Source organism: Kribbella antibiotica (genome assembly GCF_004349055.1).
Classification (GTDB): Bacteria; Actinomycetota; Actinomycetes; order Propionibacteriales; family Kribbellaceae; genus Kribbella; species Kribbella antibiotica.
Genome location: NZ_SMKX01000016.1, coordinates 1 through 57,671 on the forward strand (window position 1 = coordinate 1; position 57,671 = coordinate 57,671).

Sequence of the window (57,671 nt, forward strand, 5' to 3'; positions counted from 1 at the left end):
GGATTTGCGGGTGGGGCGGTTGGTGGGGTTGTCGGCGTCCTCCATCTGCATCTACTGGGCTGGGATGGCGTTGAACGACTGGGCTGATCGCGAGCTTGATGCGGTGGAGCGGCCGGAGCGGCCGATTCCATCGGGGCGGGTTTCGGCGCAGACTGCGTTCAACGTGGCGGCGGGATTGACCGCGGGTGGGCTGGTGTTGTCGGCCATTAGTGGTGGGCGGTCGGCGCTGGTGACATCTACTGCGCTGGCGGCGACTGCTTGGACTTATGACGTGGTCGCGAAGAACACGGTGGCAGGGCCGGCGGTGATGGCGTCGGCGCGGGCGATCGACGTACTGGTGGGGGCCGGCGATCAGCGGCGACGGGCATTGGCGCCGGCGCTCGCTGTTGGCGCGCACATCTTGGGTGTCACCACGTTGTCGCGGGGTGAGGTGCATGGCGGTACGCCGATTCCTGCGCGGCTGAGCCTGGCGGTGAGCGCCGCGCTGACAGCAAGCGCTGCCGGCCGACGAGCGAGCTCAGCAAGAAGCTCGGGGTGGAGCCCGACGCGGCGGACAACGGTCAGCGAGGTGACGACGGCTGCGCTCGCAGGATGGTTCGCCCGATCCGTCGTACCGGCGCAGGCGGCCGCTGCGAAAGAGCCTGATGCCAAGCACATCCGGACAGCCGTGGGTGCAGGGATTCACGGGCTCGTGCCGTTGCAGGCGGCGTGGGTTTCGCGAGCAGGAGCTCCGAAACTCGGGGCCGGACTGGCGTTGGCGTTTCCGTTGGTGAAGGCATTGGCGAAGAAGGTGTCGTCGACATGAGGCTTGGTTATGGGACCAACGGGTTCGCGAACCACCGGTTGCCGGAAGCGCTCGCCGTGATCGCCGACCTCGGGTACGACGGGGTCGCGCTGACCCTCGATCACAACCATCTCGACCCGTTCGCGCCCGGTCTGCGTGAGCGCACCGCTGAGGTCGGGCGGCTCCTGGAGCGGCACAAACTGAGCGTGGTGATCGAGACCGGCGCTCGCTACATCCTCGACCCGTTCCGCAAGCATGCGCCGACCTTGCTGCACACCGACGGCGCCGAACAGCGGATCGACCTGTTGCAGCGGGCGATCCAGATCTCGGCCGATCTCGGCGCCGAGGCGGTCTCGTTCTGGTCCGGCATCCTCCCGCCCGACGTGGAACCAACCGTTGGCTGGCAACGGCTCGTTGCCGGTTGCGAACGATTGGCCGCGTACGCCGCCGACCGCGGAGTGCGGCTCGGATTCGAACCGGAACCCGGCATGCTCGTCGACGACCTGGCCGGTTATCTCAAGCTGCGGGCCGAGGTCGGCAGCGACGCGCTCGGGCTCACGCTCGACATCGGCCACCTGGTCTGCAACGAGTCGCGGACACCACCGGACTGCATCCGCACCGGAGCGCCGTACCTGGTGAATGTGCAGATCGACGACATGGTTCAAGGCGTTCACGAACATCTTGAGTTCGGGACCGGCGAGGTCGACTTCCCACCGGTGTTCGAGGCCCTGCGGCAAGTGCAGTACACCGGTCTCGTCGCCGTCGAACTCCCCCGGCACTCACACGCCGCGCCAACCATCGCGCGCGACTCCCTAACCTTCCTTAAAAAAGCACAGCTGCGCGAGGCCCAACGATGAGGGCCGCCGACCTTCCCGTTGACGTCTCCGCCCTCCGCGACCGGCCGCTGGCCGAGGTGTTTCCGGCCGTCGGCCGGATCGTCGGTCGCGAACCGCTCGGCAACGGCTGGACCACCGACGAGGCCGCCCGCGCTGTGCTACTAGCTACTGCAAGCGCCCTGGAGATCACCGAGATCTATCGGTACGGCGACGCTGCCGAGAAACGTGCTGTCCTCAAGGCGCTCGCCTTGGACGAGGTCGCCACCACCATGAGCGCACAGGGTGTTGACCTCCTGGACGACGCGATCCGCACCAATGATCCGAGGCTCATCACCGCCGCCCTCGGGTCGCCGTACGCCACCGAGAAGTTGCTGCCAGCAACCTTTCGGCAGGCGGTCCTGAAATGTGTCTTCTCCGGAATCCCGCTGGCCGAGGTCGACGGCCTGCCGCACCGGGCCGACGCCGAACTGATTCGGATGATGTCCGATTTCGCGGCCGAGAGGAGGGCCGCCGGCCGCGCCGTACCCGCCGATCTCACGCCGTACCTGACCGAGAGGTAACTGGACCGATGCGCATCTTCGACCCGCATATCCATATGACGTCCCGGACCACCGACGACTACGCGGCGATGGCCGCGCACGGTGTCCAGGCGGTGGTCGAGCCGGCCTTCTGGCTCGGTCAGCCGCGGACCAGCGCCGCCGCGTTCGTCGACTATTTCGACGGGCTGATCGGCTGGGAGCCGTTCCGCGCTTCGCAGTACGGGATCAAGCATCACTGCACGATCGCCCTGAACCCGAAAGAGGCGAACGACCCGCGCTGCCGCGAGATCCTCGAGGTACTGCCGCGGTATCTGGCCAAGGACGGGGTGGTCGCCGTCGGCGAGGTCGGGTACGACTCGATGACACCGGCCGAGGACGAGGTGTTCGCGCAGCAGTTGGAGCTCGCGGTCCGGTTCGGGCTGCCCGCGCTCGTGCACACGCCGCACCGCGACAAAGCCGCCGGTACGACGCGAACGCTCGACGTCGTGCGCGAATCGGGGATCGCCCCGTCGTATGTCGTGGTCGATCACCTGAACGAGGTCACCGTCGAGGAGGTCGCGAACTCGGGATGCTGGATGGGCTTCTCGATCTACCCGGACACCAAGATGGACCCGGACCGGATGGTCGCGATCCTGCAGCGCTTCGGGACCGAGCGGATCCTGGTGAACTCGGCTGCAGACTGGGGTCGCTCCGATCCGTTGCGGACGTACGCGACCGGCCAGGCGATGCTCGCCGCGGGTTTCACCGACGACGACGTCGACAAGGTGCTGTGGCAGAACCCGGTCGAATTCTACGGACAGTCCGGGCGGCTCGATCTGAGCTCGGTCGAGCCGGCCGAAACGTACGCCGGGAACTCGATTCTGCGGGGAGCCAGGGCATGAGGTTTCGGCATCCGGACGGTTCGCTCGTCCATCTCGCGTACTGCACGAACGTTCACCCGGCCGAGGATCTCGACGGCGTGATCGCGCAACTCGACGGCTGTTCCGCGCTGGTGCGGAAGGAGCTCGACGTACCGGTTCTCGGGGTGGGGCTGTGGCTCGCGCATCAACTGGCCGATCAGCTCGCGAACTCCGAGGACGCGCTGGAGCGGCTGCAACAGGCACTCCGAAGGAACGGGCTGGAGGTCGTGACCCTGAACGGCTTCCCGTACGCCGGGTTCCACGACGAGGTGGTTGGCAAGAAGGTCTATCTGCCGGACTGGACTCAGCCCGAACGACTCCACTACACGCGCAACCTGGTCGACGTACTGGCTCAGCTGCTTCCGCCGGATGCGGCGTACGGGTCGATCTCGACGCTGCCGCTGGCTTGGCGAACGCCGTGGACTGGTGAGCAGGACACGCGGGCGCGAGCGGCGGTGAGCCGACTGGAGATGCATCTCGCGCGGGTTGAGGAGTCGACCGGTCGCCAGATCCGCGTCGCGTTCGAACCCGAGCCGGGCTGCGTGATCGAGCTGGTGCCGCAGGGCGCGGAATGGCTCGCCCCGTACGGCGCGGATGGGCGGATCGGGTTGTGTCTCGACACGTGTCATCTCGCGGTGCAGTTCGAGGAACCGGCAGCGGCTTTCGCGGTGCTGGATCGCTTTGGGGTGCCTGTCGTGAAGAGTCAGGTGTCGGCTGCGTTGCATGTGGCCGACCCGGGTGATGCTGAGGCTCGCCGGTTGCTGGCTGAGTTTGCTGAGCCGAAGTTCCTGCATCAGACGCGGGAGCGCGGTGGGGCGGGAATCGACAATCTGGATGCGCTCGATCAGCTCGCCGGGAGCGACGCTTGGCGGGTGCATTTCCATGTGCCGGTGCATGCTGCGCCGCGACCGCCGTTGAGCAGCACAACCGACGTACTGGAGGAATCGCTCGGCTATCTCGTGGGCGGAGCGCATCCTCGCACTCAGCATTTGGAGTCGGAGACCTACACGTGGTCCGTGCTCCCGTCGTCGCCGCGTGACACTGCTGAGCTCGCGGAGGGTATCGCCGGTGAGCTGGCGTGGTTGCGCTCTCGCATCGTTGCTCTAGGTCTGGAGGCCTTATGACCCGGCAAGTGGTTGTGATCGATGTCGTCGGGCTGACGCCGCGGTTGCTGCGGAAGATGCCGAGACTGCGATCGTTGCCGTTGACAAGGAATCTGGGGACGGTCCTGCCGGCGGTGACGTGTTCGGCGCAGGCGACGTTCCTGACCGGCACGCTGCCTTCCGAGCACGGAATTGTGGGCAACGGCTGGTACTTCCGGGATCTCGGTGAGGTCCTCCTGTGGCGGCAGCACAACCGGTTGATCCAGGGCGACAAGGTCTGGGACGTCGCCCGCCGCAGCGACCCGTCGTACAAGGTCGCGAACGTCTGCTGGTGGTATGCGATGGGCGCGGAGACCGACCTGCTGGTGACGCCGCGGCCGATCTACTACGCGGATGGACGCAAGGCGCCGGACGCCTACACGCGGCCGGTCTCGTTGCATGATCGGCTGGTTGGGAAGCTCGGTGATTTCCCGCTGTTCAACTACTGGGGGCCGACTGCGAGCATCAAGTCGAGCCAGTGGATCGTTGATGCGGCGCGCGACATCCTCGCCACGGATTCGCCGGATCTGCTGCTGACGTATGTGCCGCACCTGGACTACGACCTGCAGCGGTACGGCGCTTCGTCGGTCGAGGCAACACGGGCCGCGATCGAACTGGACGCCGTACTGGCGCCGCTGCTCGACGATGCCGAGGCTCGGGGCGCGACGGTCGTCGTACTGTCGGAGTACGGGATCACGGATGTCAGCCGGCCGGTCGACGTGAACCGGATGCTGCGTCGCGAGGGTCTTCTTGAGGTGCACACCCAGGACGGCATGGAGTACCTGGACCCCTGGGCGTCGCGAGCCTTCGCCGTCGCGGACCACCAGATCGCCCACGTGTATGTTCGCGATCCTGCTGATGTGGATGCCGTGGCGAAGCTGTTGACCAGCCTCCCCGGAGTCGCCGAAGTACTAGATGCCGAAGGCAAGAAACGTCACGGCCTCGACCACGAACGCGCCGGCGAACTGGTCGTCGTCGCCGACCCTGACGCCTGGTTCACCTACTACTACTGGCTCGACGACGCCAACGCCCCCGACTTCGCCCGCGCCGTAGAGATCCACCGCAAACCCGGCTACGACCCGGCGGAACTCTTCTTCGACCCGGCCGACCCGCTCGTCAAACCCCGAGCCGCCTCCTATCTCCTCCGCAAGAAACTCGGCTTCCGCTACACCATGCAAGTGGTCCCGCTCGACCCCTCACCCGTCCGAGGCTCCCACGGCCGCCTCCCCGCCAACCCCGAAGACGGCCCCGTCTTCCTCAGCACCGACCCCGACCTAGCCCCCGAAGGTCTCATCGCGGCCACCGCCGTCCGAGACCTGATCCTCAAAGCCGCCGGACTGGCCTGAGGCAGCAGCCACGCTTTGAGCACGGGTCAGCCATTTTTCGGCCCGCATGGTGACTGAGCGGTGCTCAAGGCCGCGCGCCCGGGGCGCTTTGAGCACGGGTCAGGCATTTCTCGGGCGGCTGGTGACTGACCCGTGCTCAAGGGTGACCGGGGACGAAACTGTCCGCGGCGCCTGCGACGCTGCCCAGGTGACCAACACCAGCAAGCTCGTCCGCGACCGCATCCCCGAAATCGTCCGCTCCCACGGCGAAGACCCCACCTACTACCAAGCCGACCCCGCCGAATACCGCAACCGCCTCCGCGCCAAGCTCACCGAAGAAGTCACCGAGTTCCTCGCCGCCACCGACGACGACGCCGTCGAAGAACTCGCCGACATCCTCGAGGTGGTCTACGCGCTGGCCGCCGATCTCGGCACCGCCCAACCCGAGTTGGACGAGGCTCGGCGTCAGAAGGCGACCACGAACGGCGCCTTCGCACACCGCATCATCTGGACCGGCACGCGCGGCTGAACCGAGCCCACGGCCGCCAAGGACGTGGGCTCGGTTCCTTCCATCAGGAGATGGAGACAGGGGTCAGAGGATGGAGTTGGCGCTGATGGTGAAGCCGGTGTTGACCGGGGCGCCGGCGTTGGTGAAGCAGTTGACGTCGCGGACGACGAGGTCGGGGCCGGACGACATGTTGAACCAGAACGTGTTCATTCCACAGAAGTTGGAGTTCGAACCGTAGGCCGTGACCTGGACGGTGTTCTGGGTGTAGGCGATTCTCGGGAAGGTCACCAGGGACAGCCCGGTGCCGGCCGCAAGGATGGTGTTGGCGCCGAGGCCCATGACCGAGTTCAGGTTGGTCGAGGGCGGTCCGGCCGGCGGCTGGTTGAGGAAGTAGCCGTAGTACTTCGGCGGGATGGCCGCGCCGTACAGGGAGACCTTGTACTGGTAGGTCACCGTGAAGCGGGTGTTCAGCAGGGCGCCGGCGCCGTTGAAGCAGAGCACGTTGACGTCCTGGCCACCGCCGCTGGAGACCCAGTTGCGGATCTTGCAACGGGCTCCTTGCTGCGGGTTGACCGCGGTCACCTGCAGGCTGCCGTCGAGAGTTCCACCGGCCACCAGGCCCGGGAACTTCACCTGGTACTGCCCGACCCCGAGGTTGGTCGAGGTGTTGGGGGCACCGGCCGAGTTGTACTGGCTGATGATCCCACCGCCGGCAGGCGAGTCGACGTACCCGTACGGGCCGGGGGCCGGCCCACCGGAAGCGCGGACGAAGAAGACGCTGAAGCTCGAGACATCCAGTGAGCCACCCGCTCGGTAGCAGGCGACGTTGATGATCTCGTCGGGACCGGACTGGCCCCAGTTCTCTGCCTGACACCAGTGCGGCGCGTTGTTGATCGCCGTCACGTGGACGACGCCCTGCGGCGCGCCCTGGCCGACCAGTTTGACCTGGTAGCGACCGAACGACGTCGGGACGACCGAACTACCGGCCGGCCAGGTCCCGGTCGGGATGACGGCGGCGGCCGGGTCGTTCCACAGCGCCCAGCCCTTGCGGTCCGGGACCGCGGCGTCGGCAGGTGTTACAGCAACGAGGAAACCCGCCAGCATCAACAGACTTGCTGCGAAGCGGGCGGGCAAAGACAGTCGTGGCATCGGATTCCCCCCTTTAAGGAAAATGGCTAGCCGGAAAAATAGTTTCCGATTACTGGGGGAATGCAAGCATGCACACTCAGCATTGAGCAAGAGCCCAATGTCAGGAATTGTTCCCGCAAAACGCTTGTTTGCGGAATTCAAGAATGCAGCACAAAATCACCCGGCCACCACCGGCTTGATTGTCGGAGTCGCGAGCCGGCCGCGGTGATACATCAGCGTCCCGGCAGCGGGGTCGCGCTGAACACGCTGTGCGGGTCGAGGTACTCCTTCAGCGCCAGGAGCCGTACGGCGTTCGGTCCGTACGCCACCGCGGTCTGCGTCGCGTCGTCCGGGCCGAGCAGGTTGGGATAACCACCCGGCATCGCGTACGGCGCCAGCGCGACGCTCGCCGTACGGGGCCAGCTGCCGTCACCACCGATCTCGATGAACTCGACCATGAAGTGGTCCTCGCGGACACCGAAAGCGGCGCTCTCGATGGGGGTCCGGGTGGCCGCGCCGTGGAAGTGGTGGATGTTCAGGAAGGTGCCGGGGGTTGCGCGAGCGGCGTACGTCTCTAGCAGCGATGACACCACCTCGGGGGTGAAGCCGGCGACGTTGCGGGTCCGGATCGCGTAGTGAACGCCGTCCGGGAAAGCACCGTCGAATTCGCGGAGCTTGGCCAGCGGCGACTTCACGTCGACCGAGGCGTTCAGCGGAGTACCCAGCCGGCCGAAGGCATCCAGGACGGTTTTGCCGGCGGCGATGTCACCGGACCAGGTCGGCGACACGACGACCGCCGGGGTGCCGTCGGGACCGCCGACGACGGCGATCACCGAGGTGAGCTCATCAGGCCCGCCGTCGAGGAGTTCGCCGTACCCGCGCAACACCTGCTCGGCCTCCTCCCACGGAAACGTGAAGGAGCCCGCAAGCACCTCAGCCAACGGATGCAGAGCCACGGTGGCGGAGGTGACCACACCGAAGTTGCCGCCGCCACCACGCAACGCCCACAGGAGCTCAGCATCAGCCTGTACGACGTTGCCGTCGGCAAGCACAACCTCGGCCCCCAGCAAATTGTCGGCAGCCAATCCGAACCGTCCGCTCAGCGGCCCGTAACCTCCACCGAGCGTCAGTCCCAGCAGACCGACCGTGCCCACCGTTCCGGTCGCAACCGCAAGCCCTTCACGGTCCGCAGCCTCGGCGACGTCGGCAGCGGTCGCGCCCCCACCCACCGTGGCGACATCGGTGGCGATCGAAACCTGCCGCATCCGAGTCAGGTCGATGACCAGCCCGCCGGCGCGAAGCGCACGCCCGGCCCAGTCGTGGCCACCGCCGCGGACCGACAGCGGCAGCCGGCGCTCGCGCGCCTCCGCAATCGCTTCCTGGACGTCGGCGGTCGTCGTACACAACGCGACGAGGGCCGGGCGCTGCGTGACAGCGCCGTTCCAGATCGCGACAGCGGCGTCGTACTCGGGTCCTTCGGCAACGAGTTGAACCATCTCGTCAGGCTAACCAGATTCAGGGGTGGCAACCCGGGCTCCGAGTTAAGGCTGCCCGGACCGCCCGCACTTTCTGCCCGAATTCACCGACGGAGGACTTACTCGGTGATCCTGACGACTGCCACCACTGCGTCACCCGTCAGCCGCGCAACGCCAGACCACCCCTGAACGACATCCAGCCGGCCGAGCTCCACCCCGTCGACCTCAACCGCTCCGGCCAGCACTGCGAGAAAGTCGGCATCACGCACCCCAGCCACACCCGTGATCTGCAGGCAGATGACCTCGGCTGCAGCACGCCCCCGCTGCGTCATCACATTGAAGTTCACAGTCGCCGCCGACGGATCGGCCGCGACCTCCGCTTCCCCCGCAAACGCGAATGGCTCGAACGGCCGCAACACCTGGACGACGCCGTCCACCGTGAGCGCAAGCTGCGCACCCACGGCGAGCGTGATGATCCGATCCACCCCCGGAAAGGTGGAGAACGGCCCGGGCCGGTCGACCTCGGCGAAACTCAACCGCCAGACGCCCTCCGACTGCGCGACCTCGTACGTGACGCCGAGACCGTTCTTCCACGGCACCCGTCGATGGTCAGCACTGCGCAGGACGAGCAAACCCATCCCGGAACCCTACTGCTGCTGCGAGTTCTCCGACCGACGCGCCAGCAGGCCGCGGACGAAGTTGACGACCAGGAGGGCCGGCAGGAAGAAGGCCTGGAAGAACATCCAGTAGCTGTCGCCCTCGGAGATGAAGCCGAGGAAGACGCCGTACCCCAGGAAGGCCGCGCCCACGACGCCGCTCAGGATCCGCGCCCCGTCCGACTGCTCGCCGCCCTTCACCAGCGCGATGACCACCATCGCCACACCGCTGATCATCAGCAGCACGACGTACCACGAGAAGGTCGCGTCAAGTCCGAAATCGATGTTCACAAGTCCCCACCAGGTAGCGCTGCCGAATGAATCCCCCGCGGGACCGTAGCGGACGCGGCGACCTCCGGGCTACCGAATTGCACCAACGTGCAAAATCACTGAGCCAGTTTGGTGACCGGTGTGGTGTCGCGGTCGACCAGGAACTCCGGCCGGCTCACGCGGCTCGGGACGTTCTTGATCGAGTTGTAGGTGATGAACAGGACGGTTCGCCGATCGGCCGACAGGTTGTCGGACGACGAGTGCACGATGTTCGGATGGAAGGCCGCCACTGCACCAGCCGGGCCGACGAGTTGCTCCGGCTGGTGCTTGGTGGCCAACTCGGCGGCCAGATCCGCGGGCACGCTGTGCGCGAGGTCGGCGGACACATGCTGCCGCCAGTCACCGCTCGCCGCCGAGCCGGATTGCCCGACAACGCCGAGCGCGTGCGAGCCGGTGAGCACAGTCAGCGGACCGTTGCCTTCGTGCACTTCGTCCAGGTTGATCGCGATGTTGACCGCGTCCGGCGCCGGCATGCCGTCTTCGATGGACCAGAAGGCGAAGTCTTGGTGCCACGGCCACTGCTGCCCGACCCGTGGGTTCTTCAGGTTGACCTTGAACTGGTAGACGTACACCTGATCGCCGATCAGCGCCTCGGCCAGGTCGACGAGCCGCGGATGCCGGACCAGCCGGGCGCAAACATCGTCGAAGCGGTGACACCCGTGCAGCGCGCGGACCACCTCACCACCGGTCTCGTGCACAACCTCTTCGCGTTCCAGCGCGCTGATCCGCGTCACCGAGTCGCGTAGCTCAGCCAGCGTCTGCTGATCGATGCCCTCGGCAAGGACCACCCAGCCGCGGTCGTGGTACCGCTCGGCGATCTCTGAGATTCCCATCTCCTACCTTTCAGTTCAGGGCCTCGGCCAGCAGCTCGGCCGAGTAGAACTCGCCGACCGGCAACCCGCCGGAGACGACGGTGAAGTAGTCCTGGACCAAGGCCGGATCCGCGGCGACGTGCCGCAGCAACCGCAACCGTTCCTCCTGCAGGTCGAGCTTGGCCACCGACAACGTGTTGCGGTACGACTCGACGAGCTCCTGACCACGCAGTACGTCGTACGTCGCCAGCGCCGCGTCGAGCTCGACCGGGTCAGGCAGTTTCGGCAGCACAGTCGACGCGAACAGGTCCGACTGCAGGAACGCGTCGGAGATTCCGCGCGCCGTGATCGAGTCCTTGTGGTGCCATGCGTCGCCGATCAGGACCCAGCCGGCGCCGTGCCCCTGCCGGAAGAAGTTGCGCTGGTCACCGATCGCATAGAGCTTGCCGAAGCGTTCGTCGTCCACTGTCGCATCGGCCAGCTCCGGCACCAGTTGCGCGACATTCTCCACATAGATGCGGCGGGAGTCACGTCGTACCGTCTCGAACTCCGACTGTGGGAAGTACACCGAAACGACGGATCGCCCGTCATGGGTCGGCACCAGCCCCGCGAACCGGCCAGGCGCCTCGAACAGCTCGAAACGATCGTGCAGCCCAGCCCAGTAGGAGTAATAGACACAGGTCAGGGTCGGGTCCTCGCTGGCCATCGCCGCCCCGGTGAACCGCGCGACCGACGACCGCATCCCGTCCGCGCCCACCAACAGCCGGCACTCCTCGGTCTGTACGCCGCCCTTCGGAGTACGGAAGCGGACGCCGTGAACCCGCCCATCCTCGGTCAGCAGTCCAGTGACCGTGGCCTGGTCCCGATACTCCACGCCGGCTGCGATCGCCGCGTCCACCAGCACTCCGTCAAGCACGTTGCGGCGCGGTGCATAAGCAGCCTGCTGGCCCTTGAACGGCCGGGCAGAACCCTCCAGCCTGATGTCGCCGACGCGATAGCCACTGCGCAGAATCGGTGGGCAGCCACTGGCCGCGACCGCATCCAGCACACCCCAATCGGCAAGCAGTGCAGCGCCCGGCTGATGCACCAGGTGCGTCGAGACCGTGTCGCTCGGCATGGCGGCGCGCTCGAGCACCAGCACGCTGAGCCCGGCCCGGGCCGCGAGCAAAGCAACAGACGCTCCGGCGCAACGACCGCCGACCACGATGATGTCGTACAAGATCAGGCTCCCCGTCCCTCAATCAGCCAGTACATAGCCATCGGCCCGGCGCAGGCCCCGCGAGCGGCGCAGGTCGGCGACGGCGAACGTGCGTTGCAACCATCGGTCCCTTCCGTCGTACCGCGGCCGGAACGACGTCCGCCCGTGTACCGCGATCCGGTTGTCCACGATGGCCAAGTCACCAGCCAGCAGCCGGACATTGCGGCTGGCCGCATCCAGTGCCGACGAGAGTTCCCGAAGCGCCTGCTTGGCCTCCGGGTCCGACGCCGTCGTCGCCTCGAAGTCCACCCGCAGATCCGGATCGTCACCAGCACCCACCAGTACGGCGTGCGCTTCGGCCGCTCCCGTCGCGGTCCCGAACGATGATGGCTGCTCGGTCCGGAAGACCGGATGAGCCAACACCGCCCGAGCCTGCGAGGACAGTCGTGGCAGTGCCTCGCGGATCGACGCGACCCGCAGACACGCGATCTGGTCGTGGTCCGGACGCAGGCACAGCAGCATCACGAAGTCCGGCCGGTGGTCATGAAAGGCGTTCTCGTTGTGCATGGTCAGGTCGACCGATCCAACGTTGCCCTGCACCTCTTCCTTTCCAGCCACCGGTACGACGTCCTGTACCAGCGCACCGTGCTTCTCGCGCGCATAGGCGACCGGATCGCCCAGCCCACACGCGATCATCGCCAGAACGGCGGCCGGCACGCTGGTCTCGCGTTGCACCGAGTCGCTGGTCGACGGGGTCTCCGGCAGCTGGTCACCGACCGGCAAGCCGCGTAGGACAAGCGCCCCGCCCGGACCGGAGTCGCGGCGGAACTCCCTGATCTGCCGTCGGACCAGGCCAGGCAGGTCTTCCCAGGCCGCTCGAGCCGCCGCGATCCAGGCCACGTCGTCGACCAGACCGGATTCGGCCCAGAGGAGGCCGGCCACCCGCGCGACCTCGGCGGCCGCGTCGTCGGGGAGTTCGAGCACCGAGTCGGCCACTTACTTGTCCATTGCTTCGATCAGGCTGTTCGGACGCATGTCCGTCCAGTTCTGGTCGACGTAGTCCAGGCAGGCCTGCTTGTCGGCCTGGCCGAACACGACGGTCCAGCCGGCCGGCACCTCGGCGAAGGCCGGCCACAGCGAGTGCTGTCCCTCGTCGTTCACCAGCACGAAGAACGGCTTGTCGTCACGATCGAACGGATTGGACATCAGAGGTTTCCTTCCGAATGCGGTTTCTGCAAAAGCCCGGCGAGGATCGAGCCGATCTCCGCCAGGGGTTCTGGATTCATCATTTCGTCGTGACCGCAGTCGATCGCCTGATGGATCACGCTCCCGGTCACGTACTCTTCCCAGGCCTCGAAGCCGACCGATCCGGCCGGCCGGCCGCGCCCAGCGGTCAGCACCACGAGGTCACCGCCGAACACACCGTCGGTGACCTCCTGGGCAAAGGTCCAGTTGTTCAGGTAGATGTCGACGAACGCGGCGATCCGGTCCTTCCCGACCCCTGTCACCTCGCTGCCCTGCAGCAGCACCCGTTCCTCGATGTCGTCGCGCCTCAGTTCGGTGCCGTCGGTCCGTGCGTCGCCCAAACTCTCGGCGATCGCTTGCAGGACAGCCTGTTCGGTCGGGCGCGTCTCGGTGGCGGGCTCGCGGTGCGGATAGTTGTCCAGGACAACAAGTAGCTCCACCTGCTCGCCCTGGCGCTGCAGCTCGACAGCCAACTGGTGCGCGATCTTCCCACCGAACGACCAACCGACGAGCCGGTACGGGCCATGCGGCTGCTGCTGCCTGAGTCGGTCCGCGTACTCGGCCACCATCTCGGCCGTCGTCCGCGGCAGTTCGGTGTCCGCAGCCAGACCGCGGGACTGGATGCCGAACAGCCGGGCATCCTGACCGAGCTGACTGACCAGGCCTGCGTAGCACCAGCTCAGGCCACCGCCAGGGTGAACGCAGAAGACGATCGGCCCGGCGCCCGCCGTTTGCAGCGGGAGGATCATCTGCAGTCCGTCGTCACCGATCTCCCTGCTGCTGTCCAACCGTTTGGTCAGCTGGGCGACCGTCGGCGCGGCGAACAGGTCGCGAACAGACAGGTCGACACCAAGGACAGTCCGGATCCTCGTCACCAACCGGATGCCGAGCAGCGAGTAGCCGCCGAGATCGAAGAACGACTCGTCCAGACGAACCTCAGACCGGCCCAGCACCTCAGCGAACAGATCACACAGCACGCGCTCCTGCGGTGTCCACGGATGGCGTCGCACAGCCGGTACGGCGGTGTCCGGCGTCGGCAGCAGCTGCCGATCCAGCCGGCCGTTCAACTGCAGTGGCAGCTCGTCGAGCGTCACCAGCGCAGTCGGAATCAACATCTCCGGCAGCACGCTGGCGACGAACTCCCGCAGGTCCGCGAGGATCGGCGTCCGGCCTGCGGCAGGGACGACGTACCCGATCAAGCGTTCGGCACCCGCCTGATCTGCCCGTACGGCGATCGCCGCGCGGGCCACGGTCGGGTGGCGCTGGAGTGTCGACTCGATCTTGGCGGGCTCGATCCGGTGGCCGCGAAGCCTGACCACGTCATCGGTCCGGCCGACCACCGTCAGCCGGCCGGCGTCGTCGTACCGGGCCAGCTCGCCGGTCCGATACATCCGATCGCCCGGCCGGCCGTAGGGGTTGGCGACAAAGCGTTCCGCAGTCAGTCCGGCTCGGTCCAGATAGCCCCGCGCCAGGTTCGGTCCAGCAGCGTAGACCTCACCCACCACGCCAGACGGAACCGGTGCGAGGTTGCTGTCCAACACCAGCTCCCCGGTACGACGCCCAGTCAGCTCCGGCCGAATGGCGTCGTACACAGGCAGTCCAGACCACGCACCGTGCTCGCTCACCACCGCGTCCGGAGCCTCGACCGAGTCCACCGTGTAGACGATCGCGGCAACCTGACGCGGCGACAGCGACTCGTTCAGCGAGTCGGCCGAGTAGTCGTCAAGGTCGATCTCATCCAGAATCAGCACCTGCTCAGCAGCACCCGGTACGGCGAACTCGCTGTCGACCGTGGTCACCGCGAGCACCGGCTGGGAGTTGTCGAAGACCGTCTCGATCCAGCGGAACGGACGCTCCGGGTCGACCGGAATGACCACGCTGCCGGCCTTCAGCACCGCAAGGGTCGCAATCGCCAACTCGGAAGAATGCGGCATGACCACAGCGACCGGTGACTCAGCCCCGGCGCCTTCTTCGATCAACCGGTGCGCCAACTGGTTGGCCCGGCGGTCGAGCTCGGTGTAGGTCAGCAGCTCCCATCCGGCCACCACCTCGTCCGGTGTCTCCCGAGCCAGCGCTTCGAACCGCTCCGGCAGCGTGCCACCACAGGGCTCGGCGGCAACGCCCAGCGCCCGCTCGCGCTCGACCGGCTCCAGGACGTCTACCCGACTGACCAGGGTCTCCGGGTCCGCGGCGAACGCTTCAAGCACCCGGACCAACCGCGTGAGCACGCGGTCGGCGTACTGCTGATCGAAGAGGTCCGGCCGATACCCCAGCCGCAGACGCAGCTCGTCCTGCGGAATCACCAGCAGGGTCAGCGGATAGTGGGTGGCGTCGCGCATCCGCACGTCGACGAACCGCAGGTCGTGGCCGAGATCCCAGCCGCTGTCCGGACCGAGCGGGTAGTTCTCGAACACCATGTCGGTGTCGAAAAGATCCCCCGCCCCAGCCGCCTGCTGAATCTCGGTCAGCCCGAGGTACTGATGCGCGCCAAGGTTCGTCTGCTGTCCCTGGGTGCTGTCCAGCAGTTCACCCAACGAAGCCGCCGGGTCGAGCCGGACCCGCGCCGGCAGCGTGTTGACGAACAATCCGATCATTGCCTCGACACCGGTCAGATCCGAGGGCCGACCGGACACCGTGATGCCCAGAACCACGTCGTCGCGACCGGTCAGCCGTCCCATCACGATCGCCCACGCCGCTTGCAGCACGGTGTTCAGCGTGACCTCGCGACTGCGGGCCAAGCTGGTCAGCCGGGCGACCAGGCCGTCGTCGAGGACCCGTGTGACCTCTTCCGGCACCATCGGTTCACGCACCGGGTCAGGCAGCGCGATCATCGTCGGCCCATCGAGCCCGGCGAGCGCGTCGCGCCAGCGCTGCCGTCCATCTTCCCGATCCTGTGCCGCCACCCAGGTCAGATAGTCCCGGTACGGCGTCACCGGCGCCAGCGCTCGATCGTCGCCGGCGCTCACATATAGAGCGAAGAGTTCGCGCGCCAGGAGTGGGCTCGACCAACCGTCCAGGATCAGGTGGTGGTTGGTGACCACGAACCGGTAGCGGCCGGGCGCCAACCGGACGAGGACAAACCGGATCAACGGCGCTTGCGCCACATCGAATCGGCGGATCCGGTCAGCGTCGGTGAGCCGGTCGAGCGCCGCCTCCTGAGCGGACGGGTCCAGCCCGGACAGATCGTGCTCCTCCCACGGAAGTTCGACCTGCCGGCTGATCACCTGGACGGGCCGCGACAGGCCGTCGTACACGAAGCTTGCGCGCAGGTTCGCGTGCCTGCGGAGCAGCGTCGCCACGGCTGCCTGTAATGCGCCGGCGTCCAACGTGCCTTCAAGATCCACGGTGAGCTGGACGAGATAGACGTCCAGCCCCTCCTCGTCGTACAGGGCATGGAACAGCAAGCCCTCTTGCAACGGAGACAGCGGCAGCAGGTCCTCGACGTCCGGGCGACCCTGCTCGATCTTGTCGATGTCGTCCTGGCTGAGCTCGATCAGGGGCAGGTCCGAAGGTGTGAAGCCACCCGCGCCGGTTTGCCGCGCATGCTCGACCAGACTGGTGAGAGCTTGAATCCAAGCGTCCGCAAGCTCCTGTACGGCGGCCTCGGTCAGCACCGCGTCGGCCCAGGACCAGGTCGCGCGCAGTACGCCGTCGTGGACGGCCGCGGTGATCGACAGTGCATGCGTCGCCGGAAGGTCGGGAGCCAGTGGTGTCACCGCCGCTGCTTCGGGCGCGAGTGTCCAGTCGCCGGTGTCCAGTGCTCCGGTGCGGCCGAGATAGTTGAACAGGATCTCGGGGCGGCCGAGGTCGGCGAGCACCGGGCCGGTTCGCGGATTGAGGTAGCGCAGCAGGCCGAAGCCGATGCCGTTGTCGGGCAGCGCTCGGAGCTGTTCCTTGACTCGCTTCAGCGCTTCGCCGAGGTCCTTGCCCCCGGGGTCGAGCCGGACCGGGTACAGGCTGGTGAACCAACCGACCGTGCGGGACACGTCGAGCGCCGCACCGAGATCTTCACGACCGTGGCCCTCGACCTCAACCAGGGTGGCACCGTTGCCAACGGCAACTGCCAGACCGGTCAGCAGTACGTCGTTGATCCCCGCGTGGAAGGCTGCTGGGATCTCACCCAGTAGCGGTGCGGTGAGGTCGGAGGGCAGCTCGACCGACAGCGACCGCATCTGATCCGCCCGATCGCGGGCAGGGTCGAGTGGTCGATTCCCCAGCAGGGGAACGGGTCCGGCCAGAACACTTGTCCACAACGGCAGCTCCGCAACCCGCTCCGGGGCAAGCGCCTCGGCTTCCAGAGAAGCCGCCCAGCCGCGAAGCGAAGTCCGCACCGGATCGAGCGCAACTGGGGCGCCGGCACTGACGCACTGCCAAGCCTTGGCCAGATCGGGCAACAGAATGCGCCACGAAACACCGTCAATCGCAAGGTGATGCACGACTAGCAGCACCCTGCCTGGCTGCTCGGGCCCGGCATCGAACCAGACCAGCTCGATCATCTCGCCGGCCGCCGGATCCAACCGCTCCTGCGCAGCCTCCAACTCCCCCTGCACAACCGCAGCCAGCTCGCCGGCGCCGACCGCTACCCGCCGTACTGGCGCCTCAACCGTGCCTGGCGCTCCAACGGCGAGCACAGGGTGGGTGCTTAGCCGCAGGGCGTCATGGTGGTCGATGACGGCTTGGAGGGCGTTGGTGATGTGGGTTCGCTCGAGGCCGGACGGGACCTGGAGGAGGACCCACTGGCTGAAACGATCCGCCGAGCCTGACTGCTCCGCGAGCCAGTGCATGATCGGTGTCGACGCCAGCTCACCGGCTCCGTCGTCCACCGCATCAACCGTCGTACCGAGTTGTCCTGCCGCAACAGCGATCCCCTCGACGGTCTTGCGTTCGAAGACGATCCGCGGCGTGATCTCCAGGCCGGCAGTCCGCGCCCGGCTGACCAGCTGGATCGAGATGATGCTGTCCCCGCCCAACGCGAAGAAGCTGTCCTCGACCCCAACACGCTCGAGACCGAGCACCGCGGCGAACAGCCCGCAGAGAATCTTCTCCTCCGGTGTCCGCGGCGCCCGTCCAGTACTCCGGAACTCCGGCGCCGGCAGCGCCCGCTGGTCAAGCTTCCCATTGGTTGTCAGCGGCAACGAGTCCAGCACGACAAAAGCCGCCGGCACCATGTACTCCGGCAGCACCTCGGCAACCACCGACCGCAGCGACGCCGGCTCAAGACCGCGACCCACCACATAGGCCACGAGCTGTCGTCCCTCACGAGCGACCACCGCAACCTGCGCGACTCCCGGGTGCCGGACCACCGCGGCCTCGACCTCACCCAGTTCGATCCGGAAGCCGCGCAGTTTCACCTGAGCATCGGAACGCCCCAGATACGCCAGCTCGCCGTCGGCAGTCCACCGCACCAAGTCACCCGTGCGATACATCCGCCCCGCTCCGAAGGGATCAGCCACGAACCGGTCCGCGGTCAGCGCCGCCCGTCCCAGATATCCGCGAGCCAGCTGCGGACCAGCGACGTACAGCTCGCCCGTCACACCAGGCGCGACCGGCAGCAGCGACTCGTCCAGCACGTACGTCCGCAGGTTCGGCAGGCCACGCCCGATCAGGGATCCACCGCCGTCAACCACCCGGTACGTCGTATGCACGGTCGCCTCGGTCAGCCCGTACATATTGACCAACTGCGGACCCACCTCGAGCCACCCTTGCACCCGATCGAACTGCAACGCCTCGCCACCGAACACGACGTACCGAAGCGACGAAGGCGCCGGGGTCAGGTTGTAGAACGCCGACGGCGTCTGACTCAAGACCGTCACGCCCTCAGCGAGCACCAGGTCCCACAGCTCGGCCGGTGAACGCGTCACGTCGAACGGCACGACCACCAGGCGCCCACCGGACAGCAGTGGACCCCACAACTCCCACACCGAGAAGTCGAACGCGTACGAGTGGAACAGCGTCCAGACATCCTCCGGACCGACCTCGAACAGCTCCGACGTCGCGTGGAACAGACTCACCACGTTCTGGTGCGACACCACCACACCCTTGGGCGTGCCGGTCGACCCGGACGTGTAGATCACGTAGGCCGTATCGCTGCCCTCGATCGTCAGGTCCTCGGCCGCCAGATCCTCAGGCGCCAGATCCTCAGTCGACAGTCCCTCGCCGTCGAGCTCCGTGAGCACAACCGCCGGTGCCGCGTCCCGCAGCACGAAGTCGACCCGCTCGGCCGGGTAGGCCGGATCGATCGGCACATACCCAGCGCCCGCCTTCAGCACCGCGAGGACCGCAACAACCAGGTCCAGCGACCGTGGCAACACCAGTCCTACCAGGGATCCGGGCGTCACACCACGCGCCACCAAGGACCTCGCCACCTGATTGGCTCGCGCGTTCAACTCGCCGTACGTCAGCGACTCACCGGCACACACGACCGCAGTCGCCGACGGGTTGTGTCGTACCTGCGCTTCGAACAACTCCGGCAAGGTCGCCTGCGCGGCCGGCCCAGTGCTGCTGTTCCAGTCCGCCAGGATCTGCGACCGCTCAACAACATCCAGTACGTCGACCTGTCCAACCAGCGCAGCGGGTTTCGCAACGAACGTCTCCAGCACCCGGATCAGCCGTTGCAGAACGGACTCAGCAGCCTCCGCGGTGAACAGATCAGGCCGATAGCTCAGCCGAAGCTTCAACCCGTCCTGCGGAAGCACGAGCAGGCTGAGCGGGAAGTGCGCCGCGTCCTGCCCACTCACCGCCGCGATCCGCAGGTCGGCGCCTAGCTCCCAGCCGGTCGTCGGCCCCACGGGATAGTTCTCGAACACATAGCCGGTGTCGAACAGCTCACCACCACCGGCCAACTGCTGGATCGCCGCCAATCCCAGATACTGATGGGCGATCAGATCGGCCTGTTGCTGCTGCAGCCCATCGAGTAGATCGCCGACCGACCGCGCCGGATCCAGCGCCAGCCGGACCGGCAGGGTGTTCACGAACAATCCGACCATCGACTCGACACCCGCAAGCTCCGCCGGCCGACCCGAGACCGTAACCCCGTAAACCACCTCAGAGCGACCAGTCAGCCGGCCCAGCAGCAGCCCCCAGCCCGCCTGCAGCAAGGTATTCAACGTGATCTCGCGACCACGCGCCACAGCGGTCAATCGTTCGGCGAGCTCGGCCGGCACCGGCACGGTCAGCTGCTCGGGCACGACCGGCAGCCGCGTCGAGTCCGGCGCCACGATCAGCGTGGGCTCCTCAACCTCGACCAAGAGCTGCCGCCAATACCCGCGCGCCTCGTCCTGGTCCTGCTCGGCAACCCACCGCAGATAGTCCCGGTACGGCGTGGCGTCGGCGAGCCCACGGTCGTCACCGCCGGTCGCGTACAGCGTGAACAGCTCACGTGCCACCAGCGGCCCCGACCAACCGTCGAGCACCAAGTGGTGGTGAGTCATCAGGAACCGGTATCGCCCATCGCTCACCCGCACCATGGTGAACCGCACCAGCGGCGCCTGACTGACGTCGAACCGCTCCCGCCGGTCCGCATTCGTCACCTGCTGGAGCTCAGCCTCGGTCACGTCGAGCTCACGCCACGGCAGTTCGACCTCGTCCAGCACCACCTGCATCGGCTCGCGCAGGCCCTCGGAGACGAAGCCCGTCCGCAGAATCGGATGCCGCCGCAACAACGTCGCCGCAGCCGCCTTCAGCGCCTCAACGTCCAGCTCACCGACTAGATCGATCGCCAGCTGCACGACGTACACATCGACGCTCTGCTCGTCGAACAGCGCGTGGAACAACAGCCCGCCCTGCAACGGCGACAACGGCAGCACGTCGCTGACCTGGGGCCACCGGGTCTCGAGCATCGCGAGCTCCTGCTGCGATACATCCACCAGACCGAAGTCCGACGGAGTGAACCCGCCTGCGGCTGACTGCTCGGCCAGCACGGTCACGGCCTGGACCCAGCTCTGCGCCAGATCCCGGACCTCGTCCTCGGTGAACAAGCCTTCTGGCCAGGCCCATTGGGCACGCAGTACGCCGTCATCCACGCCAGCGTTGACAGTCAGTGCATGAGTCGCCGGAAGGTCCGGCGCAGCCTGCACAACATCGCCCGCCTCCGGGGCCAACGACCAATCACCGCTCCGCAGAGTCCCGGACCGGCCGAGGTAGTTGAACATCACCTCGGGCGTCGCGAGCTTGGCCAGCACCTCGGCCATCTCCGGGTTGAGGTAGCGGAGCACGCCAAAGCCCACTCCCCGATCCGGTGTCATCCGCAACTGTTCCTTGATCCGCTTCAGCGCGTCGCTACCAGTCGCACCGGCAGCATCCAGCCGAACCGGGAACAGGCTGGTGAACCAACCCACCGTCCCCGACAGATCCAGCTCGCCGTCGCGGCCATGTCCTTCGACCTCGACCAGCACGCCGGTCCCACCGGTGTGGTTCCGGCTCCGCCACTCGTCGATCGCGAGCGCCAGCCCGGTCAGCAGCACGTCGTCGGCCGTCGCGTGGAACGCGGCCGGCACCTCACCCAGCAGCGCATCGGTGAGGTCCGCAGGCAGTTCCACCGACACTGAACGGACGCGTTCCAGCCGATCGATCGCCGGGTCCAACGGTCGCGCGGCGAGCGCCGTACCAGGCGTCTGAAGCGTTGCGACCCAGTGCGGCAGTTCAGCAATCCGATCCTGCTCGCGCAGGTGCCCCGCCCACCGCCGGTACGACGTTGGCACCGACGGCAGTGCCGGTATGTCGCCCGCCGCGACCGTCTGCCAGGCAGCGACCAGGTCCGGCAGCAGAATCCGCCAGGACACCCCGTCGGTCACTAGGTGATGCAGCGTAAGCAGCAACCGGCCCGATCGATCCGGTCCGCCGTCGAACCAGACCGCATCGACCATCACCCCGTCAGCCGGAGCCAGTCGCCCCGCCGCCGCATCCACCTCGGCCGACAGTTCGGCCAACGCCTCCAGGTCCACCCGGCGAAGCGGCGCCTCGAAACGTCCCACCGCGGGGACAGCCAAGGACCAGCCAGCACCAGTCGATCGAGCGACCAGCCGCAGTACGTCGTGATGATCGACGACGGCCTGCCAGGCCGCGGCCAGTTGATCCCGTCGCAACCCGGCTGGGACGTCGAGCAGCAACCATTGGCTGAACCGATCCGCTGACCCGTCCTGTTCAGCCAGCCACTGCATGATCGGGGTCGCGAACAACTCGCCGGTCCCGTGATCCGGCACCAGCTCGGCTGCCTCGTCCAGCTGCACGGCAACAGCGGCCAGCCGCTCGACGGTCTTCTGCTCGAACACGTTGCGCGGCGTGATTCCGAGCCCGGCCCGGCGAGCGCGCGAGACCAGCTGGATGGAGACGATGCTGTCGCCACCGAGCGCGAAGAAGTTGTCCTCGGCACCGACCCGATCCAGCCCCAGAACCTCGGCGAACAATCCGCACAGAAGCTCTTCCCGACTCGTCCGCGGTCCCCGCCCGCTCACCTCGGCTGCGAAGTCAGGCGCGGGCAGCGCACGCCGATCGAGCTTCCCACTCGACGTCAACGGCAACGCATCCAGTACGACGAACGCTGCCGGAACCAGGTATTCCGGCAGCTCGGATGCAACGGCCGACCGCAGCTCGGAGATCAGCTCCTGACTGTCACCAGGCAAGGCCGGCTCGTTCGCATAAGCCTCGAGGTCCAGCGTCTCGTCGCCCGAACGCAGGCATGTCTCGGCCCAGGCCAAGCCGGTGCCGGCCGCAAGAACGACATCGAAGTTGCCCTCAGCACCGACTCCGGGCGACCAGGTTGTCGCGACCGCATAGCCGCCGGCCGCGCCGAGCTGCTGGAAAGTCTCCGGGTCCTGACCATTTCCCGGTCGGCGCGGGCCGTTCTCGTCGACGGCTCGCAGAGCGTCCAGGTCGTCGGCCAGACGGAGGTTGGGTACGCCGGAGATCCGCAACAGCTCTGGTTTCCGGTTCGCCAGATAGTTGCTCAGGCCATCGAGTTCGGTGACATCGGTTCCCCAGCGCAAGACGGGCGCACCGGCAGTTCGCCGTACCGGCTTCTTGTGGAGGACAGCGTCGTAGCGGTAGCGGGTGAGCTCGTTGTGATGGCTGCCGCGCTTGAGCTGGACATCGAGACCGGTCACGCCGGGCAGGCTCTCGGCCAGTACGGCGAAGAAGTCGGGGTCGAGCAGAAGTTCCTTCTCTTGCAGGACTCCCTGGGCCACCCGCCGACGTCGTTCGGCCCGCGTGCCATAGCTTTCACCGTCGCGATGCTCCTCGATGCCGGCCTGCAGGGTGCGCGCGAGCCGGAGGTTCCTGACATCGCCGATCAGCACTGAGCCGCCAGGGATCACGAGGTCGACGGCCTGCCGCAGTACGTCGGCGAGGTAGCCCGCGCCGGGGAAGTACTGGACGACGGAGTTCAGCACGATGGTGTCGAAGAAGCCGGTAGGCAGCCCGTCGAAGAGGTGCGCGGCCTGCGTCCGCAGCTCGACTCGATCGGCCAGCCCGGCGTCACTGATCTGCGCTTGCAGCGCGTCGATCACCTCGGCCGACAGATCCGTACCCCAGTAGGCCTCGCAGGAACCGGCCAGCTCGGCCAGCAACAGCCCGCTGCCCACACCGATCTCGAGGACCCGGCGCGGCTGGAGTTCACGGATGCGTTCGACGACACCGCTACGCCACTCATGCATCTCTTCCAGCGGGATCGGCCGGCCGTCGTAGCTGCTCGTCCATCCGGAGAAGTCCTCGCCCAGGGGACTGCTTCCCGCGTCTGCATAGACAGACTGGTAGACCGACTCCCAGTTGCCGAGCGCAACCCCCTCACGAGCAGCATCGCGATCCGCGCCGGTCCTCGAAGCGGGCGTCAGATAGGCGACCAACTGCTTCTCACCGGCGCCGTCGTCCCGCGCGACAACAGCAACCTCCCGTACGGCGGGGTGCCGCGCGAGCACGCCCTCGATCTCACCCGGCTCGATCCTGAAGCCGCGAATCTTGACCTGATCGTCGACCCGGCCGGCGAACTCCAGCTCGCCGGCCAGGCTCCAGCGGACGAGATCGCCGGTCCGGTACATCCGCGTCCCAGCCGGTCCGAACGGATCGGCGACGAACCGCTCAGCGGTCAACCCGGTTCGGCCAAGGTAGCCACGGGCCAGTTGCCGACCGGCCAGATACAACTCGCCGACGACCCCCGGGAGGACAGGCTGGAGTCTGGCATCGAGCACATAGACCTGGGTGTTCCAGACCGGTGCGCCGATCGGCACCACCGTTGCCCCGGGCCGGATCTGGGCGGCGGTCACGTCGACCGCGGCCTCGGTCGGGCCGTAAAGGTTGTGCAGGGCAACGTTCGGCAGTGCCGCGTAGAAGTCCGTGACGAGCTCCGGCGGCAGCGCCTCGCCGCTGCACACCACCCGGCTCAGACCGCTGCAGTCCCGGACACCGTCAGCCTGCAGGAACGCCCGCAGCATCGACGGAACGAAATGCGTGACGGTCACCTGCTGCTGCCGGATCAGCTCCACCAGATACGCAGGATCGCGATGTCCATCCGGTCGCGCCACCACGAGCGTCGCGCCCGTCAGCAGCGGCCAGAACAACTCCCACACCGACACGTCGAACCCGAACGGCGTCTTCTGCAACACCCGGTCCCCCGGCGCCAACTGGAACTCCCCCTGCATCCACTCCAGCCGATTCACCACCGCCGCATGCTCAACCACAACCCCCTTGGGCCGGCCGGTAGACCCCGATGTGTAGATCACGTACGCCGGGCAGGAGGGCTCAACAGGCCCCAGCAGATCATCGGCCGAGCTGGCCTCCAGCGCGATTCGGACAGCGTTCTCGTCCAGCACGGCGACCGGTTGGGCGTCGGCGAGCATGAAGTCGATGCGCTCGGCGGGATAGTCCGGATCGATCGGCAGATAGGCGGCGCCGGCCTTCAGGACCGCCAGGACGGCGACGACGAGTTCTGCGGAGCGTCGGAGCTTGAGCGCGACCACTGACTCGGGGCCGGCGCCGCGATCGATCAGGTGCCGGGCGAGCCGATTGGCTTGTGTGTTCAGTTCGGCGTAGGTGACGGTCGTGTCTTCGAAAACGACCGCAGTCGCATCCGGGGTCCTGGTGACTTGTGCCTCGAACAGCGCCGGGATCGAATTGGCCGAAACCTCATGCTCGGTGTCGTTCCACGTCTTGAGGACCTGCTGGAGTTCGGCCGGTTCGAGCACGTCCAGGTCGCCGACCACGACATCGGGCTGGTCCGCGACAGTGCGCAGTACGGACTCGAAGCGTCGTACCAGAGTGTGGATTTCAGTCTCGGCGAAGAGGTCCGGCCGATAGCCCACCCGGAGGCGCAACTCGTCGCCCGGCAGGACCAGCAGGCTGATCGGGAAGTGGGCCGAGTCCTCCCCCCGAACGTCGGTGATCGTGAGGTCAGGACCGAGCTCCCAGCCACGACTCGGACCGACCGGATAGTTCTCGAAGACGAAGTCGGCGTCGAACAACTGATCCGTCCCGGCCAGCTGCAGAATCTCCGGCAGCCCGAGGTACTCGTAGCCGCTGAGCTCGGCCTGCCGCGTCTGCAGTTGCGTCAGCAGGTCGGTCAGCGACAACCGCGGATCGAGCTGGACGCGCAACGGCACGGTGTTGATGAACATGCCGACCATCGACTCGACCCCGGCGAGCTCCGCCGGACGGCCCGAGACCGTGACGCCGAGGACAACATCCTCGCGTCCCGTCAGCCGCCCGAGCACTACCGCCCAGGCGGCCTGCAAGACCGTGTTCAGTGTGGTCCCACGCTGCCTGGACAGCACCGACAGCCTACTCGTGAGCCCACTCTGCAGCGGTACGACGACCTCGGCCGGCACGATCGGCGCCCGTGCCGGATCGGCTGGTGCAAGCAACGTCGGCTCGACGCCGTCCAGCGACTCTTGCCACTGCCGCCGCGCAGCATCGCGATCCTGCGCCGCCACCCAGGCCAGATAGTTCCGGTACGGCGCAACTCGCGGCAACCCCGAGTCGTCGCCACCGGTCAGGTAGAGCGCGAACAGTTCCTGAGCCACCACCGCACCGGACCACCCGTCCAGCACGATGTGATGGTTGGTGATCACGAACCGGAACACATCCGGTGCCAGCCGCACCAGCAGGAACCGGATGAGCGGCAGCTTGTCCATCTCGAACCGCCGGACCCGATCCGCGGCCAGCAACCGATCAAGCTCAGCTTCGGGATCGCCGGAACCGGACAGATCGTGGTCGGTCCACGGCAGCTCGACCTCTCGCAGGACGACCTGGACCGGTTTGTCGACACCTTCGTAGGCGAAACCGGCGCGCAGGTTCGAGTGCCGGCGCAACAGCGTCGCCGCGGCCGATCGGAGCGCCGCGACATCCAGCGAGCCACGCAGCTCAACGGACAGCTGGACGACATAGACGTCCGGCCCATCCGCGTCGTACAGGGCGTGGAACAGCAGCCCGTCCTGGAGTGGGGAGAGCGGTAGGACTTCCTCGATCCGCGAGTTCACAGGTCAGCGTCCCCAGTTCTGTTCGAGCAGATCGATGCTGTCCTGGCTCAACGCGACCAGCGGCAGGTCCGACGGCGTGTGCCCACCGGCTCCCGGCCCTTGGGCCAGGTCGGTCAACACCTGGATCCACTGCTGTGCCAGCCGCCGCACTTCGTCCTCGGTGAGGAGGCCGGGAAGCCAGGACCAGGTCGCTTGCAATACGCCGTCATGAACGGCGGCGTTGATCGACAGCGCGTGCGTCGCGGGCAGATCCGGCGCGGCCGGGGTGACGGTCCCCATCTCAGCGGCCGGTGACCAGGCACCGGTCTTCAGGGCACCTGCCCGGCCGAGGTAGTTGAAGACAATCTCGGGCGCCCCGAACCCAGCCAGTACGGCGCTGGTCGTCGGGTTGAGATAGCGCAGCAGGCCGTATCCGATGCCGTGGTCGGGAATGGCGCGCAGCTGTTCCTTGACCTGCTTGAGAGCTGTCGCAGCGTCGCCGGTCCCAGGATCCAACCGCACTGGGTACAAACTGGTGAACCAGCCAACGGTTCCCGAGAGGTCGAGCTCGCCATCCCGGCCATGTCCCTCGACATCGGCCAGGACCGGCGAACCGTTGCCAACAGCAACTGCCAGCGCCGTGAGCAGCACGTCGTCGATGCCGGCATTGAAGGCCGCCGGGACCTCACCGAGTAGCGGGACGGTGATCTCGGCCGCCAGCTCAACCGACAGCGACCGCTGCTGGTCCACCCGATCCCGGGCCGGGTCCAGCTTGCGTGCCGCCAGCAACGAGCTCGGTTCGCGCAGAATCCTTGTCCACAACGGCAACTCCGCGATCCGCTCCGGCGAACTCGCCTGCTCGCTGAGCGACTGCGCCCAGCGGCGAAGCGACGTACGTACCGGCGCCGGCGCCGGCGTGACTCCGGCCGTTACGGCCTGCCAAGCAGCCGCAAGATCCGGCAGGAGGATTCGCCACGACACGCCGTCGATCGCCAGGTGGTTCACCACGATGAGCAACCGGCCGGACCGCGCCGGACCTGCATCCAGCCAAACGATCTCCAGCTGTACGCCGTCCGCCGGGGCCAGCCGTCCCTGAGCAGCCCACAGCTCTTGGCGGACGAGCTCAGTCAGGTCACCGGTGACCTCGACCCGACGAACTCGCTCGGAAGCCGTGACGGCTCCTTCCGGCTGAATCACCGGATCTGAGCCGGCCGCCCGAACCATCCGCAGCGCGTCATGGTGATCGAGCACCACCTGCACCGCCGGCACCAGCTGATCCATTCGCAGCGTTGCCGGCACCTCGAACAGCACCCATTGGCAGAGCCGATCCGCTGACCCACTCTGATCGTCGAGCCAGCGCATGATCGGAGTCGCCGGGAGGCTCCCGACGCCGTCGTCCGCCACCGCGGACTCCTCATCCACCGGTACGGCGACCGCCGCCAACCCCTCGACCGTCCGGTGCTCGAAGACGCTGCGCGGGACGATCGCCAACCCGGCCTCGCGAGCCCGGCTGACCAATTGGATCGCCAGGATGCTGTCTCCGCCGAGGGCGAAGAAGTTGTCGTCGGCACCGACCCGATCGAGGTCGAGCACCTCGGCGAACAACCTGCAGAGCAGTTCTTCGGTTGGTGTCTGCGGCGACCGGCCAGAGACCTGGCTGCCGAAATCGGGGGCAGGCAACGCCTTCCGGTCGAGTTTCCCGTTCGCGGTCAGCGGCAGGTCGTCCAGGACCACCAAGGCGGCGGGCAGCATGTACTCCGGCAACGCACGGGCAACGAAGGCGCGGAGCTCGCCGCTGTCGACCGTCTGCTCCGCCACCGGGACGACGTACCCGATCAGCTGCCGGTCTGCAGCGCCGTCCGCACGGGCGACGACTGCCACCTCGGCCACCGTCGGGTGGGCAGCCAGGGCTGCTTCGATCTCGCCGAGCTCGATCCGGAAACCGCGGACCTTCACCTGGTCGTCGGCCCGGCCGAGGAACTCGATTTCGCCCGAGCTGTTCCACCGGACCACGTCACCGGTGCGGTACATCCGGACGCCGGGGGCGCCGTACGGGTCGGCGATGAAGCGGTCCGCGGTGAGGCCGGGGCGGGCCAGGTAGCCACGGGCCAACTGGGCACCCGCGATGTAGAGCTCTCCTGCGACACCTGGTGGCACTGGGCTCAGGCCTTCGTCCAGGACGTACAGCTGGGTGTTCCAGACCGGCGAGCCGATCGTCACCGCGGCGGCGGGTGTACAGGTCGTCGCCGAGACCTCGATCGCGGCCTCGGTGGGTCCGTAGAGATTGTGCAGCGGACCGTCGAAGACGGCGTAGTACTGGTCGCGCAAGTCGTCGGTCAGCGCCTCACCACTGCAGAACACCTGCCGCAGACTCGGGCAGTTCGCAGCGCCGTTCTCGCGCAGGAACAGTCGGAGCATCGACGGGACGAAGTGCGCGATTGTCACCTGCTCGCGCTGGATCAGGTCGGCCAGATAGGCCGGATCCTGATGCCCGCCCGGCGCGGCCACCACCAGCACCGCGCCCTCGACGAGCGGCCAGAATATCTCCCAGATCGAGATGTCGAACGTGAACGGTGTCTTCTGCAACACCCGATCGGACGGCCCGAGCCCATACCCGGCGCGCATCCAGGCCAGGCGGTTGACAATCGCCCGGTGCTCAACAGCAACCCCCTTGGGCGCCCCGGTCGAGCCGGACGTGTAGATCAGGTACGCCGGGTTGGCGGGTAGCGCTCGACCCACAAGATCTTGCCGCGGGCAACTGTTCAGCACGGACCGAACCGCAGCATCGTCCACCCGGACGACAGCTGTGGAACCAGCCTGGATTGCCGTTGCCGTGCCGGTCACGATGGCGACTGGGCGGGCATCGGCGAGGACAAAAGCAATGCGCTCGGGCGGGTAGTCGGCGTCGATCGGCAGATAGGCTGCGCCGGTCTTGAGCACAGCGAGGATGGCAATTGTCAGTTCGGCCGACCGGGGTAGAGCGATCGCGACCAGCCGTTCGGGGCCGGCGCCTAGCTCGGTCAGGTGATGGGCCAGTTGGTTGGCGCGGGTGTTCAGTTCGTTGTAGGTGAGCGTTGCGCCGTCGGCCACGAGAGCAGGCGCATCCGGCGTACGGCGGACCTGTGCCTCGAACAGCTCTGGAAGCGTGGCAGCGGGGACCTCATGGTCAGTGTTGTTCCAGTCGACCAGGACCTGTTGACGTTCGGCCGGGGCGAGGACATCGATCTGGCCAACCGGCACCAGCGGGTCCTCGACGACCGCTTCGAGCACGCTGACCAACCGCCGTACCAGCAGCTCGGCGGTCGGGCGATCGAACAAGTCGGTGCTGAACTCGAGGGCAAGGTCGATGCCGTCGGCCTCCGCCCGCTCCCCCAACGAGAACGTGAGGTCGAACTTCGCCGCACCAAGATCAGCCGACTCGCCCACGATGGTCAGGCCGGGCAGTTCCGGCCCGTTGCCCGCCGGGCTGTTGAAGCTGAGCATGACCTGGAACAACGGATGATGCGACAGCGAGCGCACCGGATTCAGCGCCTCGACCAGGCGCTCGAACGGCAGATCCTGATGACCGAACGCGGCGAGGTCCGCCTCGCGGACCCGGTGCAGCAACTCCCGGAATGCAGGCTCGCCGGACGTGTCCGTACGCAGGACCAGCGTGTTGACGAAGAACCCGATCAGTTCATCGGTCGCCTCGTCGGTCCGCCCAGCGATCGGCGTACCGATCGGGATGTCGGTGGTCGCACTCAACCGGCTCAGCAGGACCGCGAGCCCCGCCTGGACCACCATGAACACTGTTGCGTGCTCAGCGCGCGCCAAGTCGATGAGCCCACGATGCAGACCCGCATTGATCGCACCCGGCACGGTCTCGCCGTCATAGCTACGGATTGCCGGGCGCGGCCGATCGGACGGCAGGTCCAGCTGCTCCGGGAGGTCGGCCAGAGTCTTCCGCCAGAACTGCAGTTGCTGGGAGGCCAGGCTGTCCGGATCCTTCTCGTCGCCCAGCAACTCACGCTGCCACACGGCATAGTCGGCGTACTGGACGCGCAGCGGTGACCAGCTCGGCGCCCGGCCGCCGCTACGGGCCCGATACGCCTCCGCGATGTCACGCGCCAGCGGGTTCAGCGACCAGCCGTCACCAGCGATGTGATGGACGACCACCACCAGCGCGTGCTCCTCGGCGTCGAGCTGGAACAGCCGGGCACGGATCGGCAGGTCGCGACTGAGATCGAACTCGGCCCGGGCCACGGACTCGGCAACCGATGCCAGGTCGTCAGCACCGATCATGGCCAGGGGAAGCGCCAACCGCGCGTCCGCGCCGGAAAGAATGCACTGCGCGGGCACACCGTCCACCTCGACGAAGACCGTCCGCAGGCTCTCGTGGCGGTCGAGCAGATCGTTCAGAGCAGCCTCGAGCGCAACCGGGTCCAACTCCCCCGTCAGCCGCAGGACCATCGGCACGTTGTACGCCGACCCGAGCCCTTCCAGCTGGTCGAGCAACCACAGCCGCGACTGGGCGAACGACAACGGCACCGGCTCGATCCGCGGGCGCGCGGTCAGGGCCGGACGGACCGCCGTACTGCGGCCGGCCAGCCGATCGGTCAGCCCGGCCACCGTCGGCTGCTCGAACAGGTCGCGGATCGACAGCTCCAGCCCGAGCAACCTGCGGGCCCGCGTCACCAAGCTTGCCGTCAGCAACGAGTGGCCGCCGAGCGCGAAGAAGTCGTCATCGATCCCGACCTCGGGCAGCCCCAGCACCTCTGCGAACAGCCCGGCCAGGATCTCTTCCTGCGGTGTCCGCGGTGCCCGCCGGAACTCCGCCACGGGCCGGTCCGGCGAGGGCAAAGCCTTCCGGTCGAGTTTCCCGCTGCTGGTCAGCGGAAGCTCGTCGATCACCGTCACCGTCGACGGCACCATGTATTCAGGGAGCCGATCCGTCAGGTACGACGTCAGTTCCGCGCTCACCTGCTCCGGGCTGTGCCATCTCGACCGGGGTGCCGGTGACGGCTGGACGTTGTGCCGCCGCGACGGGTGTACCGCATACAGCTGATACATCAGGGTGCCCTCGAGACCAGGCGGGATCTCGGTCGTCACGCTGAACCCGTGTGACTCCAGTAGTTCGGTCACCACTGCCAGCCGGCCGTCGAGATCGTGGACCTCGGCAACGATCTGGCCGATCAGCGGCCAGTGCTCCTCCTCGATCCCCCGGAGAACATCCAGCTCACTCTTCTCGGCATCGACCTTCAACAGATCGATCACCGTCAGCGCGTTGTCGCGGATCACCTGCGACAACGTCCGCAGCTCCACATCGACCGGCACGCTGTCCAGCCGGGTCGCCAGCAACTCACCCAGTACGCCGGCGCCAGCTTGCGCACCGTGGTCGTTGCCGATCACGCGCGCCAGCATCTGCTGCTCGGTCTCCTCGTCGGCGAACCGACCGGACAGCAGCGACATCTCCGGGTAGTAGGTGAACTCGGCCCGCCCCGCCACATCGGAGATTCCGCAGTTCGTGATCACCGCGTCGAGACCCTGCAGGTGCGCGTTCACCCGGTAGAAGTTGGCCGACTCGGGCATCGGTTCGAACGCGAACACCTGCACATCGCGCGCCACCGATCCCACGAACAGACCGAACATCCCGACGTGACCACCGACGTCGACGACGACCGCGCCGTCCCCGATCACGATGCCGCCGTGGAAATACTCCTCCTGGACGAAGATCTCGTCGTACAGGTACTCGACGTTCGATCGGTTGCGGGCGGCAACCACCATCCCGTTCGGCAGGGCATGCGTCTCGAGTCCGGCCAGGCGGCCGGCGGCCTGGAGTTCGCCGTACCGGCCGACTCCGGCCGCGGAGACCACGACGTGAGCGGACAGGCCGCCGCCGTCGGCCCGCGGTACAACTGCTGCGCTGGTCACCGCGGGGTGCTCCAGCAGGGCGGCCTCGACCTCGCCGAGCTCGATCCGGAAGCCGCGGACCTTCACCTGACCGTCAGCCCGGCCGACGAAGTCCAGCTCACCGGCGGCGTTCCAGCGCACGAGGTCACCGGTCCGGTACATCCGGCCGGGGCCGAACGGGTTCGCGACGAACCGCTCGGCAGTCAGCCCGGGGCGGCCGAAGTAGCCGCGCGCCAACTGCGCACCCGAGATGTACAGCTCACCGATGACACCGACCTCGACCGGCAACAGGCCACCGTCGAGGACGTACCACTGGGTGTTCCAAATCGGGCCGCCGAGCGTGATGTCGCCATCCGGGATGTCGGCGCCCGGCTCGATCCGGTACTCCGCACAACCGACAGTCGTCTCGGTCGGGCCGTATTCGTTCAGCACGGTCGCGCCCGGATTCTGTCGCCGCCACTCGCGCAGCATTTCGCCGCGCAGCAAGTCACCGCCGAGCACCAGCTGCCCGGTCGGCGACAGCTCGCCGGGCATGGTGGCCAGCATCGGCGCGTGCGCAGGCGTTCCCTTGACGAACGAGGGCTGCTCCAGCCAGTCCGGGACCGTCTCGCCCGCCGCCGGGTCCAGCGGCGCGAGCTGTACGAAGCCGCCGCAGATCAGCGGACCGAACAGACCGGTCACGGTCAGGTCGAACGCCAGCGACGAATGCGTCAAGGCGGAGCCGGCCAGCGCCGGATACCGTTCAATTGCCCAGAGCAAGTAATGACAGACCGACCGATGCTCGATCACCGCGCCCTTGGGCGCACCTGTGGAGCCGGACGTGAAGATCACGTACGCCGTATCGGAAGGTGACAGCGGCCTGGTCCGGTCAGCGTCACTCGGGTTGTTCCGAGGTGCAGCAGGCGCTGCGGTATCGGTGATCACTGCGAGCGGCTTGACGTCGTCGATCATCAACGCGACCCGCTCGGCGGGATATTCCACATCGATCGGCAGATAGCCGGCGCCACTCTTCAGAACACCCAGTACGGCGATCACCTGATCGACCGAGCGGGGCAGCAGAATCGCGACCATCCGATCTGGTCCCGCGCCCTGCTCAATCAGTTGCCAGGCCAGCTGATTCGCACGCTCGTTCAGCTCGGTGTAGGTGAGCCGCCGGCCGTCGCAGACGACCGCGGTCGCATCGGGAGTGCGCTCAACCTGCGACTCGAACAGCTCCGGCAAGGTCGTCACCGGAACCTCGTGGTCGGTGTCGTTCCAGTCGATCAGCATCCGCTGCCGCTCGGCGTCGTCGAGCACGTCGACCCGTCCCACCGGAAGGTCCGGATCGGCAACCATCGTCGCCAGCACGCGGGTCACCCGGCCGAGCAGCGTCCGCGCAGCTTCCTCGTCGAACAGGTCCGGCCGGTACACCAGCCGCATCCGCAGCGCATCGCCCGGAATGATCACCAGGCAGAGCGGATAGTGCGCGGCATCCTGGCTGCGGACGTCAGCGATCCGCAGGTCAGGGCCAAGATCCCAGCCGTCCGCCGGACCAACCGGGTAGTTCTCGAAGACGAAGTCCGTGTCGAACAGCTCACCCGCCCCGGCAAGCTGCTGAATATCCGTCAGCCCGAGATACTGGTATGCCGTCAGTTCGGCCTGCTGTTCCTGCAGCCCGGTCAGAACCTCGGTCAGCGAGCGATCCGGGTCCAGCCGCAGCCGCGTGGGCAAGGTGTTGATGAACAAGCCGATCATCGACTCGACCCCGGCGAGCTCGGCGGGCCGACCGGAGACCGTGCTGCCGAGGAGTACATCCTCGCGTCCGGTCTGCCGACCGAGCACGATGCCCCAAGCCGTTTGCAGCAAGGTGTTCAAGGTCAGGCCGCGTTCCCGGGACAGCGCGGTCAGCTGCTGGGTGAGCTCTTCGGTCAGCGGCACGGTGATCTCATCCGGCGTGATGGGCGTCCGGGCCTGGTCAACCGGTGCAACCAGGGTCGGGCCGTCGATCCCGTCGAGCAGCTCGGCCCAACGCTTCCGGGCCGGCTCGGGGTCCTGACCAGCCACCCACGCCAAGTGATTGCGGTACGGCGTGACCGGCGGCAGGCCGCTGTCGTCGCCGCCGGCCAAGTAGAGGGTGAACAGTTCCCGGGCCAGCAGCGGAACCGACCAACCGTCGAGGACGATGTGGTGGTTGGTCACGATCAGCCGGAACCGGTCCGCGGCCAGCCGGATCAGCAGGAACCGGATCAACGGCGGCTTGTCCATCTCGAACCGGCGCGCCCGGTCCTCGGTCAGCAGCCGCTCCAGCTCGCTGTCCCGCTCCGCCTCGTCCAGGTCCGACAGGTCGTGCTCTCGCCAGGCCGGTTCGACCTCGCGCAGGACGACCTGGACCGGCGTACCGGTCTTCCGGGTCCGGAATTGGGTGCGCAGGTTGGCGTGCCGGCGCAACAAGGTGGCCGCCGACGCCTGCAGCGCCACGGTATCCAGCGAACCCCGCAACTCCACCGAGAGTTGCACCAGATAGACGTCGAGCCCCTGCTCGTCGTACTGGGCGTGGAAGAGAAAGCCCTCCTGCAACGGCGAGAGCGGCAGAATCTCTTCGATCCGGGAGTTCACTGAGCTACACCTCTTCTTCGAATTCGTCGATGTCGTCCTGGGTGAGCCGCACGAGTGGCATGTCCGACGGCGTGTGACCGCCCGCGTCGGGAACCTGGGCATGACTGACGAGACCGGCCAGCGCGTCGATCCATGCCTGGGCCAATTGCTGGATCCGCTGCTCGGTGAACAGGCCCGCCGGCCAGGACCACCGCGCTCGCAGTACGCCGCCTTGCACGACCGCGTTGACGCTCAAGGCGTGAGTCGCGGGGAGATCCGGTGCGACCGGCTCAACGGCCTCCGCCGCCAAGGACCAGCCGCCGATGTCCAGGACGTCTGCCCGGCCGAGGTAGTTGAACAGGATCTGTGGCCGGTCCAGCTCGGCCAGGACCGAACGGGTCTCCGGGTTGAGATAGCGCAGCAGCCCGAACCCGACGCCGTTGTCGGGCACCGCCCGCAGCTGTTCCTTGATCCGCTTCAGCGCCGCCCCGGCCGCCTGCCCACCAGCCCGTACGGCGGCATAGCCGGCCTGCTGCGGATCCAGCCGGACCGGGTAGAGGCTGGTGAACCAGCCCACGGTGCCGGACACGTCCGACCCCAGCTCGGCCCGGCCATGACTCTCGACATCGATCACCACGGCGGAGGTCGCGGCGCTGTGCCGCCAGCCACCCACCGCAACTGCCAAGGCAGTCAGCAGTACGTCGTCGATCCCAGCGCCGAACGTTGTCGGGACCTCCCCCAGCAGCGCCGCCGTTACATCGGCCGGTACCTCGGTCGTCCACGATCGGAGGGTGGCGAGACGATCCTGCTGCGGGTCGAGCGGACGCGCGCCCAAGGCCGGTCCAGTCTCCTTGAGAATGTCCGTCCACAACGCAAGCTCCGACACCCTTCGGTCCGAGAGCGCCTGCTCGGTCAGAACCTCCGCCCACCGGCGGAACGACGTACCGACGGGTGCCAGGTCGACCTCGCCGGCAAGCGCTGCAACCAGGTCAGGCAGCAGAATTCGCCAGGAGACTCCATCGACAGCAAGGTGGTGGACGACGACCAGCAGGCGGCCCGATCGGTCCGGCCCCGCGTCGAAGCGGACGACCTCGATCATCGCGCCGTTCGCGGGAGACAGCCGGTACTGCGCGGCGTGCAACTCCTGCTCGATCACGTCGGTCAGGTCCTCGACGGCGGTCACGTCCACGCGCCGTACGTGCTCGTGACCGGCGACTGTGCCGACCGGCGGCACGGCGATACGCCAGGCCGCGTCCGGATCGGCGTGCGCGATCATCCGCAGGGCGTCGTGGTGATCGATCAGCTGTTGGACGGCCGCGGCAAGCCGGTCATCATTCAGCGTCGCTGGTACCTCCAGCAGGACGGACTGACAGAACAGGTCTGCCGATCCCTCTTGCTCGTGCAGCCAGTGCATGATCGGCGGGGCCGCAACTTCACCGACACCGATGTCCGGCACCAGCTCGGGCTGGTCCTTCAGGTCAACGGCCACGGCGGCGATTCCAGCTACGGTCTTGCGCTCGAAGACGATCCGCGGCGTGATGCCCAGACCGGCTCCGCGGGCTCGGCTCACCAGCTGGATCGAGATGATGCTGTCGCCGCCGAGGGCGAAGAAGTCGTCGTCCACCCCGACGTGGTCGAGCCCGAGCAGGCCGGCCATGAGCTCGGCGAAGATCCGTTCCTGCCAATTGCCCGGTGCGCGACCGGTCGTCGTACCGGTGAACTCTGGTGCGGGCAGGGCTTTGCGATCGAGCTTGCCGTGCGAGGTCAACGGCAACTCGTCCAGTACGACGAACGCCGCGGGCACCATGTAGTCAGGCACGAACCCGGCCAGGTATGACCGGACCGCATCGATGTCGATCTGACCGACCAGATAAGCCGTCAGCAGGCGCTCGGCAGGACCGTCCTGCCGAGCGATCACAGCAACCTGGTCGACGGCGGGATGGCGTGCGAGCACAGTCTCGATCTCGCCCAGCTCGATCCGGAAGCCACGAATCTTCACCTGGTCGTCAGCGCGCCCCAGGTACTCGACCTCGCCGGCCGCATTCCAGCGGACGAGATCACCGGTCCGGTACATCCGGGTTCCGGCAGCGCCGAAGGGGTCCGCAACGAAGCGCTCGGCCGTCAGCGCGGTGCGGCCGTGGTAGCCGCGAGCGAGTTGGGCACCGGCCAGGTAGAGCTCACCCGGTACGCCGACCGGGACCGGAGCAAGCCTGTCGTCCAGCACGTACAGGTTGGTGTTCCAGCCCGGCCGTCCGATCGGGATGCTGCCGTCCGGTGTGGCGTCGATCGGCTCGAGGCGCAACTCGGTGTTGCCGACGGTCGTCTCGGTCAGGCCGTACTCGTTGACGATCGCGGCGCTCGGGTTCTGTTCCCGCCAGGCGCGCAGCGATTCACCAAGCAGCTGGTCGCCACCCACGACGAGGTCGCTGCTGGGCGAGAACTCACCCGGTACCAACGTCAGCAGCGATGCGTGAGCCGGCGTCACCTTCAGGAAGGTCGGTTGCCGCAGCCAGGCCGGAGCCGGGTCGCCGGTGAGCTCCAGGTCGGCCAGCTGCACCAGGCCGCCGCAGATCAACGGGCCGAACAGCGCGGTGATCGTGAGGTCGAACGTCACCGACGAATGCACGAGCGAGGCCCCGGCCAGGCCGGGATAACGATCGGTTGCCCAGAGCAAGTAGTGACCGAGCGCCTTGTGGTCGATACTGACGCCCTTCGGCGTGCCGGTCGATCCCGACGTATACATCACGTACGCCGCGTTGCCGGGCCGCAGGTCACGCTCATTCAGGTCATCCGACGGGAACGCGGCAGCCAGCGCTCGATCGAGAACCAGCACAGGTGCAGGACTGTTGGCGACGGCGGAAGCCGTGTCTGGCGTGGCCAGAACAGCAACGGGCGCTGAGTCGGTCAGCATGAAGGTGATCCGCTGGGCGGGCAGCTCCGCATCGATCGGAACGTAGGCCGCACCGGTCTTGGTGACCGCGAGCAGAGCGACCAGCAGCTCGGTCGAGCGCGGGACGGCCACTGCCACCCGGCGTTCCGGACCGGCTCCCTGCTTGACGAGGTAGCGGGCCAGCTGGTTGGTGCGGTCGTTCAGCTCGGCATAGCTGAGTTCTTCGTTGCCGTCCGCAACAGCCGGCGCAGTCGGCGTTCGCCGGACCTGCGCTTCGAACAGGTCCGGAAGCGTCGTGACGGGGACCTCGTGGGTGGTGTCGTTCCACTCGTGCAGGATGCGGTTGCGTTCCGCCGCATCGAGGAGATCGACCCGCCCGATCGAGACGCTTGGATCCTCCGCAACTGCCGCGAGGAGTCGCAGGTACCGGTCGAGGATCAGCTCGGCCGTTCCTAGGTCGAAGAGGTCGGTGTCGAACTCCAGGGCGAGCTCGATGCCCTCCACGCGCTCGGTGACGAAGAAGGTCAGGTCGAACTTCGCCGTACCGAGTTCTGCTGCTTCCGCGCTGACCTTCAGGTCCAGCAGATCGGTCTCGAGGTCTGCGGGTGCCGTGAAAGCGAGCATGACCTGGAACAACGGGTGATGTGCTGCCGAGCGCTGCGGAGCGATCAGCTCCACCAAGCGCTCGAAGGGCACGTCTTGCTGCGCGTACGCCGCCAGGTCGGCCTCGCGAACTCGGTCCAGCAACTCACGGAACTCCGGGTCGCCGGAAGTATCTGTGCGCAGTACCAAGGTGTTGACGAAGAAGCCGATCAGGTCGTCGACCGCTTCATCGGTCCGGCCGGCAATCGGACTCCCGATCGGGATGTCAGTCCCCGCGCCCAGCCTCGTCAGCAAGGCAGCGAGTGCCGTCTGCAGCACCATGAACAGCGTGGCGTGACCGTCGCGAGCGAGCTCGGTCAGCCGCTGATGCAGGTCCGCGCCGACCACACTCGACACCGTTTGGCCGCGGTGGCTGGGCCACGACGGGCGAGGCCGATCGACCGGCAGATCAAGCTGCTCAGGAACGCCCGCCAAAGTCTCCCGCCAGAACTCCAACTGGCCGGACAACAGGCTGTTCGGGTCGTCCGCACGCCCGAGCAGTTCGCGTTGCCAACTCGCGAAGTCGGCGTACTGGACTCGCAGCGGCTCCCAGCCGGGCTCGCGGCCGGCGACCCGCTCGCGGTAGGCGCGGGTCAGGTCGCGTGCCAGCGGGGTCAGCGACCACGCGTCGCCCGCGATGTGATGCAGCACAAGGACCAGCACGTGCTCGTCGGCACCGGTCTGGAGCAGGTTGCCCCGGATGGGCAGATCCACAGCCAGGTCGAACGGCTCCCGCGCAATCGCCGCCGGAGTTCCTTCGCTCCGGACAAGCTCGGGCCGCGCCTCGTCAGGCTCAAGAATCCGCTGGTACGGCGTGCCGTCCGCCTCGGCGACGATCGTCCGCAGACTCTCATGCCGGGCGACCACGTCCCGCAGCGCCGCCTGGAGCGCGTCCGGGTCCAGTGCGCCCGACAACCGCAGTACCAGCGGCAGGTTGTAGGTCGCGCTCGGTCCAACGAGTTGCTGGAGGGTCCACAACCGCGATTGGCCGAAGGACAGCGCGATGCGGTCCGGACGCGGTGCGGCGACGAGTTCCGGTCGCGCCTGATCGCCGCGGTTGACTGCTGCCGCCAGCATCTCGGGGGTCGGTGACTCGAACAGGTCGCGGATCGACACCTCTACCCCGAGGACTGCCCGCACCCGCGAGATCAGCCGGGTCGCGAGCAGCGAATGCCCACCCAACCTGAAGAAGTTGCCCTGGGCAGCGACCGACGGCAGCTCAAGGATCTCGGCGAACAGACCGCACAGGATCTCTTCCAACGGCGTCCGGGCCGCCCGCCCGCTACTGCGGAACTCCGGCGCCGGCAACGCCAACCGATCGAGCTTCCCGTTGGTCGTCAAAGGCAACGAGTCCAGGAAAACAATGGCTCCCGGCACCATGTACTCCGGCAGCACCTCGGCAACCATCGATCGCACCGTGTCCGGGTCTGTGCCGTCGGCAACCACATAAGCAACCAGCTGGCGGCCGCCGGGGCCGTCTTCACGGGTGACGACTGCCACCTGCGCAACGGCTGGGTGGCGAGCGATCGCGGCCTCGACCTCGCCGAGCTCGATCCGGAAACCGCGCAGTTTCACCTGGGCATCCGAGCGTCCCAGATACTCCAGCTCGCCGTCGGCGGTCCAGCGCACCAGGTCGCCGGTGCGGTACATCCGGCCGGGCTCGAACGGGTTGGCCACGAAGCGGTCCGCGGTCAGGCTCGGCCGGTTCAGATACCCGCGCGCCAGTTGCGGGCCCGCGACGTACAGCTCACCGGTCACGCCGGGCGGCACCGGCAGCAGCGACGCGTCGAGAACGTAGGTCCGCAGATTCGGCAGACCGCGGCCGATCGTGGTGGCTCCATGGTCGACGACACGATGAGTCACATGGACGGTCGCCTCGGTCAGGCCGTACATGTTGATCAACTGCGGACCCAGGTCGAGCCAGTCCTGCACTCGCTCGAACTGCAATGCCTCGCCACCGAACACGACGTACCGCAGTGACGACGGAGCCGGAGTCAGGCTGTAGACGGCCGACGGCGTCTGGCTCAACACCGTCACACCTTCAGCGACGACGAGCTCCCAAAGGTCTTCGGGCCGCTGCACCACGACGACGCGACCACCCGACAGCAGCGGGCCCCACAGCTCCCAGACCGAGAAGTCGAACGCATACGAGTGGAACAGCGTCCAGACATCGTCCGGCCCCACGTCGAACAGCTCAGACGTCGCGTGGAAGAGGCTGACCACGTTCTCGTGCGAGACCACGACGCCCTTGGGCGTCCCCGTCGACCCCGACGTGTAGATCACGTACGCCGTGTCGCCGACCTCGACCGTCAGGTTCTCGGCAACGAACCCGTCACCATCGATCGCCGTGAGCACGACCGCCGGCGCGGCATCCCGCAGCACGAACTCGATCCGCTCCGCCGGATAGGCCGGGTCAATCGGGACATACCCCGCACCGGCTTTCAGCACGGCCAGCATCGCGACGACCATGTCCAGCGAACGCGGCAACACCAGGCCGACCAGGGATCCCGGCGTGACGCCTTGCGCCACCAACGATCGAGCCACTTGGTTCGCGCGCGCGTTCAATTCGGCATACGACAAGGACTCACCGGCACACACAACCGCCGTCGCGGACGGACTCCGCCGTACCTGCGCCTCGAACAACTCCGGCAGGGTCGCCGCCGCAGCTTCCGGGATGCTGGTCTGCCAGTCCTCCAGAACTCGCGACCGCTCGACTGCCTCGAGTACGTCGACCTGCGCCAACTGCGCCGCGGGGTCGTCGGCGAAGGACTTCAGGACGCGCAGGATGCGATGCAGTACGGACTCCGCGGCCTGCTCGTCGAACAGATCGCGCCGGTAGGCCAGCCGCAGCTGCAGGTCATCGCCCGGGAGCACGACCAACGTCAGCGGGTAGTGCGCGGCGTCGCGGCCCTCCAGGCCGGTGATGCGCAGGTTCGGGCCGAGCTCCCAGCCTGGGTCGGCCGGGTAGTTCTCGAAGACGAAGTCCGTATCGAACAACTCGTCGGCGCCGGCAAGCTGGTGGATCGTGGTCAGATCGAGGTGCTGGTGGGCAATCAGCTCGGCCTGTTGCTGCTGAAGCCCGGCGAGTAGATCGGCGACCGACCGGTCCGGGGCCAGTGACAACCGGGCGGGCAAGGTGTTGATGAACAAGCCGACCATCGACTCGACCCCGGCAAGCTCGGCCGGCCGCCCCGAAACTGTGACCCCGAAGACCACATCTGTCCGGCCGGTCAGCCGCCCGAGGACGACCGCCCACCCGGCTTGGAGCAGCGTGTTCAGGGTGACCTGGTGCTCCCGCGCCACAACCGTCAACCGCGCGACCAGATCCGCCGGCACCGAGACAAGCTGCTCGGCCGGGATCACCGGCGTACGGGTGGGGTCCGGTGCTGCGACCAGGGTCGGCTCGTCGACTCCGGCCAGGAGCTCACGCCAGTAGGCACGGGCCTCGGCCTGGTCCTGCTCGGCAACCCACTGCAGATAACTCCGGTACGGCGTGACTTCAGGCAAGCCCTGGTCGTCGCCACCCTGCTGGTAGAGCGTGAACAACTCGCGCGCAACCAGCGGCCCGGACCAGCCGTCGAGCACTAGGTGATGCGAAGTCATCAAGAACCGGAACCGGTCAGCCCCCAACCGCAGCAAGGTGAACCGAACCAGCGGCGCCTCAGCAACGGCGAACCGTCGTGTTCGGTCCGACTCGGTCACCCGCTCAAGCTCAGAGTCGTCGACAGCGAGTTCGTGCCATGGCAGTTCGACCTCGTCCAGGACCACCTGGGCCGGCTCGCTCAGATCCTGGGAAACGAATCCCGTGCGCAGAATCGGGTGCCGCCGCAGCAGAGTCGCGGCGGCTGCTCGGAGCGCGGCGACATCCAGGTCACCGGACAGATCGACCGACAGCTGCACCAGATAGACATCGGGGCCCTGCTGATCGAACAGCGCATGGAACAGCAGCCCACCCTGTAGAGGCGACAGCGGCAGCACGTCGGCCACCCTGGGCCACCGCGCCTCGATCGTCGCGATCTCCCGCTGGGTGACTGCTGCCAGCCCGAAGTCCGACGGCGTGAACCCGCCTGCGGCCGGCCGCTGAGTCGCCTCGATCAGCTCGCCGATCGCCCGGTTCCACTTCGCCGCCAGCTGCGCAACCTCATCCGGGGCCCAGAGTTGCCCGGCCGCGGTCCAGGTCACCTCCAGACGCGGCCCGTCCGCGTAGTCGCGGGTGACCATCGTGATCTCGAGGCCGTGCGTCAACGGCATCCGGGGATCCGTGCCACCGGTCAGGAAGTCCCGCTCCGGCGCAGCGGTCCAGTCCCCCGGGTCGCTGTCGAGCGCGGGCAGCCGACCGAGGTAGTTGAAGCCGATCTGCGCCTGCGGCAACTCCGCCAAGGCTTCTTGACCACCGAGGTACCGAAGCACGCCGTAACTCAGCCCGTCATCAGGCACCGACCGCAGAACTTCCTTGACCTGCTTGAGCACCCCGACCGGATCGTTGCCAGCAGCATCGAGCCGCACCGGATGGATGCTGGTGAACCAACCGACTGTGCGCGTCAGATCAACGTCGCTACTCCGAAGACCACCGCGGCCGTGACCCTCGACATCCACCAGTACGCCGCGTCCGACCGCGATCGCCAACGCACTCAGCAGCACATCGGTGACCGCCCCATGCACCGCAGCCGGTACGGCGGTCAGCAGCAGCCCGGTCTGTTCGGTGGAGACCGTCGAGGTGTGGGACACCGCAGTCGCGACTACGTCGATCGCGTGATCCAGCGGGCGATCAGTCAGCGGCTCGTCGTCAGTACCGATCAGCTCGACCCAGGCCTGGGTCCGATCCGTCAGCTCCGCGGCGCTCATCAGGTGTGCCCAGGCCCGGATCGACGTACCGGAGGGCTGAATCTCGTTGCCTGCAACAACTTCGGCGAGGTCTGCCAGCAGGATTCGCCACGAGACGCCGTCAACCGCAAGGTGGTGCACCGCGATCAGCAGCCGGCCGTGCTCCCCCGGGCCGGCATCGAACCAGTCCGCGCGCATCATCACGCCGGCCGCCGGGTCCAATGACTTCTCGGCCAGCTCGGCCACTTCGTCGTACCGGGTTTGGCGTTGGTCCGCAGTCAGTGCGGACACATCGATCCTGGTGACCAGCTCGGCGGCATCGCGGGTGCCTGCGGCGGGGATCAGCCAGGCCGGACCGAACTGCGAGCGAAGGACGTCATGATGATCGAGCAGCACCTGGAATGCGCTGACCAGTCGGTCGTAGGCGAGATCCCGCGGTGTGGAGACGAAGACGGACTGGCTGACGCCGTACACGTCCCGGCCGTGCTCGAACAGTGCGCGCATGATCGGGGTCAGCGGTGTCTCACCGATCGACGCGATCGAAGGCCGCGCAGCGGTCAGGCCGGCATCGGCGGCCGCGACCTTGGCCAGCTCGGCGACGGTCCTGGTCTCGAAGACCTGTCGCGGCGTGATCCGCAGCCCCAGCCGACGAGCGCGACTCACCAGCTGGATCGAGATGATGCTGTCGCCGCCGAGGGTGAAGAAGCTGTCGTCGATCCCCACCGTCGGCAGGCCCAGCACCTCGGCGAACAGCCCGGCCAGGATCTCCTCGGCACGGGTCCGCGGCGCTCGCCCTGCTGTCGGCAACGGTCGCTGCGGTGCCGGGAGGGCCTTGCGGTCGAGTTTCCCGTTGCTGCTCAAGGGAAGCGCGTCGAGCACCAGCCAGGAGGCCGGCACCATGTACTCCGGCAGGCGCTCCTCCAGGTACGACGTCAGCTCCGCGGTCACCTGATCCGGGCTGTGCCACCTCGACAACGGCGCCGGCTCGGGTTGAGTGACGTGTCGGCGCGACGGGTGAATCGCGGACACCTGGTACATCGCGGTGCCTTCGAGACCGGCTGGGATCTCGGTGGTCACGGCGAAGCCCTGCGACTCCAGCAGTTCGGTCACCACCGCGACCCGGTCGTCGAGATCGTGGACCTCGGCGACGATCTGACCGATCAACGGCCAGTGCTGGTCCTCGATCCCGCGCAGGACCTCGAGCTCACCCTTCTCGGCATCGATCTTGAGCAGATCGATGACGGTCAGGCCGTGCTCCCGAATCACCTGCGACAGCGTCCGCAGCTCGACGTCGACAGGCACGCTGTCCAGTCGAGCGGTCAGCACCTCGGCCAGTACGCCGTCGCTGTCGTCCGAACCGACGACCCGCGCCAGCATCTCCTGCTCAGCGTGCTCGTCGGCGTACCGGCCGGACAGCAACGACATCTCGGGGTAGTAGGTGAACTCGGCCTGGCTCGCGGTCGCTGCGATCCCGCAGCCGGTGACGACGGCGTTGATGCCGTGCAGTTCGGCGTTCAGGCGATAGAAGCCGGCGAGCTCCGGGATCGGTTCGAAGGCGAAGACCTGGACGTCGCGCGCGGCCGATCCGGCGAACAGGCCGAACATCCCGACGTGGCCACCGACATCGACGACGACCGCGCCGTCACCGATCACCACGCCGCCGTGCAGATACTCACGGCGGGCGAAGATCTCGTCGTACAGGAAGAGGATGTTCGATCGGTTGCGGGCGGCAACCAGCATGCCGTTCGGCAGGCTGTGTCGCTCGATGCCGGTCAGTTCGGCGTACCGGTGTAGTCCGGGCGCGTCGACGACGACATAGCCGGTCAGGCTGCCGTCGCGGACTGCTACTGCGGCGCTGGTGACGCCTGGGTGCCTGGCCAGGACGGACTCGATCTCGCCGAGCTCAACACGGAGCCCGCGGACCTTCACCTGGTCGTCGGAGCGGCCGAGGTACTCGAGTTGGCCGTCGGTCGTCCACCGGACCAGGTCGCCGGTCCGGTACATCCGCCCAGGCGCGAACGGGTCGGCTACGAATCGCTCCGCGGTCATACCGGTTCGACCAAGGTAACCGCGCGCCAGCTGGATGCCGGCCAGGTACAGCTCACCGATGACCCCGACGCCGACCGGTCGCAGCGCCGTGTCGAGAACGTAGGTCCGGGTGTTCCACACCGGCGACCCGATCGGCACAACCGGCGATCCCGGCGCGCATTCGGCCGCTGTCACGTCGACCGCGGCCTCAGTCGGCCCGTAGAGGTTGTGCAGCCGGCTGTCGAGGACGCGGAAGAACTCGTCGCGTAGCTCTGCGGGCAAGGCCTCGCCACTGCAGATCACATCGCGCAGGCTGACGCAGTCCGAGGCGCCGTCCTCCTGCAGGAAGGCCCGCAACATCGAGGGAACGAAATGGGTGACGGTGACGCGTTCGCGACGGATGAGGTCGACCAGGTACTCCGCGTCTTTATGCCCGTCCGGCCGCGCCAGGACCAGCACCGCGCCTTCAAGCAGCGGCCAGAAGAACTCCCAGACCGAGACGTCGAAACCGAATGGCGTCTTCTGCAGCACCCGGTCTGCCGGCTGCAACCGATAGGTGTCCTGCATCCACAGCAGCCGGTTCACAACCGCCCGGTGACTGACCACTACCCCCTTGGGCCGGCCGGTGGAGCCTGAGGTGTAGATGACGTACGACGCTTGGTCCGGCGCCGGGGCGTCGAGATCGTCCGCGGGCAGCGCCGCGAGCTGATCGGCAGCGAGGACGACCTGAGGAATCCGGGACGTGAAGGTCTCGGCGGCCGGGACCAGCACAGCGACTGGCTGGGCTTCGTCGAGGACGAAGGAGATCCGCTCGGCCGGGTGATCGAGCTCGATCGGGAGGTAGGCTGCACCGGCCTTCTGGACGGCGAGGATCGCTACGACCAGAGCTATCGATCTTGGCAGCGCAATAGCGACCACCTGGTCGGGTCCCGCGCCTAGAGCGACGAGGTGCCTGGCCAGTTGGTTGGCACGCGCGTTCAGGTCGGCATACGACAGTTGTTGGTCCTCGAACACGACAGCGGTCGCGGACGGCGTCCATCGTACCTGAGCTTCGAAGAGCTCCGGCAACGACACCGCGGGGATCTCGTGATCGGTCGCGTTCCAGTGCTCGGCGGGCGACACAACGTCAACGCGTCCAAGCGGTACGTCGTGGGCCGTCGCCAGGACTCGAACGAACTGATCGAGGATCTGATCGGCCGCGTCGCGGGTGAACAGGTCCGGGCGATAGATCAGCCGCAGCCGCAGTTCGTCGTCAGGAAGCACGACCAGGCTCAACGGGTAGTGCGCCGCGTCCTTGCCGTGGATGCCAGTCACCCGCAGATCCGCGCCGAGCTCGAGGTCCGCGCCTGACCTGATCGGGTAGTTCTCGAAGACGAAACTGGTGTCGAACAACTCATCAGCGTCGACCAACTGCAGCAGCTCGGTCAGCCCGACATAGTCGTGGGCCCCCAGCGCGCTCTGCTGCTCCTGCACCCGGGCGAACAGGTCACCGAGGGTGCCGGCTGGATCGAGCGAGACCCGGACCGGAACGGTGTTGATGAACAACCCGATCATCGACTCGACGCCTGGCAGCTCCGCCGGACGACCGGACACGGTGACACCGAGAACGACATCGTCGCGACCGGTCAACCGAGCCAGTACGACCGCCCACACCGTTTGGAACAAGGTGTTCAGAGTGATCCCGGTACGGCGGGACGTCTCGGTCAGTGCAGTCGTGAGCTCGGCGGGAAGCGACCGGATCAGCTCGTCGGGTGTCGTGGCGATGCGGGCCGGATCGGGTGGCGCCACCAGCGTCGGCCCTTCGAGCCCGGCCAGGTTCGCGCGCCACCACTCCCGCGACGCTTCGCGATCCTGGTCGGCCACCCAGGCGAGATAGTCCCGGTACGGCGTAACGCGCGGCAGCTCGGCACCGCGATACAGCGCGAAAAGCTCCCGCGCGATCAGCGGGCTCGACCAGCCGTCGAGAACGAGGTGATGGTTGGTCATCATCAACCGGTGCTCGTCCGGTCCCAGCCTGACCAGCAGGAACCGCACCAGCGGCGTACCGTCGATCGCGAAGCGCCGCGAGCGGTCCGCTTCGATGAGTCGGGTGAGCTCCGCGGCGCGGTCAGTCTCGCCGAGTCCGCTCAGATCGTGGTGCTCCCACACCAGCGGCAGCTCACGACGGATGACCTGGACATACCGGCCGGAGCTCGTGGCGGCGAAACCCGCGCGCAGGCTGGCATGCCGCCGTACCAGCTCGGTAGCAGCCTCCTGGAGCGCGGTGGCGTCGAGCGGACCCTGGAGGTCAACGGCGAGCTGGACGAGATAGACGTCCGGGCCTTGCTCGTCGTACAGGGCGTGGAACAGCAGACCATCCTGCAATGGCGACAGCGGCAGGACATCCTCGATCGCCGGCCAGTCCGCTTCGAGCGCTTCGAGCTCGGGCTGGGTGAGCTGCACCAGCGGGACATCCGACGGGGTGAGACCGCCGTCGCTGCTCGCGGAGGCGATCAAGTCGGTCAGCGCATCGGACCAGTCGCGGGCGAGGTCTTCGATGGCCTGATCGGTGAACAAGTTCTCCGGCCAGGAAAGCGTGGCGGTGAGAATGCCGTCGTGGACGAGGGCGTTGATCGTCAGCGCGTGGGTAGCAGGCAGGTCGGCCGGTGCGGGTTGGATGTCGGCGGTCTCGGACGCGAGCGACCAACCGTCGGCGTCGAGCGAACCGGTGCGGCCGAGGTAGTTGAAGGCGACCTCCGGCCTTGGCAAACCTGAAAGTGCCTGGTCATTGAGACCGAAGCCGATGCCGTGATCGGGGATCTGGCGCAGCTGTTCCTTGATGTGCTTGACGCCGCCGGCCGCTAGCCGGACCGGATACAGCGTGGTGAACCAGCCGACCGTGCGGGAGAGATCGGCGCCGCCAAGGTCCTCACGGCCGTGGCCCTCGAGGTCGATCAGCACCCGGTTGTCTCCGGTGAGCCTGGCGAGCGCAAGCGTGAGACCACTCAGCAGTACGTCGTCTGTGCCGGCTCGGAACGCAGCCGGTACGTCGGTCAGCAGCGCGGCCGTCATCGCCGCCGGAAGCTCCAGCGTGTGGGAGCGCATCCGATCCGCTCGATCACGCGCCGGGTCGAGAGCTCGCGCGCCCAACGGTGTACTGGGGTCGCGCAGGATGTCGGTCCACAGCGGCAGCTCAGCGCTGCGATCGTGCGTCGACAGCAGGTTTGCCCAGCTCCGGAACGAAGTCCCCACGGGTGCGAGCGTCGGCACAGCGTCCTCGGTGATCTGCCGCCACGCGCTCGCGAGGTCCGGCAACAGGATCCGCCAGGAGACACCGTCGACCGCGAGGTGGTGAACGACCACCAGTAACCGGCCGGGCTCATCCGGTCCCGCGTCGAACCACACCGCCTCGATCACGACCCCGTCGGCCGGAGCCAATCGGTCCTGGGCCGCATGGAGTTCCTGCTGCACGATCTGCGGTGCGATAGGCCCAGCTACTCGCCGTACCCGATCCCAAGCGTCGACGGTCCCAACCGGCGCCACCCGCAGTTGCCCCGGCTGCGCGACCAGCCGAAGTACATCGTGGTGATCGACGACAGCCTGTACGGCGGCCGTCACCTGCGCGAGCCTCAGCTCGGCCGGTACTTCGAGCAGGATCCATTGGCTGAAACGATCGCTCGATCCGCCCTGCTCGGCCAGCCACCGCATGATCGGAGTCGCCGGAAACTCACCGACCCCGGCATCGGCAGGCTCGTCCGCGCCATCGTCCAGTACGGCAGCCGCCGCCAGTCCCGCAACGGTTTTCTGCTCGAAGACCGCGCGCGGCGTGATGCGCAGCCCGGCGCGGCGAGCGCGACTGACCAGCTGGATCGAGACGATGCTGTCGCCGCCCAGGGCGAAGAAGTTGTCGTCGGGGCCGACGGTTTCGAGGCCGAGCACTTCCGCGAACAAGGCGCACAGGATCTCCTCGGCCTTGGTCCGGGGAGCTCGCTCCACGACCACGCGGGAGAAGTCCGGCGCCGGCAGCGCGCTCTGGTCGAGTTTCCCATTGGTTGTCAACGGCAATGATTCGAGCACGACAAACGCCGCAGGCACCATGTGTTCCGGCAACAGCGCGGTGACTGTCGCCCGCAGCGACTCCGGATCAAGAGCGCGCCCGACGACATAAGCGACGAGCTGGCGGCCTTCGCGGGCGATCACAGCGACCTGGGTGACGTCCGGATGCTTGGCCACCGCGGCCTCGACCTCACCGAGCTCGATCCGGAAACCGCGGATCTTCACCTGGTCGTCGGAGCGGCCCAGGTACTCGAGATCCCGCTCGGCCTGCCAGCGGACCAGGTCCCCGGTGCGATACAGCCTGCCCGGCCCGAACGGGTTGGCCACGAAGCGCTCTGCGGTCAGACCCGGCCGGTTCAGATAGCCGCGGGCCAGCTGCGCACCGGCGACGTACAACTCGCCTCTGACGCCGATCGGCACCGGTTGCAGGAACTCGTCGAGGACGTAGGTCTGCAGGGTCGGCAGCCCGGCCCCGATCATGCTGCCGCCGCCGTCAACCACTCGGTACGTCGTGTGCACCGTGGCCTCGGTGAGCCCGTACATGTTGATCAGCTGCGGACCGGCATCGCTCCACCCTTGCACCCGGTCGAACTGCAAGGCCTCGCCGCCGAAGACGACGTAGCGAAGCGAGGAGGGGGCCGGGGTCAGGTTGTAGAAGGCCGACGGTGTTTGGTTGAGGACCGTGACGCCTTCGCGGACGATCAGCTCCCACAGGTCGGCGGGTGATCGGCTCACCTCGAACGAGACGACCACCAACCGGCCGCCGGACAGCAGCGGCGCCCACAGCTCCCAGACCGAGAAGTCGAAGGACGCCGAGTGGAACAGCGTCCAGACATCGTCGGCGCCGAAGTCGAACAGCTCGTGACCTGCGCGCAGCAGTGCCACCACGTTGCGCTGCGGCACGACGACACCCTTGGGAGTGCCGGTCGAGCCGGAGGTGTAGATCACGTACGCCGGGCTGTCGGCGTACAGCGGTGTGATCCGCTCGGCGTCGGTGAGGTCGGCCGTCGGCAGCTCGGTCAGAGTGGAGTCGTCGAGCAGCACCACCGGCACTGCGGCGACCAGACCTGCGCTGAGCGCAGCCGAGGTGATCACGACAGTAGGGCCAGAATCCCTTAGCAGGAAGGCGATTCGCTCGGCCGGGTACGCCGGATCGATGGGCACAACCGCTGCCCCGGACTTGGCGACGGCGAGGATCGCGACGACCAGATCCATTGATCGGTCGAGGGCGACGGCAACCATCCGCTCCGGCCCGGCGCCCTGCGCCACGAGCTGCCGGGCGAGCTGATTCGCTCGGCTGTTCAGCTCGGCGTACGTCAGAGATCCGCCGGGACCGCTGACGGCAGGTGCCGTCGGCGTCTGCTGGGCCTGAAGCTCGAACAGCTGCGGCAATGTGGTGTCCGGGACCTCACAGGTCGCGCCGTTCCACCCTGTCACGAGCTGATTGCGCTCGTCGGGAGCGAGCAGCTGGACCTGGCCGATCGGCGTGCGCGGATCCCCGGTGACCACAGTCAGCAGCCGGATCAACCGGTCGAGGATCAGGTCCGCCGTACCGGGGTCGAAGATGTCGGAGTTGTACTCCAGCGCGAGCTCGATCCCGCTGCCGTCGCCATGCTCGGTCAGGTAGAACGTCAGGTCGAACTTCGCGGCACCGAGCTCGACGGTCTCCGCGCTCATCCGCAACCCGGGCAGCTCGGCATCGACCCGCTCCGGGTTGCCTGCGGCAAGCATCACCTGGAACAGGGGGTGATGGGCCGGCGACCGCTCCGGGTTCAGCGCCTCGACCAGGCGCTCGAACGGAAGGTCCTGGTGCGCATACGCCGCGAGGTCGGTTTCACGGACGCGAGCCAGCAGTTCGGTGAAGGCCGGGTCGCCGGAGGTGTTGGCGCGCAGGACAAGCGTGTTGACGAAGAAGCCGATCAGATCGTCGAGCGCATGGTCGTCGCGCCCGGCTACCGGCGTACCGATGGGGATGTCCGTGCCCGCCCCGAGCCTGGTCAGCAACGCCGCGAGCGCCGCCTGGATGACCATATAGGTGGTCGCCTGCTCGTCCTTGGCCAGCGCACCGATCGCCTTGTGGAGTTGGCCGCCGAGCTCATGGGCAATGGTTTCACCGCGATAGCTGCGGATTGCGGGCCGCGGCCGATCGACCGGCAGCTCCAACAGTTCGGGCAGCTCGTGCAGGGTCTGTCGCCAGTAGTCCAACTGGTTTGCTGTCAGGCTCGCCGGATCATCGGGATCGCCCAAGAGCTCGCGCTGCCACAGGGTGTAGTCGGTGTAGGTCACCGACAGCGGAGTCCAGTACGGCGGATGGCCGGCCGCCCGTGCCTCGTACGCCGCGACGAAGTCCCGGACCAGCGGAGTGAGCGACCAGCCGTCGCCGACGATGTGGTGCACGACAAACACCAGCACATGCTCGTTGTCGTCGAGCTGGAACAGCCTCGCCCGGACCGGAAGCTCGGTCAGATCGATCGCAGCGCGCGCCACCGATCGCAGCGCCGCGGCGAGCTCTGCTTCCGGGAGCACTGTGGTGGGCATGGCGAGGCTGATCTCGTCCATGGTCAAGACCCGCTGCTGCGGCGAGCCGTCGACCTCCGTGAAGACGGTACGCAGACTCTCGTGCCGGTTGAGTAGATCGCCCAAACCGGCTCGCAGCGCGTCGGCGTCGAGCCTGCCCGAGAACCGGACCACGAGGGGCAGGTTGTAGGCCGCGCCCACCTGGTTCAGGCGGTCGAGAAACCACAACCGCGTCTGCGCGGAGGACAGCGGCACAACGTCCGGTCGTGCTGCCGGGACGAGCGGCGGGCGCGCGGTGACGCTGCGGTCGAGCGCGGCAGCGATTCCCACGACTGTCGGGGTGTCGAACAGGTCCCAGATGGACAGCTCGGCACCGGCTTCTTTGCGCACCCGCGAGACCAGCCGGGTCGCCAGCAGCGAGTGCCCGCCCAGCTCGAAGAAGTTGTCGTCGATCCCGACCCGATCCAGGCCCAGGATCTCGGCGAACAAGTGGCAGAGCAGTTCCTCGCGCGGTGTTCGCGGCTCCCGCCCGGACGTTTCGACGGCGAACTCGGGGGCCGGTAGTGCACGGCGGTCGAGCTTGCCGTTCGCGGTCAACGGCAGTTCGGCCAGTACGACGAAACCGGCCGGGACCATGTAGTCGGGAACCAGCGCGGCCACGTGGTCGCGCAAGGCCAGCACGTCGACGAGACTGCCTGCTGCGGGGACGACGTACGCGGCCAGTTGCTTGCCGATGGCAACGTCGCGGGCGAGGACCGCGACCTGGGCGACGGCGGGGTGCCGGGCGAGCACGCTCTCGATCTCGCCCAGCTCGATCCGGAAGCCGCGAATCTTCACCTGGTCGTCGGAGCGGCCGAGGAAGTCCAGCTCGCCTTGGGCGTTCCAGCGGACCAGGTCACCGGTGCGGTACATCCGGGTGCCGGCGGGTCCGAAGGGGTCCGCGACGAAGCGGGACGCGGTGAGCTCCGGGCGGTCCAGGTATCCGCGGGCCACCTGGATTCCGGCGACGTACAGCTCGCCGACCACGCCGGGCGGGACGAGCGCCAGGCTGGTATCCAGAACGTAGACCTGGGTGTTGTCGATGGGCTTGCCGATCGACGCGACCTCCGGCCAGTCCGCCACCTTCAAGGGCATGACGGCCGCTGTGACCACGTGCGTCTCGGTCGGTCCGTAGTAGTTGTGCAGCCGTCGGCCGGGGACCCGCTCGTAGAAGTCGCGGACCACCTGGCTCAGGCCGAGAGCTTCACCGGCCTGCATCACGTCGGTCAGCTCCGGGAGCTTGCGACCACGAGCCAGGGCTGCCTCAGCCAGACCTTCCAGCACTGGGTTCGGGGCGAAGAGTTCGGCGGCGTGCTGAGTCTCGAACCAGTCAGCCAGTTGGTCATGGTCGAGCCGGGTCTCACTCGAGGTCACCACCAGCGTCTTGCCGAACAGCAATGCGGAAAGGATCTCCTGCGCGGCAGCATCGAAGCTGAGCGCAGCGAACTGCGCGGTCCGCAGACCGGGTCGGTCGACCGGCAGATTGCGGGCATTCCAGGTCATCAAGTTGACCAAGGCAACAGCCGGCAGGCTGACCCCCTTCGGCCGCCCGGTCGAGCCCGACGTGTAGATCACGTACGCCGGATGCGCCGCGACCAGCTCGCCGCGACGATCGGCATCCGTGATCGAACTGGCGTCGTACGACGCATGGAGTGCGACCGTCGCGTCGTCATCCAGCACCACGGCTGCACTCAGCTGGTGGCCGGCCGGGATCAGCGCGACGGTTTCGGCCGCTGCGAGGATGACCACCGGGCGGGCGTCGGTAAGCATGAAGGCGATGCGGTCGGCGGGGTAGGCCGGGTCGATGGGGAGGTAGGCCCCGCCCGCTTTGAGGACTGCGAGGGTTGCTACGACCAGGTCGAGAGAGCGGGGTAGCACCAGGGCTGCGAGTTGTTCGGGGCCGACACCGCACCCGATCAGGCGCCGGGCGAGCTGGTTCACGCGGGCGTCCAGCTCGGCGTACGTGAGAGTCTGGTCCTCGAAGATCACCGCCTGCCGGCCGGGCGTTCGGGCGACCTGCGCCTCGAACATGTCTGGCAGGGTGTGGTCGGCGAGCGGCCGGGCGGTGTCGTTCCACTCGACCAGCAGGCGGGCGCGCTCCGCGGCGGTCAGCAGGTCGACCCGGCCGATCGGGGTGTCGGCATCCAGCCGGACGAACGCTTCCAGGAACGCGCCGAACCGCTGCTCATGCGCCGCGATCTCGGCCTCGTCGTACAGGGCCGCGTTCCAGCCGAGCTCCAGGCGCAAACCGGTGGCGGTCGGCTCGCCGTACGCGACGACGGCGAGGTCGTCGACCGGGCCGGTCGAGAGCCCGTGCAGGGTGCCTTCGCAGTTGCCGAAGCCGACGCTCTGGCCGAACGGCATCACGTTCACCGACGGACCGAACGGCATCCCGTCGTTGCTCGAGATCCCGAGATCACGCCGGATGTCCTCGTACCGGTACCGCTGGTGGCGGAACGCACCGCGCATCTCGGCCGACGTTCGCCGTACCGCCTCGGCCAAGGTGTCGCCGGGCCGCAGCTCGGTGCGGATCGGCACGATGTTCGACATCATCCCGGGGACCGACCTGGCCTGCCGGCCCACGCGAGCCGGGACCGGAAGCTCGACGACCGCTTCGGCCGAGCCCGCCATCCGCGCGACATAGACGGCGACCGCCGTCGACAGCACGGTCGGCCAGCTGGTGCCGATCTCGCGGCTCACCTCCAGCAGTCGCGAGGCGGTCTCGCCGCTGAGGTCGGCCGCATGCCACACCGGGCGCCGCTCACGCGTAGGTCGGCGGCGGGTCAGCCGCGCGGTCTCGGCCCGGTCGCTCAGCCGGTCGATCCAGTACTGCCGGTCGACGTCGAGTCGGTCGGACTCGCGGTACCGGCGGTCCTCCTCCAGCAGCAGCGCGAACGGCGGGAACGGACCGACCTCGGCCGGACCGGCGCCGGTCAACTCGGTGTAGATGCTCGCGACCCGCCGCACCATCAGCAGCCCGCTGAATCCGTCGGCGCCGATGTGGTGACTCCGGTAGTACCAGAACACCCGAGTGTCGGACAGGCGGTAGATGCGGGTCGCGAACAGCAGCCCGGCGGCCAGATCCGCAGGCTCGGCGAAATCAACCCGCATCAGCTCCTGCGCTGACGCCTCCGGATCGTCCGCAGCGCTTACATCAACCACCGGTACGGCGACATCCTCGGCGCCGGTGAAGACCTGATACGGCTCCCCGTCGTGCGCACCGAATCGCCGGTGCAGGGTCTCCGCCTCAAGCATTCCCTGCCGGACCGCGGCAGCCAGAACGCCTGCATCGACCGGACCTCGGACGTCGACGTACGAGCCGATCGTGAAGGCTTCGGATCGGGCAGCCAGCTGCTGGGCGAACCAAATTCCCCGTTGGGGTGCCGACAGCGGCAACTGGCCTTGGGCGGGCTGAACCATCCGGTCTTGATCCCCCTCGAACACTCGCCGACACGCCTGATCCGCCCGCTACCGTAATCCGGCCGGAGGTCACGAAACGGTGAACCTCGACCGGCATATGCTCGGCCCGTCCGCTCCGCCCGACGACCTGGAGACTCCGCTGGTGATGAACCACGTCACGTTGGTCTGCCTGCCGTTCGCCGGTGCCGGAGCCAGTGTCTTCAGCCCGTGGCGCCGGCTGCGCAAGGACCTCGACGTCCGCGCCCTCCAGCTCCCGGGCCGCGAGAACCTGATCGACGACAAACCCTGTACGACGATCAGTGCCGCGACCAATGCGTTGGCCGACGAACTGGCCGGCAAGGTGGCCGGTGGTGACGTGGTGCTCTTCGGGCACAGTCTCGGCGCGATCCTCGCCTTCGAGCTCGCGCGGCGGATCGAGGCCGACGGGCACTACACCCTGCGGCAACTGCTGGTCAGCGGCTCGGCCGATCCGTGGTCGGTCCGGGTGGACCGCGCGACGGGATTGTCGGACGACGAGTTCGTCGCTCAGGTTCGCAAGCTGGCCGGCTACGACCACCCGGCCCTCAGCGACCCGGAGTTGCGAGAGCTGATTTTGCCGACGTTGCGGGCCGATGTGGAGATGCACGAGGCCTATCGGGCTGAGCCTGCTGCGCGGATCTCGGCGCCGATCACGGCCGTTCTCGGTGCTGAGGACGCGCTGGTCTCAGCCGATCAGGCCAGTGGCTGGAAGGACGCGACCTCCTCGTCGTTCGAGCTCGCCTCGACGCCTGGTGGGCACATGTACCTGACCGAGGATCCACCGGCCGCCTTCGAGGTTGTCGGGGGTCTGATCGACACCGCCCACGGCCGGCAGCGCCGTACCGGGTGATGAGGCTCGATCAGAAGGTCGCACTTGTCACCGGGGCTGCCCGAGGTCTGGGGCGAGCTTGTGCGGTCGCGCTGGCAGCTGAGGGCGCCGACGTCGTGCTGGCTGATGTTGCCGGTGACGTGCCCGGGGTCCCGTATCCCCTCGGCACGGCGAGTCAGTTGGAGCACACCGCGCGGCTCTGCCGTGAGCACGGGGTGTCGGTTCTCGTACAGCAGGTCGACGTCCGCGACCGGGTCCGCGTTGATGAGGTGGTCGCGGCGGCGGTCGAGCGGTTCGGGCATCTCGACGTACTGATCAACAACGCTGGGATCGCTGCTCCGTCCGGGAGACCGGTGCACGAGGTGACCGAGGCCGACTGGAGCCTGATGCTGGACATCAACCTGAACGGCGCCTGGCGGATGCTGAGCGCGGTGGCGCCGGTGATGGTGGCGCAGCGCGCGGGCAGCATCGTCAACATCTCGTCGACCGCGGGGCTGGTGGGCTATCGGAACTTCGCGGGATACGTGACCGCCAAGCACGGTCTGATCGGGTTGACCAAAGCAGCCGCGCTGGATCTGGCGCCACTGAAGGTCCGTGTGAACGCCGTCTGTCCAGGCTCGGTCCGGGACAGCGACTGGGTTGAAGGCCGGATGCTCGCGGCGATCGCGGACAGTCTGGGCATCGACGCCGCCGAACACGAACAGATCTTCGCCGCGGAACAACCCACCAACGCCCTGGTCGAGCCGGAGGATGTCGCCGCCACCACAGTCTGGCTGGCCTCCGACGAATCCCGGCAGGTGACCGGCTCCGTGGTCACCGTGGACGGCGGGTTCAGCACCCGGTGACCACCGCGGCCCAAGGCACCCACGCGATCGCGGTCCCTGTCGATCCGACCGCACCGTTGTCTCTAGCCCCGGTCTGGCACGAGACCATCCCCACCGTCCGCGCCGACGCGCTAGCCTGGCGAACCCGCGAACTTCGCCGACCGCTCGCGCCCGGTCAAGTCCAGCGCGCGCTTCTCGCCACCTACCTGGATGGCGCCGACCTGATCCTCACCACTGCCCGCTCCCACCTCGACAGCCCCGCCCTCCACGCTCTTGCCACTGCCCAACCCGGCTTAGGTCTGAGCGGCGACGTCGACCTCGGCCCGCTGCCCGACGGCGACATCGACGCGGCAGTCCTCGCCGCGGTCGCCGTGACGCTGGCCCGGTACGACGGCCTGACCGAGGTCGTGCTCGCGGTAGTCGGCGCCGCCCTCGAAACGGTCGCCTTCAGCATCGACGACGACCGGAAAGTTGATGAGCTGTTCGCCCGCTCGGTGCCGGATCGTCGCGCGGCGATTGTCGTGCAGCTTGATACCGGACTGGCTGTGGGTGCGGACTATGAGCCCGGAATGGTTACTGGGTTTGCGGTGACTGTGCAGGTGAGCCGCGGACCTGGGGATCGGTTGGTGGCTCGGGTGCGGTCGAGTGATGCTGCGCTGGCTGAGATGTTTGCGCGCCATCTGCCGACGGTGTTCGGGCAGCTGCGGACGGCCCGGTCGGTGGGCGACCTGCAGTTGCTGACCGCGGCTGAAGAGGCCGCGGTTGTTGAGCTCGGTGCCGGCCGGACGTTGCCATCTTTGCGTTGGGCAACCATTCCGGAGGC

21 protein-coding genes (1 of these 21 running past the window's edge) are annotated in these 57,671 nt (G+C 67.6%); 10 read left to right on the plus strand and 11 right to left on the minus strand.

The features are described 5' to 3' along the window. The 7 genes from E1263_RS07855 to E1263_RS07885 all read left to right on the plus strand — a co-directional run. The coding region (locus tag E1263_RS07855) for an SCO3242 family prenyltransferase (RefSeq protein ID WP_132166514.1) at window positions 1-805 on the plus strand (805 nt) is incomplete at its 5' end. After that, window positions 802-1,641 (plus strand): sugar phosphate isomerase/epimerase family protein, encoded by an 840-nt coding sequence (locus E1263_RS07860; RefSeq protein ID WP_132166515.1) that lies wholly within the window; start codon window positions 802-804, stop codon window positions 1,639-1,641. The genes E1263_RS07855 and E1263_RS07860, both read left to right, overlap by 4 nt. Next, a complete protein-coding gene (locus tag E1263_RS07865; protein ID WP_132166516.1) occupies window positions 1,638-2,180 on the plus strand; it encodes an EboA domain-containing protein in 543 nt (180 codons plus the stop codon). Before E1263_RS07860 ends, E1263_RS07865 begins: the two co-directional genes overlap by 4 nt. 8 nt (window positions 2,181-2,188) lie before the next feature. Continuing rightward, window positions 2,189-3,040, plus strand: a complete 852-nt coding sequence (locus E1263_RS07870; protein WP_132166517.1) for a TatD family hydrolase — start codon at window positions 2,189-2,191, stop codon at window positions 3,038-3,040. Continuing rightward, the gene (gene eboE / locus E1263_RS07875) at window positions 3,037-4,182 is read left to right on the plus strand and encodes a metabolite traffic protein EboE (protein ID WP_132166518.1); all 1,146 of its coding nucleotides are present in this window, start codon (window positions 3,037-3,039) and stop codon (window positions 4,180-4,182) included. The genes E1263_RS07870 and eboE overlap by 4 nt, the downstream gene beginning before the upstream one ends. Further along, a complete protein-coding gene (locus E1263_RS07880; protein WP_132166519.1) occupies window positions 4,179-5,546 on the plus strand; it encodes an alkaline phosphatase family protein in 1,368 nt (455 codons plus the stop codon). The genes eboE and E1263_RS07880 overlap by 4 nt, the downstream gene beginning before the upstream one ends. A gap of 187 nt (window positions 5,547-5,733) precedes the next feature. After that, window positions 5,734-6,054: a nucleoside triphosphate pyrophosphohydrolase gene (locus E1263_RS07885; RefSeq protein WP_238161120.1), complete on the plus strand. Its 321-nt coding sequence runs from the start codon at window positions 5,734-5,736 to the stop codon at window positions 6,052-6,054. A 63-nt stretch (window positions 6,055-6,117) separates the two neighbouring features. On the opposite strand, the gene E1263_RS07890 is transcribed toward E1263_RS07885, so the two are convergent. The 11 genes from E1263_RS07890 to E1263_RS07940 form a co-directional block, all read right to left on the minus strand. Continuing rightward, window positions 6,118-7,182 carry a hypothetical protein gene (locus tag E1263_RS07890; RefSeq protein WP_132166521.1) on the minus strand — a complete coding sequence of 355 codons (1,065 nt, stop codon included), beginning with the start codon at window positions 7,180-7,182 and terminating at the stop codon, window positions 6,118-6,120. A gap of 212 nt (window positions 7,183-7,394) precedes the next feature. Beyond that, window positions 7,395-8,657 carry an FAD-binding oxidoreductase gene (locus tag E1263_RS07895; protein ID WP_132166522.1) on the minus strand — a complete coding sequence of 421 codons (1,263 nt, stop codon included), beginning with the start codon at window positions 8,655-8,657 and terminating at the stop codon, window positions 7,395-7,397. A 98-nt stretch (window positions 8,658-8,755) separates the two neighbouring features. After that, window positions 8,756-9,274: a HutD/Ves family protein gene (locus E1263_RS07900; RefSeq protein ID WP_132166523.1), complete on the minus strand. Its 519-nt coding sequence runs from the start codon at window positions 9,272-9,274 to the stop codon at window positions 8,756-8,758. Window positions 9,275-9,283: 9 nt separating this feature from the next. Next, window positions 9,284-9,583 (minus strand): hypothetical protein, encoded by a 300-nt coding sequence (locus tag E1263_RS07905; protein WP_132166524.1) that lies wholly within the window; start codon window positions 9,581-9,583, stop codon window positions 9,284-9,286. Between the two features lie 95 nt (window positions 9,584-9,678). Further along, a complete protein-coding gene (locus E1263_RS07910) occupies window positions 9,679-10,455 on the minus strand; it encodes a phytanoyl-CoA dioxygenase family protein (RefSeq protein WP_132166525.1) in 777 nt (258 codons plus the stop codon). A 10-nt stretch (window positions 10,456-10,465) separates the two neighbouring features. Then, a complete protein-coding gene (locus tag E1263_RS07915; RefSeq protein ID WP_132166526.1) occupies window positions 10,466-11,653 on the minus strand; it encodes an NAD(P)/FAD-dependent oxidoreductase in 1,188 nt (395 codons plus the stop codon). Window positions 11,654-11,671: 18 nt separating this feature from the next. Further along, entirely contained in the window at window positions 11,672-12,628 is a 957-nt protein-coding gene (locus tag E1263_RS07920; protein WP_132166527.1) for a TauD/TfdA family dioxygenase, read from the minus strand. Continuing rightward, on the minus strand, window positions 12,629-12,838 hold the full coding sequence (locus E1263_RS07925) for an MbtH family protein (protein WP_272949652.1): 210 nt from the start codon (window positions 12,836-12,838) through the stop codon (window positions 12,629-12,631). Further along, entirely contained in the window at window positions 12,838-26,340 is a 13,503-nt protein-coding gene (locus tag E1263_RS07930; RefSeq protein ID WP_132166529.1) for a non-ribosomal peptide synthetase, read from the minus strand. The genes E1263_RS07925 and E1263_RS07930 overlap by 1 nt, the downstream gene beginning before the upstream one ends. Before the next feature lie 3 nt (window positions 26,341-26,343). Then, window positions 26,344-34,803, minus strand: a complete 8,460-nt coding sequence (locus E1263_RS07935) for a non-ribosomal peptide synthetase (RefSeq protein WP_165956545.1) — start codon at window positions 34,801-34,803, stop codon at window positions 26,344-26,346. A gap of 4 nt (window positions 34,804-34,807) precedes the next feature. After that, complete coding sequence (locus E1263_RS07940; RefSeq protein WP_132166531.1) at window positions 34,808-55,177, minus strand: non-ribosomal peptide synthase/polyketide synthase; 20,370 nt, start codon at window positions 55,175-55,177, stop codon at window positions 34,808-34,810. Window positions 55,178-55,256: 79 nt separating this feature from the next. Between E1263_RS07940 and E1263_RS07945 the strand changes: the two genes are divergently transcribed. The 3 genes in view from E1263_RS07945 to E1263_RS07955 are tightly spaced (each overlapping or abutting the next) and all read left to right on the plus strand, a layout consistent with a single transcriptional unit that may run on beyond the window. Next, the gene (locus E1263_RS07945) at window positions 55,257-56,045 is read left to right on the plus strand and encodes a thioesterase II family protein (protein ID WP_202868776.1); all 789 of its coding nucleotides are present in this window, start codon (window positions 55,257-55,259) and stop codon (window positions 56,043-56,045) included. Beyond that, the gene (locus E1263_RS07950; RefSeq protein ID WP_132166532.1) at window positions 56,045-56,869 is read left to right on the plus strand and encodes an SDR family oxidoreductase; all 825 of its coding nucleotides are present in this window, start codon (window positions 56,045-56,047) and stop codon (window positions 56,867-56,869) included. The genes E1263_RS07945 and E1263_RS07950 overlap by 1 nt, the downstream gene beginning before the upstream one ends. Continuing rightward, window positions 56,866-57,671, plus strand: the beginning of a protein-coding gene (locus E1263_RS07955; protein WP_132166533.1) for a non-ribosomal peptide synthetase. 1,693 nt of this gene lie beyond the right edge of the window; only the first 806 of its 2,499 coding nucleotides appear in the window; the start codon lies at window positions 56,866-56,868; the stop codon falls past the right edge of the window. Before E1263_RS07950 ends, E1263_RS07955 begins: the two co-directional genes overlap by 4 nt.

What these genes read in the sequence shown, in the direction of transcription:
- E1263_RS07860 (WP_132166515.1), top strand. Translation starts at nt 802, where the DNA reads ATGAGGCTTGGTTATGGGACCAACGGGTTCGCGAACCACCGGTTGCCG.
- E1263_RS07865 (WP_132166516.1), top strand. Translation starts at nt 1,638, where the DNA reads ATGAGGGCCGCCGACCTTCCCGTTGACGTCTCCGCCCTCCGCGACCGG.
- E1263_RS07870 (WP_132166517.1), top strand. Translation starts at nt 2,189, where the DNA reads ATGCGCATCTTCGACCCGCATATCCATATGACGTCCCGGACCACCGAC.
- eboE (WP_132166518.1), top strand. Translation starts at nt 3,037, where the DNA reads ATGAGGTTTCGGCATCCGGACGGTTCGCTCGTCCATCTCGCGTACTGC.
- E1263_RS07880 (WP_132166519.1), top strand. Translation starts at nt 4,179, where the DNA reads ATGACCCGGCAAGTGGTTGTGATCGATGTCGTCGGGCTGACGCCGCGG.
- E1263_RS07890 (WP_132166521.1), bottom strand. Translation starts at nt 7,182, where the DNA reads ATGCCACGACTGTCTTTGCCCGCCCGCTTCGCAGCAAGTCTGTTGATG.
- E1263_RS07895 (WP_132166522.1), bottom strand. Translation starts at nt 8,657, where the DNA reads ATGGTTCAACTCGTTGCCGAAGGACCCGAGTACGACGCCGCTGTCGCG.
- E1263_RS07900 (WP_132166523.1), bottom strand. Translation starts at nt 9,274, where the DNA reads ATGGGTTTGCTCGTCCTGCGCAGTGCTGACCATCGACGGGTGCCGTGG.
- E1263_RS07910 (WP_132166525.1), bottom strand. Translation starts at nt 10,455, where the DNA reads ATGGGAATCTCAGAGATCGCCGAGCGGTACCACGACCGCGGCTGGGTG.
- E1263_RS07925 (WP_272949652.1), bottom strand. Translation starts at nt 12,838, where the DNA reads ATGTCCAATCCGTTCGATCGTGACGACAAGCCGTTCTTCGTGCTGGTG.
- E1263_RS07940 (WP_132166531.1), bottom strand. Translation starts at nt 55,177, where the DNA reads ATGGTTCAGCCCGCCCAAGGCCAGTTGCCGCTGTCGGCACCCCAACGG.
- E1263_RS07950 (WP_132166532.1), top strand. Translation starts at nt 56,045, where the DNA reads ATGAGGCTCGATCAGAAGGTCGCACTTGTCACCGGGGCTGCCCGAGGT.